Origin of the sequence: Flavobacterium sp. WC2409 (assembly GCF_041200085.1) — a bacterium.
GTDB lineage: Bacteria > Bacteroidota > Bacteroidia > Flavobacteriales > Flavobacteriaceae > Flavobacterium.
Genome location: NZ_CP165625.1, coordinates 570,001 through 627,671, shown reverse-complemented (window position 1 = coordinate 627,671; position 57,671 = coordinate 570,001). Strand labels below are relative to the sequence as shown.

Annotated in this window: 39 protein-coding genes, 4 tRNA genes and 6 rRNA genes (2 of these 49 only partly in view); 28 read left to right on the top strand and 21 right to left on the bottom strand. The window is 35.1% G+C overall.

Annotated features, from left to right (window positions below; translation table 11 throughout):
* The 8 genes from AB3G34_RS02835 to AB3G34_RS02800 all read left to right on the top strand — a co-directional run.
* Nucleotides 1-995 carry the 3' portion of an ABC transporter ATP-binding protein gene (locus AB3G34_RS02835; protein WP_369753384.1) on the top strand. It extends 766 nt beyond the left edge of the window, so the window shows 995 of its 1,761 coding nt (coding positions 767-1,761); its start codon lies off the left edge, out of view; its stop codon occupies nucleotides 993-995.
* Between the two features lie 71 nt (nucleotides 996-1,066).
* Nucleotides 1,067-1,450 (top strand): PUR family DNA/RNA-binding protein, encoded by a 384-nt coding sequence (locus AB3G34_RS02830; protein WP_369753383.1) that lies wholly within the window; start codon nucleotides 1,067-1,069, stop codon nucleotides 1,448-1,450.
* Nucleotides 1,451-1,566: 116 nt separating this feature from the next.
* A complete protein-coding gene (locus AB3G34_RS02825; RefSeq protein WP_367768298.1) occupies nucleotides 1,567-2,481 on the top strand; it encodes a mechanosensitive ion channel family protein in 915 nt (304 codons plus the stop codon).
* 96 nt (nucleotides 2,482-2,577) lie between these two features.
* Nucleotides 2,578-3,747 carry an MFS transporter gene (locus tag AB3G34_RS02820; protein ID WP_367768296.1) on the top strand — a complete coding sequence of 390 codons (1,170 nt, stop codon included), beginning with the start codon at nucleotides 2,578-2,580 and terminating at the stop codon, nucleotides 3,745-3,747.
* 64 nt (nucleotides 3,748-3,811) lie between these two features.
* On the top strand, nucleotides 3,812-6,322 hold the full coding sequence (locus tag AB3G34_RS02815) for a cation-translocating P-type ATPase (protein WP_369753382.1): 2,511 nt from the start codon (nucleotides 3,812-3,814) through the stop codon (nucleotides 6,320-6,322).
* Between the two features lie 56 nt (nucleotides 6,323-6,378).
* Nucleotides 6,379-6,744 carry a DoxX family protein gene (locus tag AB3G34_RS02810; RefSeq protein WP_367768289.1) on the top strand — a complete coding sequence of 122 codons (366 nt, stop codon included), beginning with the start codon at nucleotides 6,379-6,381 and terminating at the stop codon, nucleotides 6,742-6,744.
* Nucleotides 6,745-7,566 carry a sulfurtransferase gene (locus AB3G34_RS02805; protein WP_367768286.1) on the top strand — a complete coding sequence of 274 codons (822 nt, stop codon included), beginning with the start codon at nucleotides 6,745-6,747 and terminating at the stop codon, nucleotides 7,564-7,566.
* Nucleotides 7,567-7,686: 120 nt separating this feature from the next.
* Complete coding sequence (locus tag AB3G34_RS02800; protein ID WP_369753381.1) at nucleotides 7,687-8,364, top strand: GNAT family N-acetyltransferase; 678 nt, start codon at nucleotides 7,687-7,689, stop codon at nucleotides 8,362-8,364.
* Between the two features lie 50 nt (nucleotides 8,365-8,414).
* On the opposite strand, the gene AB3G34_RS02795 is transcribed toward AB3G34_RS02800, so the two are convergent.
* From AB3G34_RS02795 to AB3G34_RS02785, 3 genes are all read right to left on the bottom strand, one after another.
* Entirely contained in the window at nucleotides 8,415-8,882 is a 468-nt protein-coding gene (locus tag AB3G34_RS02795; RefSeq protein WP_369753380.1) for a YbhB/YbcL family Raf kinase inhibitor-like protein, read from the bottom strand.
* Nucleotides 8,883-8,962: 80 nt separating this feature from the next.
* Complete coding sequence (locus AB3G34_RS02790; RefSeq protein WP_367768279.1) at nucleotides 8,963-9,295, bottom strand: four-helix bundle copper-binding protein; 333 nt, start codon at nucleotides 9,293-9,295, stop codon at nucleotides 8,963-8,965.
* Between the two features lie 440 nt (nucleotides 9,296-9,735).
* Nucleotides 9,736-10,077, bottom strand: coding sequence for a tRNA-binding protein (locus AB3G34_RS02785; RefSeq protein WP_369753379.1), 342 nt, complete (start codon nucleotides 10,075-10,077; stop codon nucleotides 9,736-9,738).
* Between the two features lie 111 nt (nucleotides 10,078-10,188).
* Between AB3G34_RS02785 and AB3G34_RS02780 the strand changes: the two genes are divergently transcribed.
* On the top strand, nucleotides 10,189-10,755 hold the full coding sequence (locus AB3G34_RS02780; protein ID WP_367768273.1) for a thioredoxin family protein: 567 nt from the start codon (nucleotides 10,189-10,191) through the stop codon (nucleotides 10,753-10,755).
* Between the two features lie 77 nt (nucleotides 10,756-10,832).
* Here AB3G34_RS02780 and AB3G34_RS02775 read toward each other — a convergent pair whose 3' ends face one another.
* From AB3G34_RS02775 to AB3G34_RS02760, 4 genes are all read right to left on the bottom strand, one after another.
* Nucleotides 10,833-11,765 (bottom strand): peptidylprolyl isomerase, encoded by a 933-nt coding sequence (locus AB3G34_RS02775; protein ID WP_367768270.1) that lies wholly within the window; start codon nucleotides 11,763-11,765, stop codon nucleotides 10,833-10,835.
* Between the two features lie 178 nt (nucleotides 11,766-11,943).
* Nucleotides 11,944-12,273, bottom strand: a complete 330-nt coding sequence (locus tag AB3G34_RS02770; RefSeq protein ID WP_369753378.1) for a hypothetical protein — start codon at nucleotides 12,271-12,273, stop codon at nucleotides 11,944-11,946.
* Between the two features lie 24 nt (nucleotides 12,274-12,297).
* Nucleotides 12,298-13,434: a hypothetical protein gene (locus AB3G34_RS02765; protein ID WP_369753376.1), complete on the bottom strand. Its 1,137-nt coding sequence runs from the start codon at nucleotides 13,432-13,434 to the stop codon at nucleotides 12,298-12,300.
* 17 nt (nucleotides 13,435-13,451) lie between these two features.
* Entirely contained in the window at nucleotides 13,452-13,856 is a 405-nt protein-coding gene (locus AB3G34_RS02760) for a cytochrome c (RefSeq protein WP_367768262.1), read from the bottom strand.
* A gap of 338 nt (nucleotides 13,857-14,194) precedes the next feature.
* Here AB3G34_RS02760 and trmD point away from each other — a divergent pair, with 338 nt between their 5' ends.
* The 11 genes from trmD (at nucleotide 14,195) to uvrB (ending at nucleotide 30,943) form a co-directional block, all read left to right on the top strand.
* Nucleotides 14,195-14,875: a tRNA (guanosine(37)-N1)-methyltransferase TrmD gene (gene trmD / locus AB3G34_RS02755; protein WP_367768259.1), complete on the top strand. Its 681-nt coding sequence runs from the start codon at nucleotides 14,195-14,197 to the stop codon at nucleotides 14,873-14,875.
* Between the two features lie 169 nt (nucleotides 14,876-15,044).
* The gene (rplS, locus tag AB3G34_RS02750) at nucleotides 15,045-15,395 is read left to right on the top strand and encodes a 50S ribosomal protein L19 (protein WP_367751816.1); all 351 of its coding nucleotides are present in this window, start codon (nucleotides 15,045-15,047) and stop codon (nucleotides 15,393-15,395) included.
* A 249-nt stretch (nucleotides 15,396-15,644) separates the two neighbouring features.
* Nucleotides 15,645-17,867 carry an NADP-dependent isocitrate dehydrogenase gene (locus AB3G34_RS02745; RefSeq protein WP_367768256.1) on the top strand — a complete coding sequence of 741 codons (2,223 nt, stop codon included), beginning with the start codon at nucleotides 15,645-15,647 and terminating at the stop codon, nucleotides 17,865-17,867.
* Between the two features lie 134 nt (nucleotides 17,868-18,001).
* Nucleotides 18,002-20,383, top strand: coding sequence for a carboxypeptidase-like regulatory domain-containing protein (locus AB3G34_RS02740; RefSeq protein WP_369753375.1), 2,382 nt, complete (start codon nucleotides 18,002-18,004; stop codon nucleotides 20,381-20,383).
* Nucleotides 20,384-20,387: 4 nt separating this feature from the next.
* Nucleotides 20,388-21,209, top strand: a complete 822-nt coding sequence (locus AB3G34_RS02735) for a DUF4249 domain-containing protein (RefSeq protein ID WP_369753374.1) — start codon at nucleotides 20,388-20,390, stop codon at nucleotides 21,207-21,209.
* Between the two features lie 127 nt (nucleotides 21,210-21,336).
* Nucleotides 21,337-21,999, top strand: coding sequence for a thiamine diphosphokinase (locus tag AB3G34_RS02730; RefSeq protein ID WP_367768247.1), 663 nt, complete (start codon nucleotides 21,337-21,339; stop codon nucleotides 21,997-21,999).
* Nucleotides 22,000-22,114: 115 nt separating this feature from the next.
* Entirely contained in the window at nucleotides 22,115-23,059 is a 945-nt protein-coding gene (gene rlmF, locus AB3G34_RS02725) for a 23S rRNA (adenine(1618)-N(6))-methyltransferase RlmF (RefSeq protein WP_367768244.1), read from the top strand.
* Nucleotides 23,060-23,510: 451 nt separating this feature from the next.
* The gene (locus AB3G34_RS02720; protein ID WP_369753372.1) at nucleotides 23,511-24,122 is read left to right on the top strand and encodes an RNA polymerase sigma factor; all 612 of its coding nucleotides are present in this window, start codon (nucleotides 23,511-23,513) and stop codon (nucleotides 24,120-24,122) included.
* Between the two features lie 84 nt (nucleotides 24,123-24,206).
* Nucleotides 24,207-25,322: a FecR family protein gene (locus AB3G34_RS02715; RefSeq protein ID WP_367768240.1), complete on the top strand. Its 1,116-nt coding sequence runs from the start codon at nucleotides 24,207-24,209 to the stop codon at nucleotides 25,320-25,322.
* A 159-nt stretch (nucleotides 25,323-25,481) separates the two neighbouring features.
* A complete protein-coding gene (locus AB3G34_RS02710) occupies nucleotides 25,482-28,823 on the top strand; it encodes a TonB-dependent receptor domain-containing protein (RefSeq protein WP_367768238.1) in 3,342 nt (1,113 codons plus the stop codon).
* A gap of 128 nt (nucleotides 28,824-28,951) precedes the next feature.
* The gene (gene uvrB, locus AB3G34_RS02705) at nucleotides 28,952-30,943 is read left to right on the top strand and encodes an excinuclease ABC subunit UvrB (RefSeq protein WP_369753370.1); all 1,992 of its coding nucleotides are present in this window, start codon (nucleotides 28,952-28,954) and stop codon (nucleotides 30,941-30,943) included.
* On the opposite strand, the gene AB3G34_RS02700 is transcribed toward uvrB, so the two are convergent.
* A complete protein-coding gene (locus AB3G34_RS02700; RefSeq protein WP_367751796.1) occupies nucleotides 30,937-31,341 on the bottom strand; it encodes an excinuclease ABC subunit B in 405 nt (134 codons plus the stop codon). The genes uvrB and AB3G34_RS02700 overlap by 7 nt on opposite strands.
* Nucleotides 31,342-31,378: 37 nt before the next feature.
* On the opposite strand from AB3G34_RS02700, the gene AB3G34_RS02695 reads away from it, so the two are divergent.
* The 4 genes from AB3G34_RS02695 (at nucleotide 31,379) to AB3G34_RS02680 (ending at nucleotide 34,835) form a co-directional block, all read left to right on the top strand.
* Entirely contained in the window at nucleotides 31,379-32,203 is an 825-nt protein-coding gene (locus tag AB3G34_RS02695; protein WP_369753369.1) for an alpha/beta hydrolase, read from the top strand.
* Between the two features lie 60 nt (nucleotides 32,204-32,263).
* On the top strand, nucleotides 32,264-33,277 hold the full coding sequence (locus tag AB3G34_RS02690; protein ID WP_369753368.1) for a dipeptide epimerase: 1,014 nt from the start codon (nucleotides 32,264-32,266) through the stop codon (nucleotides 33,275-33,277).
* A gap of 3 nt (nucleotides 33,278-33,280) precedes the next feature.
* Nucleotides 33,281-34,306, top strand: coding sequence for an aminotransferase class I/II-fold pyridoxal phosphate-dependent enzyme (locus AB3G34_RS02685; RefSeq protein ID WP_369753367.1), 1,026 nt, complete (start codon nucleotides 33,281-33,283; stop codon nucleotides 34,304-34,306).
* A gap of 64 nt (nucleotides 34,307-34,370) precedes the next feature.
* Nucleotides 34,371-34,835, top strand: coding sequence for a DUF1456 family protein (locus tag AB3G34_RS02680; protein ID WP_369754074.1), 465 nt, complete (start codon nucleotides 34,371-34,373; stop codon nucleotides 34,833-34,835).
* An 85-nt stretch (nucleotides 34,836-34,920) separates the two neighbouring features.
* On the opposite strand, the gene sucC is transcribed toward AB3G34_RS02680, so the two are convergent.
* On the bottom strand, nucleotides 34,921-36,114 hold the full coding sequence (sucC, locus tag AB3G34_RS02675) for an ADP-forming succinate--CoA ligase subunit beta (RefSeq protein WP_367768227.1): 1,194 nt from the start codon (nucleotides 36,112-36,114) through the stop codon (nucleotides 34,921-34,923).
* Between the two features lie 420 nt (nucleotides 36,115-36,534).
* On the opposite strand from sucC, the gene gltB reads away from it, so the two are divergent.
* The 3 genes from gltB to lysA all read left to right on the top strand — a co-directional run bounded on the left by gltB (nucleotide 36,535) and on the right by lysA (nucleotide 44,040).
* Nucleotides 36,535-41,055 carry a glutamate synthase large subunit gene (gene gltB, locus AB3G34_RS02670; protein ID WP_369753366.1) on the top strand — a complete coding sequence of 1,507 codons (4,521 nt, stop codon included), beginning with the start codon at nucleotides 36,535-36,537 and terminating at the stop codon, nucleotides 41,053-41,055.
* 2 nt (nucleotides 41,056-41,057) lie between these two features.
* Nucleotides 41,058-42,512: a glutamate synthase subunit beta gene (locus AB3G34_RS02665; RefSeq protein ID WP_369753365.1), complete on the top strand. Its 1,455-nt coding sequence runs from the start codon at nucleotides 41,058-41,060 to the stop codon at nucleotides 42,510-42,512.
* A 304-nt stretch (nucleotides 42,513-42,816) separates the two neighbouring features.
* Entirely contained in the window at nucleotides 42,817-44,040 is a 1,224-nt protein-coding gene (gene lysA / locus AB3G34_RS02660) for a diaminopimelate decarboxylase (protein WP_369754073.1), read from the top strand.
* A gap of 59 nt (nucleotides 44,041-44,099) precedes the next feature.
* Here the strand turns inward: lysA and pafA are convergent, their stop codons facing one another.
* Nucleotides 44,100-45,713, bottom strand: a complete 1,614-nt coding sequence (gene pafA, locus AB3G34_RS02655) for an alkaline phosphatase PafA (protein ID WP_367768216.1) — start codon at nucleotides 45,711-45,713, stop codon at nucleotides 44,100-44,102.
* Between the two features lie 191 nt (nucleotides 45,714-45,904).
* Between pafA and AB3G34_RS02650 the strand changes: the two genes are divergently transcribed.
* Nucleotides 45,905-46,681 (top strand): methyltransferase domain-containing protein, encoded by a 777-nt coding sequence (locus AB3G34_RS02650; protein WP_369753364.1) that lies wholly within the window; start codon nucleotides 45,905-45,907, stop codon nucleotides 46,679-46,681.
* A gap of 155 nt (nucleotides 46,682-46,836) precedes the next feature.
* Here AB3G34_RS02650 and rrf (AB3G34_RS02645) read toward each other — a convergent pair.
* From rrf (AB3G34_RS02645) to AB3G34_RS02595, 11 genes are all read right to left on the bottom strand, one after another.
* Nucleotides 46,837-46,946 (bottom strand): 5S ribosomal RNA (gene rrf / locus AB3G34_RS02645).
* A gap of 168 nt (nucleotides 46,947-47,114) precedes the next feature.
* Nucleotides 47,115-50,000 (bottom strand): 23S ribosomal RNA (locus tag AB3G34_RS02640).
* A gap of 184 nt (nucleotides 50,001-50,184) precedes the next feature.
* Nucleotides 50,185-50,258, bottom strand: a tRNA-Ala gene (locus tag AB3G34_RS02635).
* 116 nt (nucleotides 50,259-50,374) lie between these two features.
* Nucleotides 50,375-50,448: transfer RNA gene (locus AB3G34_RS02630), tRNA-Ile, on the bottom strand.
* A gap of 127 nt (nucleotides 50,449-50,575) precedes the next feature.
* Nucleotides 50,576-52,089 (bottom strand): 16S ribosomal RNA (locus AB3G34_RS02625).
* A gap of 3 nt (nucleotides 52,090-52,092) precedes the next feature.
* The gene (locus AB3G34_RS02620) at nucleotides 52,093-52,257 is read right to left on the bottom strand and encodes a hypothetical protein (protein WP_367768211.1); all 165 of its coding nucleotides are present in this window, start codon (nucleotides 52,255-52,257) and stop codon (nucleotides 52,093-52,095) included.
* Nucleotides 52,258-53,492: 1,235 nt separating this feature from the next.
* Nucleotides 53,493-53,602 (bottom strand): 5S ribosomal RNA (gene rrf, locus AB3G34_RS02615).
* Nucleotides 53,603-53,769: 167 nt separating this feature from the next.
* A 23S ribosomal RNA gene (locus AB3G34_RS02610) occupies nucleotides 53,770-56,655 on the bottom strand.
* A 184-nt stretch (nucleotides 56,656-56,839) separates the two neighbouring features.
* Nucleotides 56,840-56,913 (bottom strand) — tRNA-Ala (locus AB3G34_RS02605).
* Between the two features lie 115 nt (nucleotides 56,914-57,028).
* Nucleotides 57,029-57,102: transfer RNA gene (locus AB3G34_RS02600), tRNA-Ile, on the bottom strand.
* Between the two features lie 127 nt (nucleotides 57,103-57,229).
* A 16S ribosomal RNA gene (locus tag AB3G34_RS02595) occupies nucleotides 57,230-57,671 on the bottom strand; it runs 1,072 nt beyond the window's last position.
* The 16S, 23S and 5S rRNA genes sit together here with 4 tRNA genes alongside, the layout of an rRNA operon.

Genomic DNA, 57,671 nt, shown 5'->3' with positions numbered 1-57,671 from the left:
TGGCTTTAATAGGAATCAGCAACTTAGTTGTAATCTATTTTGGTGGGATTATGTATATTGATGGAACAATAAAAAGCATTGGTACTATAGCCGAATTCATCTTGTATGTCAACATGCTTACTTGGCCTGTGGCATCACTAGGTTGGGTTTCATCCATGGTTCAAGAAGCCGAAGCCTCTCAAAAACGATTGAATGAATTTCTAAAAACAGAACCTGAAATTCAAAATACAAACACTGAAAAATCAAACGTAGAAGGGGAAATAGTCTTTGATAATGTGAGCTTTACTTACGAAGACACTAAGATCAAAGCCTTAAAAGGAATCTCATTCAAAGTAAATAAAGGAGAAACACTGGCCATACTTGGAAAAACAGGATCTGGTAAATCAACTATTTTATCTTTGATTTCTCGTCTATATGACGCAACAAATGGTGCTATAAAAATAGACGCTAAAGAAATCAGTTCTTTAAATTTATTTGATTTAAGAAACAGTATTGGTATCGTGCCACAAGATGCTTTTTTGTTCTCCGACTCTATTAAAAACAACATTAAATTTGGTAAAGAAGATGCCACTGATAAGGAAGTGGAGTCAGCAGCAAAAAGCGCCGTGGTTCATGACAATATCATTGGATTCAATAAGCAATACGAAACCATTCTGGGAGAAAGAGGAATCACGCTGTCAGGAGGTCAAAAACAACGTGTTTCTATTGCAAGAGCCATCATAAAAAACCCTCCGATTTTATTGTTTGATGATTGTTTATCAGCAGTAGACACTGAAACAGAAGAAACGATTTTAAACAACCTTTTTGAAATATGTAAAGACAAAACAACCATTATAGTTAGCCATCGTGTTTCCTCAGCAAAAAACGCAAGCCGAATTATTATTATTGAAGATGGTCGAATTATTCAACAAGGAACTCATAATCAATTGGTAAATCAAGAAGGCTATTATGCATCTTTGTATTTAAAACAACTTTCAGAAAAAGAATTGCTTTAATTGTTGTGTAATACATAATTTTTTAAGATTTTTGAGTACTAGTTAACAACCATTAATTGATAGAACGGATTATGAGAGAAAATGACATGTTAGAAAAAGAAGAGATCTTTTCTAAAGTTTTACGCGCTGGAAGAAGAACGTACTTCTTTGATGTTAGAGCGACAAAAGCGGATGATTATTATATTACAATTACCGAAAGCAAAAAGTTTACTGAAGAAGATGGATCATTTCACTTCAAAAAACACAAAATATACTTATACAAAGAAGACTTTACCGCTTTCGCTGAAATCCTAAACGATATGACTTCTTATGTTTTGAACCACAAAGGGGAAGAGGTAATCTCAGAAAGACATCAAAAAGATTTCAAAAAAGAATATGCAACCGAAAAAGTAACTAATGAAGAAGCATTACCGAATATTTCTAGTTTCACCGACATTGATTTTGATGATATTTAATTAAAAATTAAATTCTTTTCATACTACCTATTAAAGCTAAAAGTCCGAAAATCATATGATTTTTTGGACTTTTTATTTTAATAAAAATAATATTTTAAACTTAAAATAAACATTAAATGCAAGAAATTTTTCAAAAATACCTAGAAAAATACGCCGAATTAGTTATTCCCTGGCTCCTAACAAGCGGTTTAAAAATCATCTTTATAATTGTTGGTGCTTTTATATTAAATAAAATCATTGTTCGCTTTATAGAAAAAATGGTCCGAATTGCGGTACGACCTGACGGAATTTCATCTAAAGAAGCCGAAGAAAAAAGAGAAAATACACTGATTCAAATATTTACAACTACAGCCAATATTGGATTATTAGTCATTACATCCTTAATGGTTCTTCAAGAATTTGGAGTTGAAATCGCACCAATATTAGCTGCTGCAGGAATTGTAGGCTTGGCTTTTGGTTTTGGTGGACAATACCTGATTAGAGACATTATTTCAGGACTTTTTATTATTCTAGAAAATCAATACCGCATAGGTGATGTAGTGAGTTTTGATAATGCAAGTGGTACCGTTCAAGAAATTAGTTTAAGAAAAACAACTTTAAGAGATTTAGACGGAACCGTACATCATATTCCACATGGAGAAATTAAAAAAGTGTCTAATCTTTCCAAAGATTTCTCTCGTATCAATTTAGACATGGGTGTAGGCTACAACTCTAATTTAGAACATGTAATTAGTGTGATCAACAGAGTAGGAACGGAATTAGCCAATGATCCATTATGGAAAGAAAATATTATACTTGCACCACAATTTTTGAGAGTAAATGATTTTGCCGATTCTTCAATAATGCTCAAGATTTTAGGTGAAACACAGCCAAGTAAACAATGGGAAATTACTGGTGAACTTCGCAAAAGACTAAAAGTAGCCTTTGACAACGAAGGAATTGAAATTCCATTTCCTCAAATGGTTTTACACCATATAAAAGATACAGCAGTAGAAATTGAAGAAGAAAAAGAAGAGCAAAATAATAAGTAAATCTTTCCAAAATATATATTTTTAAAAGTCTGAAAGTCATCTGATTTTCAGGCTTTTTTATTTATATTTATAACGTAAAACTTAATCTAATTCCTCTTGAAAAACATCAGTCGCACGGTCTGGATTCTATCCTTGATTAGTTTATTTACAGATACAGCCAGCGAAATGTTGTATCCCATTATGCCTATTTATTTAAAGTCCATTGGATTTTCAATTGTACTCATAGGTATTCTCGAAGGTGTTGCCGAAGCGACGGCGGGATTTAGCAAAGGGTATTTTGGAAAACGCTCTGATGCTGTAGGTAAAAGAGTGCCATTTGTACAATTAGGCTATGCTTTTAGTGCCCTTTCAAAACCCATGGTGGCTGTTTTTATATATCCTCTTTGGATTTTCTTTGCTCGAACTATCGACCGCATTGGAAAAGGAATTCGAACGGGCGCAAGAGATGCCATTCTTTCTGATGAAGCTACTCCAGAAACCAAAGGAAAGATATTTGGTTTTCATCGTTCCATGGATACATTAGGTGCTGTTTTAGGACCTTCATTAGCATTAATCTATCTCTATTATTACCCACAAGATTACAAAACATTATTCTATATCGCTTTTATTCCAGGTTTATTGGCTGTAAGCGCCTCCTTTTTTCTAAAAGAGAAAACAAAAACGAATGCAGCACAACCCAAACCAACTCCTTTTTTTTCCTTTTTAAATTATTGGAAAACCAGTCCAGTTATGTATCGAAAAGTAGTCATTGGACTTCTTGCTTTTACCTTGTTTAACAGTTCCGATGTTTTTCTTTTGCTTAAAGCAAAACAATCTGGATTAAGTGACACTAAGGTAATTGGTATTTATATTTTTTACAATTTAGTATATGCCCTATGTGCTTTTCCTTTAGGAATTCTAGCTGATAAAATTGGACTAAAAAAAATGTTACTTTTTGGTATAGTCCTTTTTTCTGTTGTTTATTTCGGAATGGGATTTAATCACAGTAGTATTATTTTTATTGGTTTATTTTCCATTTATGGAATATATGCAGCTGCATCTGAAGGCGTTTCAAAGGCATGGATTAGTAACATTACTGACAAGAAAGATACTGCAACAGCAATTGGTACTTATTCTGCCTTTCAAAGTATTTTCACTATGCTAGCCAGCTCCTTGGCAGGATTAATTTGGTATCAATTTGGCCCTGCAACCACATTTATAGTAACTGGAATTTCTAGTATTTTTATTTTATTCTATTTCATTCTGGTGACCAAAGAAAAAGGATAATAACTAGTGGTTTAAGATTAAAGTAAAAAACTTATATTTGAGTTACATCTACTCCTTTTTTACAATGTCAAAAGAAATCAACATTCCTAAAAATATCATTGGTCTGACTGATGCCGAAGTTCTCACTTCAAGAAATCAATTTGGCAACAATGAACAAATTCAAAAACAACAATACAAATGGTGGTTGACTCTTTTTGATATCTTAAAAGAGCCCATGCTTTTACTTTTAATTGCGGTATCGATTATATATTTCATACTAGGTGAAAACAGTGAAGCTTGTTTTATGTTAGCTGCAATAGTGGCTGTTTCTGGAATATCATTCTTTCAAGACAATCGCAGTAGAAAAGCATTGGAAGCTTTAGAAAAATTAAACGAACCATTAAGTACCGTTTTTCGAAATGGTGTTGCAATAAAAATTCCCACCCGAGAAATTGTCATAAATGATTTGGTTATCGCTGAAGAAGGCAATACGATCAATGCCGATGGTGAAATTGTGCACAGCAACGATTTTTCTGTTAATGAATCTACACTTACCGGTGAAGCCTATTCGGTTTTTAAATCGGAGAAAACGGATAAAAAAACTGTTTTTAGTGGCACTTTAGTTGCTTCGGGATTAGCAGTATATAAAACCACTAAAATTGGTCCTGAAACTGAAATTGGAAAACTAGGAAATTCTATTTTAAACATTAAAGAACAACCTACGCCACTACAAGTACAAATAGAAAAATTTGTAAAAGGAATGGCCATTATTGGCATTGTTATTTTCTTATTGGTTTGGGGTGTATACTACTGGAAAACGCATGACATATTGAACAGTCTATTAAAAGGACTAACCTTAGCTATGTCGATTTTACCAGAAGAAATTCCTGTGGCTTTCACGACTTTTATGGCATTGGGCTCCTGGCGATTAATGAAAGAAGGAGTCATTGTTAAAAAAATAAGAACGGTAGAAACCTTAGGAAGTGCTACGGTAATTTGTACGGATAAAACAGGTACTATTACTAAGAATAAAATGAGTTTACAATCGGTTTATGCGTTCCAAACCAATCAATTATTTGAAAAAGAAAATTGGAATAATCCAGAAGCTAAAAAGGTAATCGAAATGGCTATGTGGGCCAGTGAGCCCGTTCCTTTTGACCCAATGGAAAAAACAGTGCATCAAGAATATGAGGCAATCACTGAAAATGATACCCGACGAGAATTCTTGATGGTTCATGAATATCCTCTTGATGGAAAACCACCCATGATGACACACGTTTTTCAAAATCAAGAAGGAAAGCGAATAATTGCCGCAAAAGGTGCTCCCGAAACTATACTAAAAGTATCCAACCTCAATACCGAGGAAAAAAATACAATTTATAAAACGATAGAACTCTTGGCTTCCAAAGGCTATCGTATTCTTGGTGTTGCCTACTCTGATTATACCGAAAAAAGCTTTCCAATAAACCAAGAAGAGCTTCCCTTTCATTTTGTTGGATTGGTCATTTTTTATGATCCTCCTAAAACCAATATTCACCAGGTAATTAAACAATTCTATGAAGCAGGTATTCAAGTAAAAGTAATTACAGGTGACAATAGTGTGACCACTAAAGCCATTGCAGAAATGGCTGGGATAAAAAATCCTGACATTGTAATGGAAGGGGAAGAAATCATGAAGCTGGACGAAGTAAAAAGATTACAAAGTATTCACAACAGTACGCTTATGACTCGTATGTTTCCCGAAGCAAAATTAGCCGTTGTCAATGCACTAAAAAACGACAATCAAGTGGTTGCGATGATTGGCGATGGTGTCAATGATGGACCTGCATTAAAAGCGTCTCACATAGGGATTGCCATGGGAAAAAAAGGAACTGAAATTGCAAAAACTGCCGCCGATTTAATTCTAGTAGATGATGATTTATCCAAAATGATTGTGGCTGTAGCGGCAGGTCGTCGCATTTATACCAATCTCAAAAAAGCAGTACAGTATATTGTTTCCATACATATCCCCATAATCCTAACGGTTTCATTACCCTTATTTTTAGGTTGGATTTACCCCAATATTTTCACCCCAGTTCACGTTATTTTCTTAGAATTAGTAATGGGCCCTATGTGTTCTATTGTGTATGAAAACGAACCTGCTGAAAAAAATAGTATGAAACAAATGCCTCGACAATTGGGAAGCACTTTTTTATCACTAAAAGAAATGGGAATAAGTATTATACAAGGAATAGCAATCACACTTGGGATATTATTTGTATACCAATTAACAGTTCAAAATGGAGGAAACGAAAATTTAACCAGAACGATGGTTTTTACCACCTTAGTTTTCTCCAATATCATTTTATCGCTCGTTAATCGTTCCTTTTATTATTCGGTTTTTTTATCTTTAAAAAACAAAAATAACATGATGGTTTTTGTAAATTCCATCACTCTATTGATGCTTGGAATGATTTTATACATCAGTCCCATTGCCGACTTTTTTGACGTGCTCCCACTTCAACTTCGTCAAATTGGAATTTGCATCACAGTAAGTGGCGTTTCAGTTCTTTGGATTGAAATATGGAAGTGGATTAAACGCATTAAAAAAATATAATTACCTTTACTACATTAATTCAATTTGCTTATTATCAATTATTTAAATGTAATAAAATGAAAAAGAAAGACAAAATTGTGTATTGGGTTGCCACTGGATTATTATCTGTAATGATGCTTATGTCTGCTGGAATGTTTGTTTTCAACCATGCCATGGTTGAGGAATTATTTCAAAGTTTAGGCTATCCTATCTATATTATTTATCCTTTGGCTACAGCCAAGTTTTTAGGAATACTGGTAATCCTAACTAAAAAATCCACTTTCCTAAAAGAATTGGCTTATGCTGGTTTTTTCTATGATTTCCTGCTGGCCTTCAGCGCGCATATTAATGCTGGAGATGGTGGATATGTGCCTTCTATAATTGCCCTAATTTTACTTATTATTTCCTACTTTTACGATAAAAAAGTTTTTAAAACCACATAAATGAAAAACCCAATAGTTTCTGTAAGTTGGCTCAAAGAACATTTTGAAGATGCTGACTTAATTTTACTCGATGCCTCTCAAAAAGTAAATCAAACTAAAGAAGAATTACAATTTGAGGAACTGCAAATCAAAGGAGCTCGCATTTTTGATATTAAAAATGATTTTAGCGACACAACCAATCCATTACCAAATACTCTCCCAGATCCAGCTGCTTTTACTAAAGCAGCTAGAAAACTGGGTATAAACAAAGACAGTAAAATTGTGGTTTATGACAGTATAGGAATTTATACCAGTCCAAGAGCGTGGTGGTTGTTTACGATTATGGGACATGAAGCAGTTTGGGTTTTGGATGGAGGTCTTCCCGCTTACGCAAAAGAAAATCTTCCCGTAGAGAAGTCTGTCAAAAGAGAATATCCTTTGGGTAATTTCGAATCTAATTTCAATCCTGATTTGGTTAAAACCAAAGAACAAATTCTAGAAAACATTGACTCTAAAGAAGCGGTTTTGATTGATGCGCGTTCTAGTGATCGATTCTTGGGTGAAACCAAAGAACCAAGAGCTGGGCTTAGAAGCGGACATATTCCTGGCTCGATTAATATTCCATATACTAATCTTTTACAGGACGGGAAATTTCTTCCCAAAGAAGAATTAGTTAAAATACTTCCAAAACTGGATCGCCCTTTAACCTTTAGTTGTGGTTCTGGCGTTACGGCTTGCATTGATTTAATTGCTTACGAACTCATTGGAAATAAAAACATAAAAGCAGTTTACGATGGTTCTTGGACGGAATGGGGACAGATAGAGAGCTTACCTATTGAGTGATTTTTTAGTTGCATTTATGGCACTAAATTTAATTCAAGTACATTTTAAAATAGTAAAAATCAAAATAAAAAAACATTCAGATCTTAAAATTGCTGATTAGATTAATAATAAATTTCAATCATGAACAAAGAATATAAACTAGACAATCCTGTTTGGTATTCCTTGGCAGAAAGCCATAAAAAACTTGCGCTTACTTACAATAAAACACGCTTCTACAATCCAGATTATTGTTCTTTTGGTGCATTTAATGAAATCCCAAATAATAGCGAAGATTTAGTGGCTTACGCCAAATTAGTTCCTTCCTTTTTCATCTTTGGTGCAAAACCAAACCTTCCTCAATCTTTACAATTAAAAGACGAATTGCTGTGCTTACAAATGATTGTTCGCGAAAAAATCAACTTAACATATACTAATGAAATCGTAAAACTAGACGAAAGTCATAGAGCAGCACTTTTGGCATTAGTAAAAATTGTTTATCCGGAATATTTCAAATCAAAAACAGCTGACTTAGGCAATTATTACGGTATTCTTAAAGACAACCAACTCGTAGCCATAACAGGCGAGCGCATGCAAATGGATGATTTTGTAGAAGTAAGCGCCGTTATTACGCATCCAGAACACACAGGAAAAGGTTATGCAAAACAATTAGTCGCACATACCGCAAATGCTATTTTTGATCAAAACAAAATACCCTTCCTGCATGTAGCAGAGGCTAATGTAGGAGCCATCAAATTATATGAAAAATTGGGATTTATAACCCGAACTAAAATAAGCATCTGGCAAATTGCCAAAAACTAATCCCAATTCAAAATGATTATGATGCATTAGGTATTCAAAACAAAAATAGGTTAATGAGCATCCATTTTTTTATAAAGCCCAATTAATTCGCCCTTGGCAATTATATGGTTCTTCATTGCTACTTTTAGTTCCTTTTCATTACTACTAGGAGGCAAGTAACTTAGTTTTGTATCTAATGCATATACTTGAAAGTGATAATGGTGAATACCCATCGGTGGACAAGGCCCTGCATATTTATTCATTCCCTTACTATTTCTGCCTTCAATTCCAGGTGAGCTATTTTCTTTGATGCTAGTTTTTGGATCAACATCCCAAACAATCCAATGGCAATAATCCCCATTTTTTGCATCAGGATCTTTAACGATAATAGCCAGACTTTTTGCGTTTTCTGGAAGATCGCCAATAGAAAGTTCTGGGTTAATATTTAATCCATCACAACAATATTTTGATGGAATAGCACTGTTGTTTTTAAATGAACTGCTTTTTATTCTCAAGCTTGTGTTTATAGTTGTTGACATAATAAATAGTATTTAAGGTTTCTAATTAATTATTTGATCTCAATAAAATATGCTTCTTCCTATACTTCAACTAAAAAAAATTATACGTGATGCTCCACTTTAAACTCTTGAATTTGATTAGCGCATTTACGGCAAGCTTCCGCACATTTTTTACAGTGTTCCATTTGGGCATGCTTTTCACATTCCGTTGCACATAGATCACACATCTCTTCACTGGCTTTTAAAAATACTGCTGAATTATCCGATTTCCTTTCTAGTATTTGTGCTGTCAACCGACAAATATCGGCACAGTCTAAGTCATTCATCTTACAAATACTCATATCCATTTCTTTTTCTAATTGACAGGCATCATAACAATGGGTACATTGCGCCGCACAGTACTGTAATAATTCAATCATTTTTTGATTTTCCATTTTATTAACTTTTAAATTAATACTTATTTTCATCCAAAACTCACAATAGCGATTCACTAGGAACCACAAATAGTTGAATTCAATTATTCTAATTCAATAGTATTCTAAAATTTGCATAGTTTGCGTAAAACTTCCTGCCTGATTTTAACTATTATATATAGCACTATTTTTATTTGGATATTAAAATTGACTTTGGGGTTTAGCCAATTGCATTTTGCATAATACAATCATGGTATAAAAAACACCTAGAAAGCAAGGGTTTGTATACATTCATTAACAAAAATTATTTGAAGCAATAAAAGTAAGTGCATTAGTGACACTTACTTAAATCGGGAAGTAAATTTAATCTTATTTTTTTAAATAAACAACTAAAAAACAGATAGTTACATTAAAATTAGCTGGTTTATAAGAAAATTATATTATTTTTTAAACTAAGAAAACTACCCAATTCGCAGTCCATTATCAATTTTGAAATCAGGGGCTAACAAAATAACATCCCCTTCGGCTCCAACTGCTCCTAAAACCAAACATTCGCTCATGAATTTTCCAATTTGTTTTTTAGGAAAATTAACTACCGCTACAATTTGACGATGCAATAAATCGTCTTTGGAATACCGTTTAGTAATTTGTGCCGAAGTTTTTCGGATTCCGATAGTTTCCCCAAAATCAATCGTCAATTGGTAGGCTGGTTTTCTGGCTTCGGGAAAATCATTGACGGCTAGAATAGTTCCTACACGCATTTCTGTTTTTTCAAAATCTTGCCAACTTAAATTATTTTCCATTTTAAATTTTGGTTTTGTTCAAATGACTTATAAAATCTAAAAATAATCATTTTAGGCAAAAAGCAATCCTTTTTTCATAACTTTAAACCTGAATATAAAATTAAAAATACAATGTCAAGAACTCCATCAAACATGCTCGCTCTAGGGACAAAAGCTCCCGAATTTTACTTGAAAGACATGAAATCTGGAACAGAATGGTTTTCTTTCGCTGATGTAAAAGGGGAGAAAGGTACTTTGGTCGTATTTATATGCAATCATTGTCCGTTTGTACTTCATGTAATTGAGGAAATTATAATGATTGCAAATGATTATAGGGTACAAGGACTTGGCATTGTAGCTATTTCGAGTAATGATGTTACAAATTACCCGCAGGATGCTCCAAAGTTAATGACCGAATTTGCATTCGAAAATAATTTTGAATTTCCTTATTTATATGACGAAAACCAAGAAGTTGCAAAAGCGTATGATGCAGCGTGTACGCCAGATTTCTTTTTGTTTGACAATCAAGACAAACTCGTTTACCGAGGACAACTAGATGACAGCCGCCCTGGCAACGGGATTCCCCTTAGCGGAAGCGATTTACGTGGTGCAATTGATGGCGTGATTTATAACAGAACCATAAATGCCGAACAAAAACCAAGTATTGGTTGTAATATTAAGTGGAAAAAAGAAGCGTAAGATTTAAACTTCCTAGATAAAAAAACGCCTCAAAAATATATTTTGAGGCGTTTTCTATTTATTTCAATAATCAATTATTATTTAACGTCCATTAATTCTACGTCAAAAATCAAAGTAGCGTTTGGTGGAATTACTCCTCCAGCACCATTTGGTCCGTATCCTAAATCAGAAGGAATCACGAAACGTGCTTTATCTCCTACTTGTAACAAAGCAATACCTTCGTCCCAACCTTCGATAACTTGACCTTGACCTAATCTAAATTCGATTGGTTTTTTTCTTGGATAAGAAGAATCAAAAACTTTTCCGCTTTCTAATGATCCTTCGTAGTGCACAGCAACTGTTTTACCAGCTTCTGCTTTTTTACCAGAACCTCTTTGGATAAATTGGTAACGCAATCCGCTTTCTGTTTTTTCAAAACCTGCGGCTAATTGTTCCATTTTGGCTTCTGATTCTGCTTTCAAAGCAGCTTGTTTTTTCAAACGAGCTCCTTTTAAACCAACAAATGCTTCGATAGCATTCCAGTTTTTAGCCTCATCACCTACTCTTATAATTTCAACTGACTCTAAAGCATCTCCTTGAGCAATAGCATCAACAACATCTTGTCCTTCGACAACATTTCCAAAAACGGTATGTTTATCATCTAACCAAGGTGTTGCAACGTGTGTAATATAAAATTGAGAACCATTAGAACCTGGGCCTGAATTTGCCATTGCTAAAACTCCTGGTGCATTGTGACGCAAATCTTTGTGAAATTCATCGTCAAATTTGTACCCAGGATCTCCAGTTCCTGTTCCTTGAGGACAACCCCCTTGAACCATAAAATCAGGAATAACTCTATGAAAGTTTAAACCATCATAGAATTTTTGTCCTTGAGGTTTTATTTTGTTTTCCATATTTCCTTCAGCAAGAGCTACAAAGTTCCCTACTGTTCCTGGTGTTAAATCGTGTGTTAGTTTTACTAAAATCGCTCCTTTTGCGGTGTTGAATTTAGCGTATATTCCGTTTTCCATTGTATTTGTTTTTTATAGAAGTGCAAATTTACGAATTTAATAGCCAATTTGAAAATTTCAATATTTAGAAAAAGCAAACTGTTCTTTTGAAACTTTAAAGCGCTATACTTGTTATATATTTCTTCTAAAGAATCTAATACTACTTTTATAAAATGTGTTACAACTTTAAACAAGATTTCTAATTAGCCGATTTTATAAAAGCAATTATTGATTCCGTTTTAACTTTAGAAATGTTAACTCGTACTCTCATATGCTGACCAATCACGTCCCATTGTTCATTTGAATAAGCTTGTGGTGGAGGTGCATTATGACATCTAACGCAATTTTCACCCCAAAGCTGTGCCCCACTTTTTTCTACTAACACTTCTGCTCTTTTAGTAGTACTCCTGTTTACTTCTTCGCTTGAAGGCATATTTGTATACAAATTTGATTCTGATGTTTTACAGCCTTCGAAAACTATAAAAGAAAAAAAGAGCAGCATAAAATAGATTATTTTTATATTTTTCATTTTTAACTATTTTTAGATTTAATTTTAAAAGCCATAAACCAATTGAGCAATAAGTGAATTAGGTTGATTGTCCTGAACTTGATAGGATACTTTAAACACTCGATTCCACCCCAACCAATAATTCACAGAAAATGCAGTCTGTTTTTTTAAACCTCCACCCCAAAGTGCTTCTTTAGGTGTATCAAATTCTGAATATCTTCCTGCAAATTCTAAATTGTTGACAAAATCAGAAGTTGCTCCTGAAGGTCTTATTGAAGCTTGCACATAATAAGCTGTACTTTTATTTTTAAATGTATAATTTCCAGTTTCTGATTCAAAATCCTGATAGTAAGCATCACCAGCATTTAAACTTTTCCATTCCCCAAGGATTTTCAAATTAGAACTTATGGCTTCGATACTTTTAAAATAACTAACATCTACTGCATACATATCTACTTTTACATTTTCTAAACTAGTTCCAGAATCACCCGTTTTAGCTGCATGTTGAAATGAAAACCCTAATTCTAAGCTAGAATCATATAACGGAAGAATCCCTACTCTTCCACCGATTGCTTTATCCTTATTATTTTCTTTATAGGCTTCGTATTCAAACTGTCCTGCTTCATCTGGAGCATCTGCATTACCAGGGAGCAATTGAGGTCCATTGGAAATATAAAAATCATAATTTATAGTGGCTTTACCAATTTCGGCACCACCTTGAAGTCCAATCCCTGTTTCAACCATTGGACCTATACCACCATCCCCAAAACCCACTGGATTATTAGGAAACCGATTCAAATAACCTTCCATGTACTTCCCTCTATAACTACCAAATTTCGGTAAAAAACGACCAAAGTGTATTGCTAAATTATTGTTTAAAAAATAAACCATATTTACATATTCTAAAACAACTTCAACTGCACCATCACCAGTAGCAATCTCTATCTCTGATTCAATAAATAACTTATCTGACAGGCTCCACAGAAAAATGGGTTTAAAATCCACATTCCCAAAACCATTCTCTTCCTTATTGTACATATAATCTGCCTGTGCATTTCCTACAATTACGAGTTTAGTCTGGCCAAAAATCGATTTATTTAAAGATTTAGTATCTTGTGCAACACTTTTAAAAAGAAAAACATTCAAGCACAAAAACACAAATAACCATTTTGTCTTATTCATCTTTTTTTAATTTAATATTATTTATTTTTCTCTAAATATCTAATGTAGTTTACCAACTGCCATCGTTGATTTTCACTTAATGCGTCCTTATATGAAGCCATTGGTGATTTCCCTTCAGTTAATTTCCAAAAAATCGCACCATCTGTTTCATTGACAACGTTTATTGTCAAAAAATTTGATGGCTTAGGACTTAGAGCTACACCAGCACTTCCATTTCCTTTGCCTTGTATTCCATGACAAATCACACACATTTGATTGTATAATTTCTTTCCTTCAGCAGTTGCTTTTTCGTTGCCTTTAAAAGGATTTATGAGATCATATGCAGATTTAGGAGCAACCCAAGTTTGACTTTGGGCATTAATTTTATCGAATTGAAATAAAATCAATACCAGTACAATTAAAAACAAATATTTATTTTTCATAATATTGAAGCGTAAGTTACAAGGACCTAATTTACAGATATATACTCCTATTAAACATGATATATATCATACTTTTATTAATCATTTCAAGGATAGTCAGCTTCACTGTTTTCATATCGTTTTTAAAGGAAGTAGTTATTTAAAGTTAATGTTTTATAAGACCCCAAATTCCACTTACTCCTAGCCCAGATGGAAACGGCATCCTATTGTGCCAGGGTTTGGCACAATAGATAAAGTGGACTGCTGGAAATTGCTTCCTAAATAACTTATAGCAGAAGTGAATTTTTGAATCTTAAAAACTTTGTACCTTTGCGGCTTCATAACTTAGATAAGAAATTATGCGCATTGATATTGTTACCGTTTTACCAGAACTATTAAGGAGTCCGTTTGAAGCTTCTATTATGAAACGCGCTATTGACAAAGGATTAGTAGAAGTACATTTTCATAATTTGCGCGACTACACTACCAACAGACAGAAAAGTGTAGATGATTACCCTTATGGTGGTGGTGCTGGTATGGTGATGACCGTACAGCCGATTGATGCCTGCATTACGCATTTAAAAAGTGAAAGAGCCTACGATGAAATCATCTATATGTCACCTGACGGAGAAACATTGAACCAAAAAATGGCCAATACCATGTCGATGTATGAGAATATTATTATTCTATGTGGACATTATAAAGGAGTAGATCAAAGAGTTCGAGATCATTTTATTACCAAAGAAATATCTATTGGCGATTATGTATTGAGTGGTGGAGAATTGGGCGCATTGGTTTTATCGGATGCGTTGATTCGATTGATTCCAGGTGTTTTGAGTGATGAAACCTCAGCGTTGACCGATAGTTTTCAGGATGGTTTATTGTCAGGACCTATATATACAAGACCTGCTGATTACAAAGGCTGGAAAGTTCCTGATGTTTTGACAAGCGGTAATTTTGCCAAAATAGATAAATGGCGAGAAGATAAGGCGTATGAACATACTAAAACAAGACGCCCAGATTTACTTGATGAAGAATAATTTTAAATGTTGCATTTTAAATTATAAATGACTCTAAATAAGTGTTTAAATAATTCAAAATTTATAATTTATAATTCAAAATAATTATTTACTTTTGCACCCACTTTAGATTAACCTCTGGCGAGATCCGTGAATGTTGATTTGATAAAAAACCATAATTAAAATTATCATGGCAGATTTAATGAAATTCGTTCAAGACGAATTAGTTGCAAGAAAAGATTTCCCTGTATTCGGAGCTGGAGACACAATCACAGTTTACTACGAAATTAAAGAGGGTGAAAAAACTAGAACACAGTTTTTTAAAGGAGTTGTTATCCAAAGAAGAGGTTCTGGTAACACAGAAACTTTTACTATTCGTAAAATGTCAGGTGCAGTAGGAGTTGAGCGTATCTTCCCTGTAAACTTGCCAGCTTTACAAAAAGTTGAAATCAACAAAAAAGGTGCAGTTCGTAGAGCTAGAATTTTCTACTTCAGAGAACTTACTGGTAAAAAAGCAAAAATTAAAGACAAAAGAAGATAGTCAACTGTCTCTTTATCATAAAAGCCTCGACATTGTCGGGGCTTTTTTTTGCATTATTCAGAGTATAAACTAAAAATAAAAATCACAATTTGAGGTTAACTCGTTAGTTATACTATAATTCGTATTTTTCTATACAAAATCCTATCCAATTATACTCTGATTTTCATATATTTGCTTCGCTTAATTTTAAGCAAAACATACATTCCACATCCTAGCATATTTAAGGATACGATTATAAAAATAAAAATAATGACTGAAAAATCAAAAATTGTTTACACTTTGACAGATGAGGCGCCTTTATTGGCAACTTATTCTTTTTTACCAATTGTTAAAGCATTTACTGCAACTGCAGGAATTGAAATTGAAACGGAAGACATTTCGTTAGCAGCAAGAATACTAGCAAACTTTCCAGAATTTTTAAATGAAGATCAAAAAGTAAAAGATGCTTTAGCTGAACTTGGAAAACTAGCTAATGATCCAGAAGCAAACATTATCAAATTACCAAATATTTCTGCATCTGTTCCTCAATTAAAAGAAGCAATTGCTGAACTTCAAGCTCATGGGTATAAAATTCCAAATTTTCCTGAAGAACCTCAAAATAAAGAGGAAAATGAAATCAAGAAAAAGTATTCTAAAATATTAGGTTCTGCAGTAAATCCTGTTTTACGTGAAGGAAATTCAGACCGTAGAGCACCAAAAGCAGTTAAGAATTACGCAAAAGTAAACCCACATTCAATGGGAGCATGGTCAGCAGATTCTAAAACAGAAGTAGCCTCAATGGAAACTGGTGATTTTTACGGAAGTGAAAAATCAATTACACTAAAAGAAGCCACGGATGTTAAAATTGAATTTGTTTCCGAAGATGGAAAAACAACTGTTCTTAAAGAAAGTACTCCTCTAAAAGTGGGTGAAATCATAGACAGCTCTGTAATGCATTTAAAAGCTTTAAAAGCATTTGTTACCAAAGCAATTGCCGAAGCTAAGAAAAACAACATATTACTTTCAGTTCACTTGAAAGCAACTATGATGAAAGTTTCTGATCCTATTATTTTTGGTGCAATTGTAGAAGTATACTTCGCAGCTGTTTTCGAAAAATATGCTAAATTATTTGATGAATTAAACGTTGACACTAGAAATGGTTTAGGTGATGTTTATGCAAAAATCGCTGGACGCCCAGAGCAAGCTGAAGTAGAAGCTGCCATAAATAAAGCAATCGAAAACGGTCCTGCATTAGCGATGGTTAATTCGGACAAAGGAATTACAAATCTTCACGTGCCTTCTGACGTTATTGTTGATGCATCTATGCCAGCAATGATTCGTACTTCAGGACAAATGTTCAATAAAGATGGAAAACAACAAGATACTTTAGCTATCATTCCTGATAGATGTTACTCAGGTATCTATACTGCAACAATCGATTTCTGTAAAAAGAATGGTGCTTTTGACCCTACAACAATGGGAAGTGTACCAAACGTAGGTTTGATGGCACAAAAAGCAGAAGAATATGGTTCTCATGACAAAACGTTCCAAATGACTGGAAATGGTGTTGTACGTGTTGTTGACACAAAAGGAACTGTATTAATGGAACAGGCAGTTGAAGCTAAAGACATTTTTAGAATGTGTCAAGCCAAAGATGCTCCAATACAAGACTGGGTAAAACTAGCTGTAAATAGAGCACGTTTATCAAACACTCCTGCTGTTTTCTGGTTAGATGAAAACAGAGCGCATGACAGACAATTAATTGAAAAAGTAAAAACATACTTAAAAGATTACGACACAACTGGACTTGATATTCGTATTTTAAACCCAATTGAAGCAACTAATTTCACATTAGTAAGAATCAAAGACGGATTAGACACAATCTCTGTAACAGGAAATGTATTACGTGATTACTTAACTGACTTATTCCCTATTTTAGAAGTAGGAACCTCAGCAAAAATGTTATCTATCGTTCCATTAATGAATGGTGGTGGATTGTTTGAAACTGGTGCAGGTGGATCAGCTCCAAAACACGTAGAACAATTCACTAAAGAAGGATACTTACGTTGGGACTCATTAGGTGAGTTTTTAGCATTAGGAGCTTCTTTAGAACATTTAGGACAATCCCTAAACAACTCAAAAGCAATTATTTTATCAGAAACTTTAGATGAAGCCAATGATGCTTTCCTGAAAAATGATAAATCTCCTTCAAGAAAAATAGGCCAAATTGATAATCGTGGTTCTCATTTTTATTTAGCAATGTATTGGGCTGAAGCACTTGCTAACCAAGGTAAAGATGCTGAATTGCGTGCTATTTTTGCGCCAATCGCAAAAGAATTTGAAGAAAACGAAGCTAAGATAAATACTGAATTAATTGGAGCACAAGGAAAACCACAAGAAATTGGTGGCTATTACCAACCAAATCCAGAATTAACAAGCAAAGCAATGCGTCCTAGCGCAACATTTAATGCAATATTAGCAAAAATCGCGTAAATCTATTTTACCGTAAATTATACCTAAAAAAGGCAACTGGAAATAGTTGCCTTTTTTTATTAATAAAATTTTAATCTTTGTTTAGCTACAATTTACTTATCTTTTAACCAAATTTGTAATTCAAAAACTAAGAAATGATTTCGAAAAAATACAGCTTCCTTTTTATTTTTCTATTAATTACTATTTCTTCCTTTTCTCAAGATAAATTTACACTTAGTGGAATAATTACAGATATAAAAAACAACGAAACTCTTATTGGTGTTAATGTGTATATTCCCGAAACAAAATCAACAGCCTTTACTAATGAGTACGGTTTCTATTCCATTACGCTTCCAAAAGGCAACTACACCATTTTAATAAGTCATATCGGTTTTAATACATTTTCACAAAACATAACACTTTCTGAAAATAAAAAAATAAACAGTAGCTTGACCGAAAGCGGTGAAGAATTGAAAGAAGTAATTATCACTAATAATAAAGGGGAAATCAATATAAAATCTCCCGAGATGAGTGTAAATAAACTCTCCATTTCCACGATTAAAAAAATGCCTGTTGTGCTGGGTGAAGTTGATGTCCTTAAATCACTATTATTACTTCCTGGAGTTACAAATGCTGGTGAAGGAGCATCTGGCTTCAATGTACGAGGTGGTGGAGCCGACCAAAATTTAATTTTACTAGATGAAGCAACCATCTTTAATTCCTCACATGTCTTTGGCTTCTTTTCTGTATTTAATCCAGATGCCATTAAAGATTTAAAATTATACAAAGGAGGAATTCCAGCCCGTTTTGGAGGAAGAGCCTCATCGGTTTTAGATATTTATCAAAAAGATGGTAGCAGCAAAGGGTTTCATATGAATGGCGGAATAGGATTAATCTCAAGCCGCATTTTGGCCGAAGGACCATTGGTGAAAAACAAAGGTTCATTCCTTATTGGAGGCCGAAGTTCCTATGCCCATCTATTTTTGAAATTATCCGAAAAGCAAAAGAAAAACACCGCCTACTTCTATGACCTGAACACCAAATTAAGTTATAAATTAAACCCTAATAACAATTTATATTTATCTGGATATTTTGGAAGAGACGTATTTTCATTAAGTAAAAGTTTCAGCAATACGTATGGAAACTCTATTTTAAATTTAAGGTGGAATCATTTATTTACAGATAAATTATTTTCGAATTTATCTCTTATATACAGTGATTATTACTATGGGTTAGATCTTGATTTTGTAGGATTCAAATGGGATTCTGGCATTAAGAATTACAATATCAAATATGATTTCAAGAATTACATTTCTGATAATTTCAAATTGAATTACGGGATGAATGCCATCTATTACGAGTTCAATCCAGGTACTATAACTCCATCGGATTCTAATTCAGGAATAAATTTTGATCAACTAGACAAAAAATACGCCTTCGAACCTTCTCTATACATTAGCGCCGACCAGAATATTTCTAAAAAAATATCTTTATCTTATGGTTTACGATACAGTCAGTTTTATAGATTAGGAAAATCAACCGTAAATATTTATGCCAATAATAATCCTGTTGTCTTCAATACAGATTTACAGATCTATGAAAAAGCGACTCCAATAAGCACCCAATTCTACGATAAAAATAAAACAATTAAAAGCTATAATAATTTAGAACCTCGTTTTTCGTTAGCCTATAAAATTAATGACGAACAGTCCATCAAAGCTAGTTATAATAGAATGGTGCAGTATTTACAATTGATTTCTAATACATCCTCACCTACTCCACTGGACGTCTGGACGCCAAGTGACAACTTTATCAAACCACAAATTGCTGATCAAGTTGCTTTAGGATATTTTAAAAATTTCAAGGATGGGCAGTATTCTCTAGAATTGGAAACGTATTATAAGGAAGTACAAAACAGATTAGACTATATTGACGGAGCTGATTTGATTGCAAATAAGTCCATCGAACAAATTATTCTAAATGGACAATTGAGATCCTATGGATTAGAGATAATGATTCGAAAAAACGAAGGCAAATTGAATGGGTGGATTTCCTACACCCTATCCAAATCAGAACAACAAACTCCAGGAAGATCAGAAGGAGAATTAGGAATAAATAATGGCAAATGGTACAATTCCGTTTATGACAAAACACACAATCTTGCTATTACGAGTACCTATACGTTAAATCAAAAATGGTCTTTTGGAGCCAATTTTGCCTTGCAAACTGGTCAACCAGCTAGCTACCCAAAAGGCCAATACCAATACTTAGGAATTACCGTTCCTAGTTATGGATTACGAAATGAAAATCGATTACCTACTTATCATCATTTAGATGTTTCAGCTACATTAACTCCTGTCAAAAACAACAATCGCAACTGGAAAGGAGAATGGGTTTTTAGTATTTACAATATTTATAATCGCAAAAATGCTGCTTCAATCAACTTTCGACAAAACAATGAAACAGGTAACAATGAAGCTGTAAAAACATCTATTTTCGGAATTGTTCCAGCAGTAAGTTATAACTTTAAATTTTAATCTAATGAAACATATAAATTTCTTAATAGCAGTGCTAACTACTCTTTTATTATGCAGTTGCGAGGAAGTGGTTCAAGTTAATTTAAAAACGGATTCACCAAAACTTGTTATAGAAGCATCTATTAATTGGTACAAAAACACCATAGGAAATAGACAAAGCATAAAGTTAACAACAACTACAAATTATTATGACAATTTGATACCTGTAGTTTCTGGAGCCACAGTTTATATAACAAATGCGACAAATGCTACTTTTATTTTTACAGAAGCACAACAAACAGGAGAATATATTTGCACTAATTTTATACCAAAAATAGACGAAACGTACACGCTAACAATCCTAAACGGCGGTCAAACCTACCATGCAACCGAAACCATGAAATCTATTGCACCCATAAGCGAAATTATTCAAAATAATGAAGGCGGCTTTACAGGAAACAATATAGAAATAAAGACATATTATACAGACCCTGCCAATGAGACAAATTATTATTTATACAAATACAGTTATTCCAATCAAGTAACTCAAAATTTTTATACTGATGAAGATACTTTTTTTCAAGGAAATCCTTTTTTTAGTATTTCACAATCTGATAATTTAAAAGTAGGCGATGAAGTCATAGTCACTCATTATGGCATCTCTAAACAATATTACAACTACATGAATGTACTAGTTAGCATCGCAGGAGGCAATGGTGGCGGGCCTTTCCAATCTCCCCCCGCAACTGTAAGAGGAAACATAATCAATACAACAAATAAAGAAGACTACCCTCTTGGTTATTTTTCATTAAGTGAAGTGGATACCAAAACGTATACAATACAATAAAAAAATTATATACTTAAAACCAATATAATTGTCTTAAAAAGGCACATTATAGAATTAAAAACTATTTTCTATCTTTACCCTGTTTTTTAAATTAACAATGACCACTTCCTAATCTTTACTCAAGAAAATGTCCTCACATCATATCGTCCGCGATGACCAAGAACCAGCATTAATAATAGCAAACGGTGCGTCATGCAATCCTGAATTATTAGGTCAATTATTAGAATGGTCTCCATTAGTAATTGTATTAGACTCTGCCATAGAAAGAGTAATGGAATTAGATATAAAAGTGGATGTATTACTCGGTGATTTTGATCGCGATTTTGATGCTAATTACTATAAAGAAAAACAATATCCAATTGAGATAGTACATACTCCTGATCAAAACAAAACCGATTTAGAAAAAGCTTTTGACTACCTCTATGAAAGAAAAATACCCGCTGTAAATGTAGTCTGGGCAACAGGAAGACGCACCGATCATACTATAACCAATTTGACAAACATAGTTCGTTATAGAGAAAAATTAAAAATTGTAATTTTAGACGACCACTCAAAAGTATTTCTTTTACCAAAAAAATTTGAAAAATGGTACACAGCAAATACTGTGATTTCATTAATCCCGATAGGACATGTGACAGGAATTCATTCAGAAAATTTATTTTATCCATTGCAAAATGACAGCTTAACTATTGGCTATAGAACTGGAAGCAGTAATCATGTTACTAAAGATGGAATTGTAATAATTGAGCATGCTGAAGGTGATTTATTGATGATGGAATGTTCCGATTGATTTTTAAATAAAAAACTAATCTGCAATAAAACATTATACCTATTCTTTTTTATATAACTTGCTGTCGACTTTGATGAAAAAATAAATTTTATCTTTGTCCTGAAATAATAAAATCATGTCTAAGACGATTACTGAGAAAACAAATTTACATCCAAGAAATCCACACCGATTCCGATACGATTTTAGCCTTTTAACAGAAAGACTTCCTGAATTACAACAACATGTTTCTATCAATGAACACGGTATTGAAACAATAGATTTTAGCGAACCTGAAGCTGTTAAGACTTTAAACAAAGCCTTATTAATTACATACTACAATATAAAATACTGGGATATTCCGAAAAATTATCTTTGCCCACCCATTCCCGGTAGAGCGGATTACATACACTATATCGCTGATTTATTAGCTTCAAGCAATAACGGTGTTATCCCCCAAGGCAATACAGTTGAAGGTTTAGATGTTGGAATTGGAGCTAATTGTATCTATCCAATAATAGGAAATTCAGTTTACGGTTGGAGTTTTGTAGGTACCGACATTGACGAGAAAGCAATTGAAAATTGTAGGAAAATAATTGAAGGAAACCCAAAGATGATAGATTCTATAAGTCTACAGCAACAGAATGAATCTCGTTTTATATTTAAAAACATCATTACACCCGAAGACAAGTTTGCATTTACTATTTGCAACCCTCCATTTCATTCTTCTCCAGAAGAAGCTTCAAAAAGTGCTTTAAGAAAAGTAAATAATCTAGAAAATACCAGAAAAACCACAAAAGCGGTTTTGAATTTTGGTGGACAAAATGCCGAATTGTGGTGTGAAGGTGGAGAACTTGGTTTTATCACTCAAATGATTTATGAAAGTGCTAAATACCCTATGCAATGCCTTTGGTTTACTACATTAGTATCAAAACAATCTCATCTTACTAGTATTTACAAAACACTGAATAAAGCAAACGTTGTTGAAATAAAGACAATTGACATGGCTCAAGGCCAAAAAATTAGCCGTATTGTTGCTTGGACATTTTTAAGTGAAAAACAGCAAAAAGAATGGAAGTTCTAAAATCATAAGAATGTAAGTTATTACAAACTCACTTTTTGAAGATCAAAAGAACTGAATTATAACTTATAGCATTAATAATACTTCAATAATAAATCTAAAATGAAGTTAAAAAAAGCCTTCATTATTAATTTAATAATGAAAGTGTGAAAAAATTATTTTACCAAAAAAAACACGCAACTAATTATCGATTGTTGTATTTCTCCCTATTTTTTAATAATAAAAACATGTTTTAACTTAATTTTATGTAAGTTTGAAAAAGTAATCAAAAAAAATAATTACCAAAATTACTAATTACGTTCCCTAGAGAGCTGTAATAAAAAAACAAACTAACTATAAATTGAACAATATCCGCCCCATTTATTGTTGCTTTTTTATTTGAATCTATTGGTATCAAACACCAAAATGTTTGTTTTAATTTATTATTTAGAAATGAATTAATCTTGATCAAATTGTGGAAAAGTTAAAACTACATACCGAAACTCTAGATGACTCCAAAATTTGGAAAAGTCTAAAAGAAGGCGACGAAAATGCTTTTTCAATACTCTTTAAAAAGCATTACCCGCATTTAGTACGTTATGGAAATTCGTTTATTCCCTTTCCTGAAAAAGTACAAGACTGTATTCAAGATGTATTTACTGATATTTGGATTTATAGAGAAAAATTATCTGATAATGTTGTCGTAAAAGCGTACTTATTATCTTGCGTTCGCAAGCGAATTAGGAGATTGCATGTTCGAGATCGCATTTTTTCACTTAGTAGCCCTATAGAAACACTTCCGTTTTTATTTGATTTTTCAATAGAACATAATTTAATAGCTGATGAAACTACTACCATAAAAGTTTCACATCTTAATCAATTAATTAACGATTTACCTTCTCGACAAAAAGAGGCTTTATATTTGCGTTACACTCAAGAATTATCTGTAGACCAAATTGCAGATACACTTGACATCAATTATCAGTCAGCCAACAACCTTTTACATCGCGCTTTATTAAGCATTCGAAGAGAATGGAGAACAAACGTTCCCCTAATTACACTTCTATTTTCATTTTTTTTCAAGTAAAAAAATAAAATTAAAAAAAAATCGCTTTTAGTGAGTATCCTTTTAGAAAAGGGTCCTCTATATAATTGTAATACTATTTTTTTAATGCAAGATCGCAACAAATATACAGATATAAAGCACTTTTTAGCTGACAATTCATTCCAATTATGGGTGTGCTCCAATGACGACCAATACTATTGGGAAGAATGGACATTAGAAAACTCAAGTCGGGCTAAACTAGTTGAAGAAGCACGGTTATGGCTTTTAGCTATGAAAGTTCCTAGTTCTAATCTATCTTCAGATCAAATCCAGAATGCATTAGAAGCAACTTGGAATAAAATTGAAATAAAAGAAAAAAATCAAAATAAAATTAACAAGCCTATAATTAAACTTTGGGGGCAAAAATGGTTAAATCGCGTTGCAGCAGTAGTACTAATAAGTTTATTAACTGGTTTTTTATACAACTATACAAATTCAGACAACAACAACTCATTAGTCTACAATAAGCTTATAGATGATAATAATGAAGGTTTAGTGGAGCAAACTAATAACTCAAACAAACCGCAAACCATTACATTATCAGATGGCAGTTCTGTATTATTACAACCTAAAAGTAAACTAAGTTATCCCAAAATATTTGTGGGAAATGAGAGAAAAGTGTATCTTTCTGGTGAAGGTTTTTTTGAAATTAGCAAAAATCCGAAAAAACCTTTTTTTGTATATGCTAATGAAATTGTTACTAAAGTTGTAGGAACTAGTTTTAAAATAAAAGCATACGCAGACCAACCTAATGTTGAAGTTGTTGTTAGAACAGGAAAAGTAAAAGTTTTGTCAAATCAACAAATCACAAATAAAAAAGACAATTTGATTGTTTTATTACCCAATCAAGCCCTACGATTTATTCGAAAAAGCGCCACTTTTAATAAAATAACTGACATTACACAGGATAAAGTATTAATTAATTCAACAAGTAATATTGAGCAATTAGGATTTGAATTCTCAGATATTCCTGTTGCTCAAATTTTAAAAACGATAGAACAAGCTTATTTAGTGAATATTGATTTTCCAAAAGCCAAGTTAAAAGACTGTTATCTTACTACATCATTAAGTGACCAGCCTTTACCTGAAAAACTTAAAATTATTTGCAAAAGTCTTGGAAACAATACTAGCTACGAAATGAATGGAAACCAAATTATTATTATATCAAATGGATGCAACTAACATAATATTGCCTATGAATAAATAGACTAAAAAAAAACGCCGAAAATACTGTAACATTCTCGACGCCTTGAATTAAAACAATTAGCTCTCTGTAAAGACTAATTGTTATGTTCTAAAAATAACCCAACTAACGAGTATTAATAAAAACAGACCAAAACTATGAAAAAAAACGTCCTCAACCAACGACTATTTATTCGAATTATGAAAATAACCTTATTACAATTAGTCTTAGCATTTGTCTTCTCCAGTGTGACATTTGCAAATACAATCAGAGGTCAAAAAAAACTAGATACAAAGATTTCAATCTCTGTAACTGATTTGAACTTAGATGTTGTTTTAACAAAAATTGAAAAATTGTCAAATGTGAAATTTTCGTACAATTCGAGAATGTCACAATTAAACCAAAAAGTAAATGTATATGCTGAAAACGAAGCATTATCAAGTGTACTTAATCGCATTTTAAAACCATTAAAAATTAATTATTCTGAAGTAAGCAACCAAATTGTTTTACAAAAGGAAGGTGCTAAAGTGGGTTTTAATGCAGGGATATTTTCTACATTTGATGCTGTAGCTGAAATCATTAAGGGACATGTAGTAGACGAAAGTGGAGAAGCATTACCTGGTGTTACAGTCCTTGTAAAAGGAACAAAAAAAGGAACTACAACTGATATAGATGGAAATTACAGTATAACAGCTGAAATTGGTGCTGTTTTACAATTCTCTTATGTAGGTTTAAAAACTGTAGAAATTACAGTAACAGGTACAACCGTTAATGTTACATTAGTAGGAAATGGTGAAACATTGCAAGATGTTGTTGTATTAGGTTCTCGTAGCAGTGCAAGAACAGTGACTGAATCTGCTGTTCCAATTGATGTTATTAGTATGAAAGATATATCTTCTCAAGGACCACAAGCCAACTTAAATCAGATTTTAAACATGGTTGCTCCATCGTTTACTTCTAATACTACTACAGTAGCGGATGGAACGGATCACATTGACCCAGCTCAATTAAGAGGTCTAGGACCGGACCAAGTTTTAGTTTTGGTTAATGGAAAAAGAAGACATACTTCATCATTAGTAAACATCAATGGATCTCCAGGTAGAGGATCAGTAGGAACCGATTTAAATGCTATTCCTGCTTTTGCAATTGATCGTATTGAAGTTTTAAGAGATGGTGCATCTGCTCAATATGGTTCTGATGCTATCGCTGGTGTAATTAACATCAATGTTAAGAAAGCTACAAACAAATTAGACATCAATATTTTAGGTGGAAGCAATGTATCTAGAGGTGCTAATGACCATAGAGGTGGTAGTGATGGAAACAATCTACAAATAGATTTGAACTACGGTACTAGTCTTGGTAAAGAAAAAAGTTTCATAAATGCTACAGGAAGTTTTCAATTAAGAGGACAAACGAGTAGAGCTAAAGATGCCACTGGAACTCTATTTAGTGCTTTTAATGCAATTGAACAAAGAGCTGCAGAAGCTGGAACAAATATTAATACTTTATGGGGAAATATTGGAACTCAAGCTGCCCCAACAGCTAATGAAGCTGGAATTGTTTCTGCTATTAAAACATATGCTCCTCAAGTAGGATATTTTACAACAGCTCAACAATCTTCTATTGCTAATGCAACTTCATTATATGGTGCAACAGGATTACAATCGGTATTAAATTTTGATGCAACAGATGGTGAATTGGCTTACAGAAAACTGGAAAGAAAAGATTTCAACATGAAAGTAGGACAATCTTCATTGGAAAGTGCACAGTTTTTCTTGAATGCTGCTTACCCAATCAATGAAAATCTTGAAGTATACGCTTTTGGTGGTACTAGTCATAGAACAGGTCAAGCAGAAGGTTTTTACAGAAGACCAAATCAATCTAGAGCTTATACTGCTTTGTTTCCTAATGGTTTTTTACCTGAAATTCATTCTACAATTAATGATATCTCGGCTGCTGCAGGAATTAGAGGTATGATCTTCAAAACTTGGAATTTTGATTTAAGTAATACTTTTGGTAGAAACTCTTTTGATTATAATATTGAAAACACATTAAATGCAACTTTAAGAGAAAATTCTCCTACTGAATTTGATGCTGGTGGATTGGCTTTTTCTCAAAATACAACTAACTTTGATACGTCTAGAAAATTTGACAAATTAAACGTTGCTTTTGGTGCTGAATACAGACATGAGAATTTTCAAATTAATGCTGGAGTACCAGATTCTTATAATCAATATGACATCAACGGTGGTATTGTAACAGGAACTACAGCTTCTGAATTAAAAGTAACTGACTTTTATGGTTCTGCAAGACCTGGTGGATCACAAGTTTTTCCTGGTTTCAAACCATCAAATACAGTTGATAAAGGTCGTAACAGTGTAGCTTTATATACTGATTTAGAATATGATGTTACAGAAAAATGGTTAGTAAACGGAGCACTTCGTTTCGAAAATTATTCTGATTTTGGTAACACTACAAATTATAAATTAGCGACTCGTTATAAATTAACAGATAACATTAACTTACGTGGTGCTGTTTCTACTGGATTTAGAGCTCCTTCATTACACCAAATTTATTTTAATTCAACAGCTACACAATTCGTAGGTGGTGTACCATTTGAAGTAGGAACATTCAGTAATGATTCGCAAGCTGCTAAATTATTAGGAATTCCACAATTAAAACAAGAAGAATCTCAAAGTGCAAGTGTTGGTTTTACTGCAAAAATACCTGAAGCTAAACTTACTTTGACTGCTGATGCCTATATTGTTAAAATTAATGACAGAGTAGTACTTACAGATCAATTTTCTAGACCTGGAGGAACTCCTGCAGCTGGAACTCCTGCAGCACAATTAAACACTTTGTTTGATAATGCAAATGCTACTGCGGCAACTTTCTTTGCAAATGCAATTGATACTGAGTCAAGAGGAATCGATGTTGTTATAAGCCACAAAGCAAATGTTGGAAATGGTTTAACATTAAAAACTGATTTATCAGGAACATTATCAAGTACAAAAAGAGTTGGTAATATTCACGCTTCACAAATTTTAACAGATAACGGGCAAATTAACCGTTACTATTCTGAATCAAGTAGAGTATATCTTCAAGAAGCTGTGCCAAGAGTTAAAGCTAATTTAACAAACTCATTGTCTGTGAAAAAATTCGATTTCTTCTTGAGAAATGTGTACTTCGGTCAAGTTACAGATCCAAATACTGCTGATGCAAATGGAGATGGAACTATTGACACTGCTGTAGTAAATGGTCAAACTGTTGCTGTTGAACATCCAGTTTGGGGAGCAAGAGTAATAACTGATCTATCTGTAGGATATAAATTTACTGATAATGTTAAAGTTGTAGTAGGTGCAAACAATATTTTTGATGTGTATCCAGACGAAAATTTAGAATCATTAAAAAGTTCTAATCAATTTACTTATTCAAGAAATGTATCTCAATTTGGACAAAACGGAAGATTCGTTTTTGCTAGATTAAGCTTAAGTTTCTAATAAGAATTATTTTATTGATCAAAACCATCATGTTCGCATGATGGTTTTTTTTTTAGAATTAACTTCCGTCCAGAATAGTTATAAACTTCGTAACTTTGTAACTCTAAAAACTTTGCCCCAAAATACCAATGAATTTTCAAGTCGTATCAGATTACCTACCCAAAGGCGACCAGCCACAAGCTATTGAAAAATTAACTCAAGGAATTGTTGATGGTGAAAAATTCCAAACATTATTAGGAGTTACCGGTTCTGGTAAAACTTTTACGGTTGCTAACGTCATTCAGGAAGTACAAAGACCCACATTAGTTTTAGCACACAATAAAACTTTGGCCGCACAATTATATTCAGAGTTCAAGCAGTTTTTCCCAAATAATGCTGTAGAATATTTCGTCTCTTATTATGATTATTACCAACCCGAAGCTTTTATGCCTGTTACTGGAGTCTTTATTGAAAAAGATTTATCAATCAATGAAGAACTAGAGAAAATGCGTTTAAGTACTACCTCTTCCCTGCTTTCTGGAAGAAGAGATATATTAGTTGTCGCATCCGTTTCTTGTTTATATGGTATTGGAAATCCAGTGGAATTTCAAAAAAATGTAATTGAAATTGAAAGAGATCAAACCATTTCACGAACCAAATTATTACACAGCTTAGTGCAGAGTTTATATTCCAGAACTGAAGCTGAATTTACTCCCGGAAATTTTAGGATAAAAGGAGATACTGTAGAAGTATATCCAAGTTATGCAGATGATGCTTTTCGCATACATTTTTTTGGGGATGAAATTGAAGAAATTGAATCTTTTGACATAAAAACAGCTGCTGTAATTGAAAAATTCGAAAAACTAACGATTTACCCAGCAAATATGTTTGTGACTTCACCAGATGTATTACAAGGTGCAATTTGGGAAATACAACAAGACTTAGTCAAACAAGTCGATTATTTTAAAGAAATAGGAAAACACCTTGAAGCAAAACGCTTGGAAGAACGTACCAATTTTGATTTAGAAATGATTAGAGAATTGGGATATTGCTCTGGAATAGAAAATTACTCCCGCTACCTCGATGGTAGACTAGCTGGAACTAGACCATTCTGTTTATTAGATTATTTTCCAAAAGATTTTTTAATGGTTGTAGACGAAAGTCACGTGACCTTATCACAAGTACATGCCATGTATGGAGGTGACCGTTCTCGAAAAGAAAATTTAGTCGAGTATGGATTTAGACTGCCTGCCGCAATGGACAATAGACCTTTAAAATTTGAGGAATTTGAAGCCATGCAAAACCAAGTAATCTATGTTTCAGCAACTCCTGCCGACTATGAATTACAAAAAACGGATGGCGTAGTTGTTGAACAAGTAATTCGACCTACTGGATTATTAGATCCTATTATAGAAATCCGACCTAGTTTAAACCAAATTGACGATTTAATTGAAGAAATTCAAGTGAGATGCGAATTAGACGAACGCGTTCTTGTAACAACATTAACCAAAAGAATGGCAGAAGAATTAGCCAAATACTTAACAAAGGTTAATATTCGTTGTCGCTATATACATTCGGATGTTGATACCTTAGAACGAATTGAAATCATGCAAGATTTGCGAAAAGGTATCTTTGATGTATTAATTGGGGTAAACCTACTACGTGAAGGTTTAGATTTACCCGAAGTATCACTCGTTGCAATTTTAGATGCTGATAAAGAAGGTTTCTTAAGAAGCCATCGATCATTGACTCAAACCATTGGTAGAGCAGCCAGAAATCTAAACGGTAAAGCGATAATGTACGCGGATAAAATTACTGCCAGCATGCAAAAAACGATTGACGAAACAAACTATCGCAGAACGAAACAAATAAACTTTAATACCGAAAACAATCAAATACCTCAAGCATTAAACAAGAAAATCGATAGTGCTTTTACTAAAAATCCCCTGGTAGAATATGAATTAGGACATACATTAAATACCGCAGCAGAAACAGTAACTGAATATTTATCAAAAGATCAAATAGAAAAACGCATTCGAGAAAAACGCAAATCTATGGAGAAAGCAGCTAAAGAACTGGATTTTATGCAAGCAGCAAAATTACGTGATGAAATTAAAATGCTTCAAGAGCAACTTCATTGATCATGAAATTCCTTATAAATTTTCAATAATGCTTCTGGTGAGATAACAGTATTAGGTGATTTTTCCATCTTTTTAAGTACTCGTTTTGTAGCATCCGGATTTATTCCCATGCTAATAGAAATTTGATGAATCGTATTAGACTCATTTGCATTTAAAATACGTCCTTTATGCATTAAAAATGCTAAACGATAAAACTGCTGCATACGTCTAAATCCTGTTTTAGCAGCCATTTTAGGTAATTCTAAAAGGAATAAATTATTAAAATCACCTTTTTCTAAATCTAAAGCATTCGCAATAACAAATAAAAAGTCATAGTCTTTTTTAGGTAAAACACCATTCTCAGTAGAAAAAGTAATCATATCTAAAAGTAAGCTCTTTTTTTCTTCGTAAGTATCCATTAATATAATTTTTTTTAGCTAAAATATCGTTTTTAAAATGAAAAACAAAGACCAAACAGTGATTCAACAATTTAATCTATTATTCCTATTTTTTTTAACATCTATAGGTTTATTTGCACAACAAAGTACAGCGACAAAACAAGTGTCTACTTTTACCATTAATGCACCACAATTAAATACAACAAAAAAAATATGGGTCTATCTTCCAAAGGATTATTACGACACTAATAAAAAATTTTCTGTTTTATATATGCATGATGCTCAAAATCTATTTGACTCCAAAACATCTTATGCAGGAGAATGGAATGTGGACGAAAAATTAGATAGTATTAATGCCCAAATAATTGTTATTGGAATTGAACATGGTAATGAAAAACGAATCGATGAATTGACTCCCTATAAAAATGAAAAATATGGAGGAGGAAATGCGGATGCCTATCTAAAGTTTATTGTTGAAACTTTGAAACCAAAAGTAGACAGCACTTATAGGACCAAAACGAAATTTAGAAATACAATTATTATGGGAAGCTCTTTAGGTGGTCTTACCTCCTATTATGCAGTTTTAAAATACCCAAAAGTATTTGGAAAAGCGGGTGTTTTTTCCCCTTCATTTTGGTTTAGTAAAGACATATATAGTCTTACCGAAAATTCAAAAAAAATAAACTCCAAAATCTACTTTCTTTGTGGTGATAATGAAAGTGAAGAGATGGTTTCTGATCTCAACAGAATGGAATATTTACTAAATACAAATAGATGTTATTGCCTCCATTTAAATGAAAAAAAAATAGTTAAAGGGGGACAACACAATGAAAAATTATGGCGTGATGGTTTTATAAAAGCATTACTATGGCTTGGTTACTAAAGCTTTTGTGTGAAATTTTAATATAATTACATTACTTTTAAAGTATTAAATCCAAAATAAATGAAATTAATAGTAAAAGAATACATCCTAAAACTAAAACATACATTTACAATATCAAGAGAATCCATTGATGTACAACCCTCTTTAATTGTTGAATTAGAAAGCGAAGGATTTTCTGGCTACGGAGAAGCAACGTCAAATCCATATTATAACATTACAGTTCCAATGATGATTGCCGATTTAAATAAAATTCGTCCCATTATCGAAGAATCTGAAAATCAAACACCAGAAGAATTTTGGCAAATGATGCACCCCTATTTAAAAGAAAATATGTTCGCTTTATGCGCTTTAGATATGGCATATACTGATTTATACGCTCGTAAAAAAGGAAAAAAACTATATGAATATTGGAACTACACAATTGAAAACAATCCATTAACCGACTATACAATTGGAATTGCATCAATAGACAAAATGGTCTCAAAAATGAAAGAACTTCCATGGCCTATTTATAAAATAAAATTAGGAACACACGAAGATATTGCCATAGTAAAAGAACTTAGAAAACATACAGATGCCATTTTTAGAATAGATGCAAATTGTGGTTGGGGAATTGAAGAAACCATCAACAACGCAGTTGAATTAAAAAAATTAGGTGTAGAATTTCTAGAACAACCTATGAAAGCAGACAATTGGGACGCACATAAAGAAGTTTTCAAATATTCGGTTTTACCAATAATTGCAGATGAAAGCTGCATTATAGAAGAAGATGTTGCTAAATGTTACAATCATTTTCATGGGGTGAATATTAAACTTGTAAAATGCGGTGGGTTAACTCCTGGAAAAAGGATGATCGAGCAAGCAAAAAAATTAGGGTTAAAAACAATGGTGGGTTGCATGACTGAATCATCAGTAGGAATTTCAGCCATTGCTCATTTATTACCACAATTAGATTATGTAGACATGGATGGTGCCTTACTCCTGGCAGAAGACATTGCAGATGGTGTTACTATAAAAGAGGGTGAAATTAGTTATTCTAAACTTAATGGTACCGGAGTTATTTTAAAACAATAAAAAATGAAAGTTAATTCGTTTCCTAATAGAATCCTTAAAGTTGAAAATGAAAATTATTTATATTTTGGAGGAACTGCCTACTTGGGGTTACCAACAAATAAAAAATTTCAAAAAATACTTATCAGTAATATTTTACAATGGGGAACTGCATATGGCAGCTCAAGAAGTGCAAATGTAAAATTAACTGCATACGAAAAAGGCGAAAAATTTCTAGCTAGATTTATCAAAGCCGAAGCAACAATTACTGTTTCTTCGGGCATGTTAGCAGGTAAAATTACTATTGATGTATTGCAATCTCAAACAGATCAATTTTTTCATTATCCCAACATACATACTGCAATAAAAAGTGCAAACAGTATTCCGTTTTTCGTTCAAAACGAAATGAATCCAAGACTATTAGACAATTTAAAAGAAAGAATTACAATTCTTACTGATGCTGTTCCTTCTTTTAATACAGAACCAATTGATCTTTCATTTCTAAATTTTATACCCGCTAATAAAGAGATTACTTTAGTGCTAGACGAATCCCATTCTCTTGGTATTTTGGGAACTAATGGTTGTGGTATTTTTTCATCTATAGCCTATCCAAATGTTAAGCGAAAAATTATGTTATCCTCTTTAGGAAAAGCCTTTGGATTAACAGGAGGCGTAATTGCTAGTGATGCTGAATTTATTCAACAAATAAGGAAAAACGACAGTTTTGTTTCTAGTGCAGGAATGAATCCAGCATTTGTCCAAACAATAGCTAATGCTGAAAAAATATACATCAAACAACATCAAAAACTAAAAGACAACTTATCGTACCTTAAAAAAAACTTGAATAAAAACGAAGCGTTCAATTTTAACGGTGATTACCCTTTAATTTACCTCGAAAATGATGCAATTAATCCCATTTTAATAGAAAATAAAATAATAATTGCTAATTTCAAATATGCATCGGAAATTAAAGATTTGAATCGAATTGTAATTACTGCAAACCACAAAAAAGAAGATCTAGATAAAATAATTGAAGTTTTAAACCAATTCTAATTCTCAAATTAAAATTGATGCGCAATTCGTTTTAAAACGTACCTTTGTAAAAAAATAGAATATGATGACAAATAACGATATCTTTAAAAAATTACGTGTTGCCTTAATGCTACGTGACGACCAAATAGTTGAAATTTTAGAATTGGTAGATTTTAGAATTACTAAATCAGAATTAGGTGCATTTTTCCGTGACGAAAAACACGAAAACTATATGGAATGTGGCGATCAAGTATTGCGTAATTTTCTAAACGGATTAGTTATACATTTACGCGGAACAAAAGAAAATCCAAAAAATCCAAATGATGTTTTAGCAAAACACAAAGCGCAAATTCCTGTTAAGGACGCAACTAAAGAAAGAAAGGAATTCAAGGCTAAACCAAGAGACGAAGAAAAGTCTAGAGGTGATGAAGCGCCATCAAAAACTAGCGCAGCTAAAAAACCTTCCAAAAAACAATATCCAAAAGGAAATGCAAAAGTACAGGTCGTAGAAAAAGTAAAATACAATTTCGGAAAGAACAAAAAATCATAAATAAAGACAAATCACTCTTTATAATTATAACAAAAAAATCCTAAGCTTTCACTTAGGATTTTTTGATATATACTCTTTTTTCTATTTAAGAAAGTGCTGCTTTAACTTGATCAGCTGCTTCTTGAAATTCAACAGCAGATAAAATTGGCATTCCTGAATTATCAATTAATTCTTTTGCAATAGCTGCATTAGTACCTTGTAAACGAACAATGATTGGTACTTTAATTGCATCACCCATGTTTTTGTAAGCATCAACAACTCCTTGTGCCACACGGTCACAACGAACAATACCTCCAAAAATATTAATCAAAATTGCTTTTACGTTTGGATCTTTTAAGATAATACGGAAAGCAGTTTCAACACGTTTTGCATCAGCAGTTCCACCTACGTCAAGAAAGTTTGCAGGTTCAAAACCAGCATACTTAATTAAATCCATAGTTGCCATTGCTAATCCAGCTCCGTTAACCATACATCCTACTGTACCATCAAGATCAACATAATTTAATCCTACTTCTTTAGCTTCTACTTCGATTGGATTCTCCTCACGGATATCACGCATGTCAGCATATTTCTTTTGTCTGTATAAAGCATTATCATCGATATTTACTTTAGCATCAACAGCCATTATTTTATTATCAGATGTTTTCAAAACTGGATTGATTTCAAACATTGAAGCATCAGAACCAATATATGCATTATATAAAGAGTCAATGAATTTCACCATTTCTTTGAAAGCATTTCCAGAAAGACCTAAATTAAAAGCAATTCTTCTTGCTTGAAAACCTTGTAATCCAACAGAAGGATCAACTTCTTCAGTAAAAATTAAATGTGGAGTATGCTCAGCAACTTCTTCAATATCCATTCCACCTTCAGTAGAATACATAATCATGTTACGACCAGTCGCTCTATTCAACAAAACAGAAACATAAAACTCAGAAGTTTCAGATTCACCAGGATAATAAACATCTTCAGCGATTAAAACTTTATGCACTTTTTTACCTTCAGCAGATGTTTGAGGTGTTACTAATTGCATTCCAATAATTTGTTCTGAAATTTCTTCAACTTGTTGTAAATTTTTAGCAAGCTTAACTCCACCACCTTTTCCACGTCCACCTGCATGAACTTGTGCTTTTACAACATACCAACTCGTTCCCGTTTCAGTAGTTAATTGTTTAGCAGCAGCAACAGCTTCTACTGGACTATTAGCAACGATTCCGCGTTGAATGCGAACTCCGTAGCTAGCTAAAATCTCTTTTCCTTGATATTCGTGTATGTTCATAATATAGAATTTGTCTGGATTCTGAAGTTATTTCAGAATATAAGTGGCACAAAAATAGCAAAATTCATCTAAACAGAGAAATCTTTTTCCTATTTAAAATTTCAAAAATGTTACACAAAAAAATACAACAAGAGAAACAAACATAATTAGCGCATAAATTAAAAATAAAAACAAGCGAAAGGTATTGCTATAACGTTTGAAATATAATTTGTAAATTTGATAAGAACTACAATAATTGCCTATCTAATACAATTCAAAACAAACGCTATTGACGAATTAACAATACACAGGTACTTAAACACCATTATTATTATTAATTAAACGTTTTTCTATTATTACTATAAAAATAAGACGCATTGCTTGTTTTGGATACATTATATTCAATGAAATCTTTATTTTTGTAGAAAAAAATTATAAAGCATGAAAGTTAAAGAACAAGGCCTTTATTTGCCTGAATTTGAACACGACAACTGTGGCGCGGGATTTATTTGTAATTTAAACGGAATAAAATCTAACGATATCATTCATAAGGCACTTGATATTCTAATTAAATTAGAACATCGTGGTGCTGTAAGTGCTGACGGAAGAACTGGAGATGGAGCAGGAATTCTTTTTGATATTCCTCATGATTTTTTTAAAAAAGTATGTGACTTTGAAATCCCAGCAACAAGGGAGTATGCAGTAGGAATGGTTTTTTTACCAAAAAAGAAAAACCAAGCTAAATTTTGCATGGATACTTTTGAAAAAACGGTACAAGATCAAAATTTAAAAATTTTAGGTTGGAGAGATGTTCCTGTTGATGTTACAAATCTAGGACAAATCGCAGCCGAAAAAGAACCTACAGTTAAACAAGTATTTATAGGTAAAAATGGTTTAGAATTGACAGAACAACAATTCAATGCTAAATTATTTGCTGCCAGAAAAATAGGAGAACATTTAATTCTGAAATCAAAAACTTCAGAAAGTCACATGTTTTACTTCTCTAGTTTATCAACGACAACAATAATATATAAAGGATTACTAATGCCCGAAGATATCAGTAGATATTACACGGACTTAACGGATACTGATTTAGTAACACGTTTAGCATTAGTACACCAGCGATTTTCTACCAATACATTCCCTTCTTGGGAATTAGCACAACCGTTTAGATACATGTGTCATAATGGTGAAATCAATACACTTCGTGGAAACGTAAGTAGAATGCGTGCTCGTGAAGAATTGATGAAAAGTGAGGTTTTTGGAGAAGATATTAAAAAAATGTTCCCTATTATATTAGAAGGAAAATCAGATTCAGCTTCTATGGATATGGTTGTAGAATTGTTATTGATGACTGGACGTACACTTCCAGAAGCAATGATGATGGTAGTTCCTGAAGCTTGGGAAAAACACCAAACCATGTCGGATGAAAAGAAAGCATTCTATGAATACAACTCTTGTATCATGGAACCATGGGATGGTCCTGCTTCTATTCCGTTTACCGATGGAAATGTGATTGGTGCATTATTAGATAGAAATGGACTTCGTCCTTCTCGATATACATTAACAAAAACTGGTTTTGTAATTATGGCTTCAGAAATTGGAGTTCTTGATATAAATCCTGAAGATGTTGTTCAACACGGTCGTTTGGAGCCAGGAAAAATGTTCCTTGTGGACATGAATGAAGGTCGTATCATTGAAGATGATGAGATAAAAAATGCAGTTGTTACTAAACGTCCCTATAGACAATGGTTGAATGAAAATCTTCTTCCATTAGCTAAAGTTCCTTATACCAATAATGAAACTCCGACAGAGAATATTGACTTTGAAACGAGATTACGTTTATTTGGATACTCAATAGAAGATGTAAAAACCATTATAACCCCAATGGGTGCTAATGGAGCTGAGGCAATTAGCTCAATGGGTAATGATACTCCATTGGCTGTATTATCAGAACAACCACAACTATTATACAACTATTTTAAACAATTATTTGCTCAAGTTACTAATCCACCTTTGGATGGTATTCGTGAAGAAATAATTACAGATATTAGTTTAGCTATTGGTGGTGATTATAATATTTTTGATATTGAAGCTAAACAATGTAAAAAATTAAAAATCCAAAATCCAGTTATCTCTAAAGAGGATTTAGATAAAATAAAAAATATTGACCATGCCGATTTTAAATCTGCTTCTATTTCTACTCTATACAAAATAGAAAAAGGAGTTAATGGTATAGAGCGTGCATTAGAAAAATGTGTTCAGGCAACTTATAAAGCAGTTAGCGAAGGACATAATATAATCATACTTTCTGATAGAGGTGTTACTGAAAAAATGGCACCAATACCTATGCTATTAGCATGTTCTTATATTCATCATTCATTGAATAAATTACAAGTTCGTTCAAAATTTGGAATTATCATTGAATCTGCCGAACCACGTGAACCACATCATTTCGCCTTATTATTTGGTTATGGAGCAAGCGCTATCAATCCATATTTAGTAAATGAAATTATACGTGACCAAGTTGACAAAGGCTTTATTACTAATGTAAAAGCGGATTACGCAATTTCAAACTACAACAAAGCGATTGCTAAAGGAATTTTGAAAATCATGAATAAAATTGGTATCTCTACTTTACATTCGTATAGAGCTGCCCAAATTTTTGAAATATTAGGTCTTAATAAAACCTTTTCTACAAAATATTTTCCATATACTCCATCACGAATTGAAGGGATTGGGTTAAATGAAATCGAAAAAGAAGTTAAAAAAAGACACCAAAAAGCTTTCCCAAATTCTAAAATTGCAAGTTTATTACCTTTAGAAATTGGTGGAATATATAGATGGAGAAGAACAGGTGAAAAACACATGTTCAATCCAACTACAATTGCTAAATTACAGCAAGCAGTACGTTTAAACAGTCCAGAAAGTTATAAAGAATATTCTACAATGGTCAACGAGCAAAGCTCAAATTTAATGACTATTAGAGGTTTATTCGAATTTAATAATTTAGATCCAATTTCTATTGATGAAGTAGAACCTTGGACTGAAATTGTAAAAAAATTCAAAACTGGAGCGATGTCTTATGGATCTATTAGCCAGGAAGCCCATGAAAACTTGGCAATTGCCATGAATAGAATTGGTGGAAAAAGTAATTCTGGAGAAGGTGGAGAAGATCCAAAACGTTTCCAAAAAGAATTAAATGGAGATTCTAAAAACAGTGCTATTAAGCAAGTTGCTTCAGGCCGTTTTGGAGTATCTATCAATTATTTGACAAGTGCCAAAGAGATTCAAATTAAAATGGCTCAAGGTGCTAAACCTGGAGAGGGTGGTCAATTACCTGGTGAAAAAGTGGTGCCTTGGATTGCTAAAGTTAGAAATTCAACTCCTTATGTTGGATTAATTTCTCCTCCTCCACATCACGATATTTACTCTATTGAAGATTTATCTCAATTAATATTCGATTTAAAAAATGCAAATCGTGATGCACGTGTAAACGTAAAATTAGTATCTGAAGTTGGTGTTGGAACAATCGCAGCCGGAGTTGCTAAAGCAAAAGCTGATGTCATTTTAATTTCTGGATACGATGGAGGAACTGGAGCCGCTCCATTAACTTCATTACAACATACTGGTATTCCTTGGGAACTTGGTTTAGCCGAAGCGCAACAAACTTTAATCTTAAATGACTTAAGAAGTCGTGTCGTATTAGAATGTGATGGACAATTGAAAACAGGACGTGATGTCGCTATTGCAGCATTGCTTGGAGCAGAAGAATTTGGTTTTGCTACAGCACCACTAGTTGCATCAGGTTGTATCATGATGAGAGCTTGTCATTTAAATACCTGCCCAGTAGGTATTGCAACTCAAGATCCTGAATTGAGAAAAAATTTCAAAGGAACACCTGAGCATATCATTAACTTCATGTATTTCATTGCTGAAGAGTTAAGAGAAATCATGGCTCAATTAGGTTTCAGAACCTTGAAAGAAATGGTAGGACAATCACAAAAACTGAATGTTAATAAAGCAATTAAGCATTATAAAGCAAACGGATTAGATCTATCTACTATTTTATACAAACCAGAAAAAGCGAAGACAGTACCTAATCACAATACAACAACTCAAGATCACGGACTTGATAATGTACTTGATTTTGAAATCATAAAAGCGGCTATTCCTTCTATTTATAGAAAAGAAAAAACAAGAGTTACTTTTGATATCAAAAATACGGACCGTTCAGTTGGAGCAATTTTAAGTAATGAAATTTCAAAAATATATGGTGCACAAGGTTTACCTGAAGACACAATATTAGTAGATTTCACGGGTTCTGCAGGTCAAAGTTTTGGTGCATTTGCAACCAATGGATTATCATTTAAAATTCATGGAAACTGTAATGATTACTTAGGAAAAGGACTTTCGGGAGGTAAATTAATTATCAAAGTACCACCTACAGCTACATTTAAACCGGAGGAAAACATCATCATCGGTAACGTGGCCCTTTATGGAGCTATAACTGGTGAAGCATACATTAATGGTATGGCTGGAGAACGTTTCTGCGTTAGAAATTCTGGAGCAACAGCAGTTGTTGAAGGAATTGGAGATCATGGTTGTGAATACATGACTGGAGGTACAGTTGCTGTGCTAGGAAGAACAGGAAGAAATTTCGCTGCGGGAATGAGTGGTGGTGTTGCCTATGTTTTTGACGAACAAAAACAATTTGAAAATGGATTATGCAATATGGAAATGGTTGCCTTAGAAACTTTGGAAGAAGAAGATTTAACTAAACTGAAACGTTTAATTAAAAACCATTCCATGTATACCAATAGTCCATTAGCAAAAAGACTTTTAGAAGACTGGGAAAACCAACAAAAACATTTTATCAAAGTAATGCCAAAAGATTATAAAATAGCATTACAAAGATTAGCAGAAGAAAAGAAAATTGAAGAACTAATAGCAACAGCATAGTTATGGGAAAGATAGGCGGATTTAAAGAATACGATAGAACAGACGAAAGTAATATAGCAGTACAAGAAAGAGTAGTAAATTACAATGAATTTACTATTCCGTTATCAAAAGAAAAGATAAAAGAGCAAGGTTCAAGATGTATGGATTGCGGAATCCCATTTTGCCATAGTTCATGTCCATTAGGAAATTTAATTCCAGATTTTAACGACATGGTACATCAAGAAGAATGGCAAAGTGCCTTGGAGATTTTACAATCTACCAATAACTTTCCAGAATTCACAGGTCGCTTATGCCCTGCTCCATGTGAAAAATCATGTGTATTAGGAATTATTGAAGAGCCAGTTGCTATTGAAAATATTGAGAAAAACATTATCGAAAGAGGTTTCGCTGAAGGATGGATAAAACCACAAACTCCTGCAACAAGAACTGGAAAAACAGTAGCCGTAATTGGGTCTGGGCCAGCCGGATTAGCAGCAGCACAACAATTAAATCGTGCTGGACACACAGTAACTGTTTTCGAAAGAGACAATGCAATAGGTGGTTTACTACGTTATGGAATTCCAAATTTTAAATTAGAAAAAGGAATTATCGACAGACGTGTGAAAATTCTAGAACTTGAAGGAATCACTTTTAAAACTAACGTAAATGTTGGCGTAAATTATAGCGTTGATCAATTAAATGAATTTGATTCAATTGTTTTATGTGGTGGTGCTACTGAAAGAAGAAGCTTGCCTACAAAAGGAATTGAAACAAAAGGAGTCGTTCAAGCAATGGACTTTTTAACGCAACAAACTAAAGTACTTTACGGTGAGGATATTCCTAACCAAATCAAAGCTACTGGTAAAGATGTTATCGTGATTGGTGGTGGAGATACTGGTTCTGACTGTGTTGGAACTTCAAACAGACACGGTGCAAAATCGGTTACTAATTTTGAAATCATGCCAAAACCTCCAGTAGGAAGAAGCGAGACTACACCTTGGCCATTTTGGCCTTTGCAACTTAAAACTTCATCTTCACATGAAGAAGGATGTGATAGAAACTGGTTAATAAACACTAAAGAATTTATCGCAAATGATAAAGGTGAATTAGTTGGATTAAAAACTGTTGAAGTGGCTTGGAAAATAACTCCAGGACAAAGACCAGAATTAATTGAAAAAGAAGGATCCGAAAAAACTTGGCCTTGTGATTTAGCATTACTTGCTTTAGGATTTACTGGTCCTGAAAAAACTTTAAGCGAGCAATTAGGGCTAGAAACAGATATGAGAAGTAATTACAAAGCAACTAACTATCAAACTAATGTACCTAATATTTTCACTGCTGGAGATATGCGTCGCGGACAATCGTTAATTGTTTGGGCAATATCAGAAGGTCGCGAAGCGGCACGTGAAGTGGACTTCTACTTGATGGGGTCTACCAACTTACCTACTAAAGGTACTGGAGATTTACCAAGTTTGTAATTTCAAATAAACAATATAAAATGACTGCCAAATCTATTTTTGGGCAGTCATTTTTTAGTTTTAGGAGGTGTCCATACATCCACTATCGTTACTGTATGGTCGGGCTGTACGCTTCAAGTCCTCGTCGCTTTCGTAAAAACTACAGCGACTGTGGGCTATACGCTACCATCCCTCACCCGAAAAATTAAAATAACACAAATAAATAGCAATATTGTTTATTTTGTAACTTTTTGTTACAATTTGTTAGAATTTGTAAAATCGCTTGTGAGAACAAATAAAGAATAATAAATTTGCTAAAAATAATATAACAATGCAATCAAAAGACTTACTTCAGCTAGCAGAACAATTTGGCAGTCCATTATACGTTTATGATGCCGATAAAATAAAATCACAATACAACAGATTAACAAAAGCATTTTCTAAAGTTGAGAAGTTACGCATCAATTATGCAATGAAAGCATTATCTAATGTTGCTATTTTACAACTATTAAAAGAAATGGGATCGGGACTTGATACCGTATCAATTCAAGAAGTACAATTAGGACTTCATGCAGGATATGATCCAGAAAAAATATTTTATACTCCAAACGGTGTATCTCTTGAGGAAATTGAAGAAGTACATGCTTTAGGAGTTCAAATCAATATTGATAACTTATCTATATTGGAGCAATTCGGTGCTAAACACCCAAATGTTCCTGTTTGTATCCGAATCAATCCTCACGTAATGGCAGGTGGAAATGCTAATATTTCAGTAGGTCATATTGATAGCAAATTCGGAATATCTGTTCATCAATTACCTCACTTAGTTCGTATTGTTGAAAATACTAAAATGAACATTGTTGGTATTCACATGCATACTGGTTCAGATATTTTAGATATTGAAGTATTCTTATACGCTGCCGAAATTTTATTTGATGCAGCAAAAAACTTCAAAAACTTAGAGTTCTTAGATTTTGGAAGCGGATTCAAAGTGCCTTACAAAAAAGACGATATCGAAACAGATATTGAAGAATTAGGAAAGAAATTAACTAAAAGATTCAATGCTTTCTGTACAGAGTATGGAAAAGAATTGACATTAATATTCGAACCAGGTAAATTTCTAGTGAGTGAAGCTGGGTCTTTTTTAGTAAAAGTAAATGTAATCAAACAAACAACATCAACCGTATTTGCTGGAGTTGATAGTGGATTCAACCATTTAATACGTCCAATGTTATACGGATCTCAACATCATATTGACAATATATCAAATCCAAAAGGAAAAGAACGTTTCTATTCCGTTGTAGGATATATTTGCGAAACAGATACTTTTGCAAGCAATAGAAGAATCCCTGAAATAAAAGAAGGTGACATATTAAGTTTTAGAAATGCAGGTGCTTATTGTTATTCAATGGCATCCAATTATAATTCACGATACAAACCAGCTGAAGTATTATGGATGAATGGCCAAGGTCACTTAATACGTGCTCATGAAACATTTGAAGACTTATTAAAAAATCAAATTCCATTACCAGTAGAAGCTACTGTTTAAAAATAAAATCAAAAAAAAGGTGTATTTTCAAATACACCTTTTTTCGTTTCTATCATAACCTAGTCCTTTAAAACTTCCTCAAGAACATTTGCTTCAGTTCCATTCGGAAAAGAAACCTTAATCTTCTGCGCGATTGTGGGCGCAATTTGAGTAATGACTTTTTTATCAAATGATTCTCCCTTTTTAATATGCCAACCGTAAAAAATAGCGGGAACGTGAGTATCATAAGTATAAGTAGTTCCATGAGAAGTTCCTGTTCCAAGGTACTCGATATAACCAGGTTTATCTAAAATAACTAAATCGCCATTTTGAGTTACATCATATCCCTTAGCGATAAAGTTCAAGAAATAATCATTACCTGTTGAATTTAAAATTTCATCTTCAGTATACACTCTTTTGACATAATCCTGAGTCATTAAAAATTCTTTAAAAGCCTCTTTTACTACACTTAAATCAAGGTTTTTAGTTTTAATAATTTCTTCATTAAAAAATAAATTGAAATTTGAATAATTTAAAACTAAGTCCGTTCCAAAAGTTTTCACAGAAAAATCCTTTAAATTATTTCTAATATCTTTAGGACTTATACTGCTTACATTGTATTTATGATCTTTAAGATAGTTTACATTTTCAGCACCTGCATGATCAGCAGTCAAAAACAATAAGTAATTATCTTTTCCAACTGTTTTATCTAAATAATTCAAAAACTCAGCAATTGTTTGATCTAATCGCAAATAAGTATCTTGTAGTTCCATTGATCTTGGCCCTAATAAATGACCTACATAATCTGTTGAAGAAAAACTAACTGTAAGGAAATCAGTAATATTATCTTTACCTAATTCCTCTTTTTCAATAGCTTTCATTGCAAATTCTGCCAATAAATTATTTCCAAAAGGAGTAGATCGCAATACACCAGCATCATTTTTAGCATACATATCCTTTAAATTATAAGGAAAAACGGGAGCCACACTATTATATAACTTCCCTTCATAAGGATTATTATCCTCTAAACTTTCATCATAAGTAGCTTTTGGTTTCAATAAATCCCATCCTTTATTGATATATGACATATAATGCTTTTCATCATTGAATTTTTGAACCCAATCAGGTAATTTTTCACCATAAAAAGAACTAGAAATAAAAGAACCTGTTTTACTGTACCAAAAAGCCCAATTTGCAAAATGACCAGCAGGTAATATAGCACCACGATCTTTAAGACTCAAACCGATTACCTTACCTTTAAAATTAGTACCCATTCTCAACTCATCAGTAATTGTAGTCGTTAAAAGATTTTTAGGAGACATCTCACCTTCTTCTTTAGTTCCATCCCCTACAGTGTTCACACTTGCATCATCTGTGCAATACATCTCTTTACCCAATTTTCTACTAAACCACTCATTACTTACAATACCATGAATTGCCGGAGTTGTACCTGTATAAATTGAGGCATGCCCAGGAGCAGTATAAGTGGGCATATAATTATAATGCATATTTTGAAAAGTATATCCATTTCCCATTAATCTTTTGAAACCATCATTTGAAAAATCATTCGAAAAACGATATAAATATTCCATTTTCATTTGATCAACAACAATACCTACTACCAATTTAGGTCTCTCCTGTGCTTGTAAATTTGACATGATAATAACAGCCAAAAACAAAAATATTTTCTTCATAATAAAATTTTATAACAACAAAAATACATTATAGATTTCAGAAACCGAAAATATGAAACAAATAAGAGAAAGAATTAATATAATAATAACTTTTATGATTATATTTAATTATAAAACAATCCAATTATTTCTACACACTATCCAAAATGGTTTAAATTTAAATTGTGAATTATCTTCTAAAAACACAAATAATGGAAATGTATGATAACAAAGAAATTTTTCAGAAATCTTGGGATAAAAATTACTTGTCAGAAGAATTAATTCAAGCACAATGGGCAGAATTTGTAGAACTTAAAAAGGTCATTACAGAATTGTATCAAAGAAAGAAAACACCTTTGTCTATTCTTGATATCGGAATTGGAAATGGCAGAATAGCAAAGCATCTTAGTGGAATTCCTGAAATGTGGAAAATGGTGGGTTCATATGACGGCACAGATAATGCCGAAGCCTGTGTAATACTGTCAAGACAGACAGCAAAAGAATTAAAAATTGATGATAAAGTAGCGATCTATCTTGAAGACGCCATCAACTTAGATAAATGGAAGAAAAAATATGATTTAATTATTATCACATGGTTCACAGCTGGCAATATTTACCCTAGCAATTTTTCTTTTGAAAGGTATAACCCCTTAGAGAGGCGGCTGGATCTAACAAAAAATGAAAAATTCGAAATTATATTTTCAAATTTATACAAGTTGTTGCGCTCTGGAGGGGAAATAGTAATAGGTGCATGCTACATTGACAATGATAAAACTAGACTTAAACAAGAACATTCCTATAAAAAAATGGGAATGACAATAATCACAGATGCTAAAGATAGTTTTACCGCTACAAAAGAAGGTTTCTGGTCTCAGCGTTTTACGGAAGAAAAAATACGGAACTATTTATCTTTTGTTGAAACCGAAAAAATATCATTCAATTCCCTTGATACTTATGATTATGCGATGCAAGTAAGAATTAAAAAATAAATAAAATATGCAGTTACTTTAAAAACGGAATAAAAACCCCTTCGATTAAATCATTAGGATTGCCATTTCTTCTCTAATACCCATTCCTTGAAGAAAAATCGATTTTTTTGCGCACAAAAAAACCCTATCCAAATAAATGAATAGGGTTCTCAAAAGAAAGGCGACGACATACTCTCCCACATAACTGCAGTACCATCTGCGCAGGCGGGCTTAACTACTCTGTTCGGGATGGGAAGAGGTGAGCCCCGCCGCAATAACCACCTTAAGAAGTTATAATTGCTTTGGGCAATTTTTCAATGATTGTTTATCTTACGATAAAAATCTATTGAACAATATCTTAACATACTGAGATAAAGAAAAAAAATATTGTAGTTCCTGAAATAAATTCAGGATAAAAGAAAGTTTCCCCAGCCTCTTGCGAGGCTGGAAAGGTGTACATAAGCTTACGGATTATTAGTACTACTCGACTATGACATTACTGCCTTTACATCTATAGCCTATCAACGTGGTCATCTCCCACGATCCTTAAAAGAAATCTCATCTTGTGGTGGGTTTCGCGCTTATATGCTTTCAGCGCTTATCCCTTCCAAACGTAGCTACTCTGCCATGCCACTGGCGTGACAACAGATACACTAGAGGTTTGTCCAATTCGGTCCTCTCGTACTAGAATCAGATCCACTCAAATTTCTTGCGCCCACAGTAGATAGAGACCGAACTGTCTCACGACGTTCTGAACCCAGCTCGCGTGCCACTTTAATGGGCGAACAGCCCAACCCTTGGGACCTTCTCCAGCCCCAGGATGTGACGAGCCGACATCGAGGTGCCAAACCCCCCCGTCGATATGAGCTCTTGGGGGAGATCAGCCTGTTATCCCCGGCGTACCTTTTATCCTTTGAGCGATGGCCCTTCCATGCGGAACCACCGGATCACTATGCTCTACTTTCGTACCTGATCGACCTGTATGTCTCTCAGTCAAGCTCCCTTATGCCATTGCACTCTACGCACGGTTACCAAGCGTACTGAGGGAACCTTTAGAAGCCTCCGTTACTCTTTTGGAGGCGACCACCCCAGTCAAACTACCCACCAAGCAATGTCCCCCGCAAAACGGGGTTAGGCCTCAGATAAACAAAGGGTTGTATTTCAACAATGACTCCACAACGCCTAGCGACGCCACTTCACAGTCTCCAACCTATCCTACACATCATTTATCCAAGGTCAATACTAAGCTATAGTAAAGGTGCACAGGGTCTTTTCGTCCCACTGCGGGTAAACGGCATCTTCACCGTTACTACAATTTCACCGAGCTCATGGCTGAGACAGTGTCCAGATCGTTACACCATTCGTGCAGGTCGGAACTTACCCGACAAGGAATTTCGCTACCTTAGGACCGTTATAGTTACGGCCGCCGTTTACTGGGGCTTCATTTCAATGCTTCTGGTTACCCATAACATCTCCACTTAACCTTCCAGCACCGGGCAGGTGTCAGGCCCTATACTTCATCTTACGATTTTGCAGAGCCCTGTGTTTTTGATAAACAGTCGCCTGGACCTCTTCACTGCGGCCAGCATTGCTGCTGGCGACCCTTCTCCCGAAGTTACGGGTCTATTTTGCCTAATTCCTTAGCCATGAATCTCTCGAGCACCTTAGAATTCTCATCTCGACTACCTGTGTCGGTTTGCGGTACGGGTACTATTAACCTGAAGTTTAGAGGTTTTTCTTGGAAGCCCTTAGGTGCACTATCTCTTTGTCCGAAGACGCCGAGTACTATCGTATTTCCCCAAAACCCGTGGATTTGCCTGCGGGTCTTATAGGTAGGTACTTCAACGAACTATTCCGTCAGTTCGCGGCACTTTCATCACTCCGTCACCCCATCACAGTTAACAGTAGTACGGGAATATTAACCCGTTGTCCATCGACTGTCCCTTTCGGGTTCGCCTTAGGTCCCGACTAACCCACAGCTGATTAGCATAGCTGTGGAAACCTTAGTCTTTCGGTGTGCGGGTTTCTCGCCCGCATTATCGTTACTTATGCCTACATTTTCTTTTCTCACCGGTCCAGCATACCTTACGATACACCTTCTACCCTGTGAGAATGCTCCCCTACCACTTACAATAAATTGTAAATCCATAGCTTCGGTAATATACTTATGCCCGATTATTATCCATGCTCGTCCGCTCGACTAGTGAGCTGTTACGCACTCTTTAAATGAATGGCTGCTTCCAAGCCAACATCCTAGCTGTCTATGCAGACAAACCTCGTTCTTTCAACTTAGTATATATTTGGGGACCTTAGCTGATGGTCTGGGTTCTTTCCCTCTCGGACTTGGACCTTAGCACCCAAGCCCTCACTGTTAGTGAACATTATATAGCATTCGGAGTTTGTCAGGAATTGGTAGGCGGTGAAGCCCCCGCATCCAATCAGTAGCTCTACCTCTATATAACTTTATAACTAACGCTGCACCTAAATGCATTTCGGGGAGTACGAGCTATTTCCGAGTTTGATTGGCCTTTCACCCCTACCCACAGATCATCCCAAGACTTTTCAACGTCAACGGGTTCGGTCCTCCACTATGTGTTACCACAGCTTCAACCTGTCCATGGGTAGATCACACGGTTTCGCGTCTAACACTACTGACTAAAGCGCCCTATTCAGACTCGCTTTCGCTACGGATCCGTGGCTTAACCACTTATCCTTGCCAGCAACGTTAACTCGTAGGCTCATTATGCAAAAGGCACGCCGTCACCCCACGAAGGGGCTCCGACCGCTTGTAAGCGTATGGTTTCAGGATCTATTTCACTCCGTTATTCACGGTTCTTTTCACCTTTCCCTCACGGTACTGGTTCACTATCGGTCTCTCAGGAGTATTTAGCCTTAGCGGATGGTCCCGCCAAATTCAGACAGGATTTCTCGTGTCCCGCCCTACTCAGGATACCACTATCAATTATATCACTTACCTATACAGGACTATCACCCTCTTTGGTTCTACTTTCCAGTAGATTCTAGTTCGTTTTACATTGAATATCGTGGTCCTACAACCCCAACATTGCCGTAACAACATTGGTTTGGGCTAATCCGCGTTCGCTCGCCACTACTTACGGAATCACTTTTGTTTTCTTCTCCTCCGCCTACTTAGATGTTTCAGTTCAGCGGGTTTGCCCACCTATCGGTGTACTAGATCTTCAATCTAGTGGGTTGCCCCATTCAGGTATCTACGGATCAATCGGTGTGTGCCCGTCCCCGTAGCTTTTCGCAGCTTATCACGCCTTTCATCGCCTCTGAGAGCCAAGGCATCCCCCATACGCCCTTATTTTGCTTATTGTACCAATCCTAAAATTAATTAAGACCGTTTTTGTTTGTTTTCTACTATAAATAGTAAAAAACGCTTTCTACTTTTTATATTTTTCTTATCTCAATATGTCAATGAACTTTTATCGCTAGTTTAATCGTTTTTTCGTTTAATCGTTTAACCGATTTAACAAATCAACGTATCAACTTTTGATTTGTGGAGAATAACGGAGTCGAACCGTTGACCTCCTGCGTGCAAGGCAGGCGCTCTAGCCAGCTGAGCTAATCCCCCGTTTCAAATTTTAAATTATGAATGGTGAATTTTGAATTAATGTATAATTCATACTCATACTTCTAAAATTTCCTTTTATTCTGAATTTATTTCAGAATCTATTTAAGTATAAATAGTTGTCTCGGACAGACTCGAACTGTCGACCCCTACATTATCAGTGTAGTACTCTAACCAGCTGAGCTACGAGACACTCTTATTCTTAAATGGTATTATTTGAACTAACAGCAAGAGTAATAAATTCTTAATCTTTGTTTCCACTTTCTCTTTTCGTCTCTTTCCCTACCGTGCTTATAAATAAGCTAACACTAAGGCTCTAGAAAGGAGGTGTTCCAGCCGCACCTTCCGGTACGGCTACCTTGTTACGACTTAGCCCTAGTTACCAGTTTTACCCTAGGCAGCTCCTTGCGGTCACCGACTTCAGGCACCCCCAGCTTCCATGGCTTGACGGGCGGTGTGTACAAGGCCCGGGAACGTATTCACCGGATCATGGCTGATATCCGATTACTAGCGATTCCAGCTTCACGGAGTCGAGTTGCAGACTCCGATCCGAACTGTGACCGGTTTTGTAGATTCGCTCCTGGTCGCCCAGTGGCTGCTCTCTGTACCGGCCATTGTAGCACGTGTGTAGCCCAAGGCGTAAGGGCCGTGATGATTTGACGTCATCCCCACCTTCCTCACAGTTTGCACTGGCAGTCTCGTTAGAGTTCCCGACATGACTCGCTGGCAACTAACAACAGGGGTTGCGCTCGTTATAGGACTTAACCTGACACCTCACGGCACGAGCTGACGACAACCATGCAGCACCTTGTAAATTGTCTTGCGAAAAGTCTGTTTCCAAACCGGTCAATCTACATTTAAGCCTTGGTAAGGTTCCTCGCGTATCATCGAATTAAACCACATGCTCCACCGCTTGTGCGGGCCCCCGTCAATTCCTTTGAGTTTCAAACTTGCGTTCGTACTCCCCAGGTGGGATACTTATCACTTTCGCTTAGCCACTGAGATTGCTCCCAACAGCTAGTATCCATCGTTTACGGCGTGGACTACCAGGGTATCTAATCCTGTTCGCTACCCACGCTTTCGTCCATCAGCGTCAATATATTAGTAGTAACCTGCCTTCGCAATTGGTATTCCATGTAATCTCTAAGCATTTCACCGCTACACTACATATTCTAGTTACTTCCTAATAATTCAAGTCTAGCAGTATCAATGGCCGTTCCACCGTTGAGCGATGGGCTTTCACCACTGACTTACTAAACCGCCTACGGACCCTTTAAACCCAATGATTCCGGATAACGCTTGGATCCTCCGTATTACCGCGGCTGCTGGCACGGAGTTAGCCGATCCTTATTCTTACGATACCGTCAAGCTCCTTCACGAAGGAGTGTTTCTTCTCGTATAAAAGCAGTTTACAATCCATAGGACCGTCATCCTGCACGCGGCATGGCTGGATCAGGCTTGCGCCCATTGTCCAATATTCCTCACTGCTGCCTCCCGTAGGAGTCTGGTCCGTGTCTCAGTACCAGTGTGGGGGATCTCCCTCTCAGGACCCCTACCCATCGTAGCCTTGGTATGCCGTTACCATACCAACTAGCTAATGGGACGCATGCTCATCTTTCACCGATAAATCTTTAATAATTAAATGATGCCACTCAATTATACTATGAGGTATTAATCCAAATTTCTCTGGGCTATCCCTCTGTGAAAGGTAGATTGCATACGCGTTACGCACCCGTGCGCCGGTCTCTAATTCCGAAGAACTATACCCCTCGACTTGCATGTGTTAAGCCTGCCGCTAGCGTTCATCCTGAGCCAGGATCAAACTCTTCATCGTATATTATGCAAGAACCATAAATGATTCTCTATTTATTTTTGACTGAAGGTCTAGTGGTTTTTTCAAATCTCTCGATTCTATTACTCTTATTCTTTTGTCTTTGAAATCTCTCTCAAAAACGGCTGTCAATTCAATATGTCTAGGAACGTGTCTTATCTTGTTTTCCACTCGTAGCAACACTTAACGTGTTTCTCGAAGCGGGTGCAAAAGTACAACTTCTCTTTTTATCTGGCAAGAAAAATTTGAAGTTTTTTTAGAAAATAAATTTCCTAATTAATTCCGTTTGCTTGCCAGTATTTTAAAGAACGTCTGCGTTGTTGCGGGTGCAAAAATAACACCTTTATACCGTTATTCAATACTTTTAATGCCTTTTTTTTAACCTTTTCGCAACTTTGTTTTTAAGTTGTTGAAAACCCGTATTTTAAATAAAGTTTTTTTTATCCATCCAATACTCCCTACAGAGAAGCTTTAATAAAGCAGTTTGAACTACCTCCGCAAAATATAGCCTTTCCCAATAGCACTTCTATCGTCCTAACAAGACAGACTAACTACGCTCTTTCAATCGTATTTTATCCCATAAAAGCTTCTCTAAAAAAAAGAATGACCATATGAGATACGCCCAAGCCCCTTTTAAAGTCTGATCAACCCTAAATCAAAAACCAAAAACAGACAGTAGCAACTCCCTAAAGCAAAGCAAGTCCTTAAAATTGTCAGCAATCAGTTCCAATCTTTACCCAAACCGCGCTTCATTGACATAACAAAGCAATACTCTCGTAGCTCTTATCCAAAAATATTCTTTTAAAAGAATGCAAAATGAAATTAAGAAATCCACTTTAGACAACTCCTGTTCCATTTAAATTTCAATAACAATTGGATGAACCCTTCAGAGGTCTGATTTTTTTAGTCTGACCACGAAAATCGGATACTGTCATCGAATCATTCAAAAATACCCGTAAATTGTTTGCAGTAAAAATATACTCCAAACCTTTAGTGTTATAATTGAGTGAGAATTTCGTTTATGTTCCTATTGACTTATTTACTAGAGAATAAATTAAACTAAAGTCAATTGTCAGACTAAAATATATTAAGTTGATATTCCCTTATTTAATCTCAATCAAAAACCACTTCATTACATAACAAATGCTTTCGTCACTATAAATAATAAAACTATTACCCATACCAAAATCTAATAATTACTGCTTTGGTACATTTTTATATTCAGAAAAAAAGGTGATTTACATAGCAAAATCTGCCGAACTACGGTTGGATTAGATATATTGTTCTGAAAACACATAAATCATTAGGATTACTATTTCTTCTCTAATACCCATTCCTTGAAGAAAAATCGATTTTTTTTGCGCACAAAAAAACCCTATCCAAATAAATGAATAGGGTTCTCAAAAGAAAGGCGACGACATACTCTCCCACATAACTGCAGTACCATCTGCGCAGGCGGGCTTAACTACTCTGTTCGGGATGGGAAGAGGTGAGCCCCGCCGCAATAACCACCTTAAGAAGTTATAATTGCTTTGGGCAATTTTTCAATGATTGTTTATCTTACGATAAAAATCTATTGAACAATATCTTAACATACTGAGATAAAGAAAAAAATATTGTAGTTCCTGAAATAAATTCAGGATAAAAGAAAGTTTCCCCAGCCTCTTGCGAGGCTGGAAAGGTGTACATAAGCTTACGGATTATTAGTACTACTCGACTATGACATTACTGCCTTTACATCTATAGCCTATCAACGTGGTCATCTCCCACGATCCTTAAAAGAAATCTCATCTTGTGGTGGGTTTCGCGCTTATATGCTTTCAGCGCTTATCCCTTCCAAACGTAGCTACTCTGCCATGCCACTGGCGTGACAACAGATACACTAGAGGTTTGTCCAATTCGGTCCTCTCGTACTAGAATCAGATCCACTCAAATTTCTTGCGCCCACAGTAGATAGAGACCGAACTGTCTCACGACGTTCTGAACCCAGCTCGCGTGCCACTTTAATGGGCGAACAGCCCAACCCTTGGGACCTTCTCCAGCCCCAGGATGTGACGAGCCGACATCGAGGTGCCAAACCCCCCCGTCGATATGAGCTCTTGGGGGAGATCAGCCTGTTATCCCCGGCGTACCTTTTATCCTTTGAGCGATGGCCCTTCCATGCGGAACCACCGGATCACTATGCTCTACTTTCGTACCTGATCGACCTGTATGTCTCTCAGTCAAGCTCCCTTATGCCATTGCACTCTACGCACGGTTACCAAGCGTACTGAGGGAACCTTTAGAAGCCTCCGTTACTCTTTTGGAGGCGACCACCCCAGTCAAACTACCCACCAAGCAATGTCCCCCGCAAAACGGGGTTAGGCCTCAGATAAACAAAGGGTTGTATTTCAACAATGACTCCACAACGCCTAGCGACGCCACTTCACAGTCTCCAACCTATCCTACACATCATTTATCCAAGGTCAATACTAAGCTATAGTAAAGGTGCACAGGGTCTTTTCGTCCCACTGCGGGTAAACGGCATCTTCACCGTTACTACAATTTCACCGAGCTCATGGCTGAGACAGTGTCCAGATCGTTACACCATTCGTGCAGGTCGGAACTTACCCGACAAGGAATTTCGCTACCTTAGGACCGTTATAGTTACGGCCGCCGTTTACTGGGGCTTCATTTCAATGCTTCTGGTTACCCATAACATCTCCACTTAACCTTCCAGCACCGGGCAGGTGTCAGGCCCTATACTTCATCTTACGATTTTGCAGAGCCCTGTGTTTTTGATAAACAGTCGCCTGGACCTCTTCACTGCGGCCAGCATTGCTGCTGGCGACCCTTCTCCCGAAGTTACGGGTCTATTTTGCCTAATTCCTTAGCCATGAATCTCTCGAGCACCTTAGAATTCTCATCTCGACTACCTGTGTCGGTTTGCGGTACGGGTACTATTAACCTGAAGTTTAGAGGTTTTTCTTGGAAGCCCTTAGGTGCACTATCTCTTTGTCCGAAGACGCCGAGTACTATCGTATTTCCCCAAAACCCGTGGATTTGCCTGCGGGTCTTATAGGTAGGTACTTCAACGAACTATTCCGTCAGTTCGCGGCACTTTCATCACTCCGTCACCCCATCACAGTTAACAGTAGTACGGGAATATTAACCCGTTGTCCATCGACTGTCCCTTTCGGGTTCGCCTTAGGTCCCGACTAACCCACAGCTGATTAGCATAGCTGTGGAAACCTTAGTCTTTCGGTGTGCGGGTTTCTCGCCCGCATTATCGTTACTTATGCCTACATTTTCTTTTCTCACCGGTCCAGCATACCTTACGATACACCTTCTACCCTGTGAGAATGCTCCCCTACCACTTACAATAAATTGTAAATCCATAGCTTCGGTAATATACTTATGCCCGATTATTATCCATGCTCGTCCGCTCGACTAGTGAGCTGTTACGCACTCTTTAAATGAATGGCTGCTTCCAAGCCAACATCCTAGCTGTCTATGCAGACAAACCTCGTTCTTTCAACTTAGTATATATTTGGGGACCTTAGCTGATGGTCTGGGTTCTTTCCCTCTCGGACTTGGACCTTAGCACCCAAGCCCTCACTGTTAGTGAACATTATATAGCATTCGGAGTTTGTCAGGAATTGGTAGGCGGTGAAGCCCCCGCATCCAATCAGTAGCTCTACCTCTATATAACTTTATAACTAACGCTGCACCTAAATGCATTTCGGGGAGTACGAGCTATTTCCGAGTTTGATTGGCCTTTCACCCCTACCCACAGATCATCCCAAGACTTTTCAACGTCAACGGGTTCGGTCCTCCACTATGTGTTACCACAGCTTCAACCTGTCCATGGGTAGATCACACGGTTTCGCGTCTAACACTACTGACTAAAGCGCCCTATTCAGACTCGCTTTCGCTACGGATCCGTGGCTTAACCACTTATCCTTGCCAGCAACGTTAACTCGTAGGCTCATTATGCAAAAGGCACGCCGTCACCCCACGAAGGGGCTCCGACCGCTTGTAAGCGTATGGTTTCAGGATCTATTTCACTCCGTTATTCACGGTTCTTTTCACCTTTCCCTCACGGTACTGGTTCACTATCGGTCTCTCAGGAGTATTTAGCCTTAGCGGATGGTCCCGCCAAATTCAGACAGGATTTCTCGTGTCCCGCCCTACTCAGGATACCACTATCAATTATATCACTTACCTATACAGGACTATCACCCTCTTTGGTTCTACTTTCCAGTAGATTCTAGTTCGTTTTACATTGAATATCGTGGTCCTACAACCCCAACATTGCCGTAACAACATTGGTTTGGGCTAATCCGCGTTCGCTCGCCACTACTTACGGAATCACTTTTGTTTTCTTCTCCTCCGCCTACTTAGATGTTTCAGTTCAGCGGGTTTGCCCACCTATCGGTGTACTAGATCTTCAATCTAGTGGGTTGCCCCATTCAGGTATCTACGGATCAATCGGTGTGTGCCCGTCCCCGTAGCTTTTCGCAGCTTATCACGCCTTTCATCGCCTCTGAGAGCCAAGGCATCCCCCATACGCCCTTATTTTGCTTATTGTACCAATCCTAAAATTAATTAGGACCGTTTTTGTTTGTTTTCTACTATAAATAGTAAAAAACGCTTTCTACTTTTTATATTTTTCTTATCTCAATATGTCAATGAACTTGTATCGCTAGTTTAATCGTTTTTTCGTTTAATCGTTTAACCGATTTAACAAATCAACGTATCAACTTTTGATTTGTGGAGAATAACGGAGTCGAACCGTTGACCTCCTGCGTGCAAGGCAGGCGCTCTAGCCAGCTGAGCTAATCCCCCGTTTCAAATTTTAAATTATGAATGGTGAATTTTGAATTAATGTATAATTCATACTCATACTTCTAAAATTTCCTTTTATTCTGAATTTATTTCAGAATCTATTTAAGTTTAATAGTTGTCTCGGACAGACTCGAACTGTCGACCCCTACATTATCAGTGTAGTACTCTAACCAGCTGAGCTACGAGACACTCTTATTCTTAAATGGTATTATTTGAACTAACAGCAAGAGTAATAAATTCTTAATCTTTGTTTCCACTTTCTCTTTTCGTCTCTTTCCCTAACGTGCTTATAAATAAGCTAACAATAAGGCTCTAGAAAGGAGGTGTTCCAGCCGCACCTTCCGGTACGGCTACCTTGTTACGACTTAGCCCTAGTTACCAGTTTTACCCTAGGCAGCTCCTTGCGGTCACCGACTTCAGGCACCCCCAGCTTCCATGGCTTGACGGGCGGTGTGTACAAGGCCCGGGAACGTATTCACCGGATCATGGCTGATATCCGATTACTAGCGATTCCAGCTTCACGGAGTCGAGTTGCAGACTCCGATCCGAACTGTGACCGGTTTTGTAGATTCGCTCCTGGTCGCCCAGTGGCTGCTCTCTGTACCGGCCATTGTAGCACGTGTGTAGCCCAAGGCGTAAGGGCCGTGATGATTTGACGTCATCCCCACCTTCCTCACAGTTTGCACTGGCAGTCTCGTTAGAGTTCCCGACATGACTCGCTGGCAACTAACAACAGGGGTTGCGCTCGTTATAGGACT

Bases quoted from the DNA above. Each gene is read 5' to 3' on its own strand.
- AB3G34_RS02745 (WP_367768256.1), top strand. From the start codon at position 15,645: ATGACTGAAAAATCAAAAATTGTTTACACTTTGACAGATGAGGCGCCT.
- AB3G34_RS02795 (WP_369753380.1), bottom strand. From the start codon at position 8,882: ATGTCAACAACTATAAACACAAGCTTGAGAATAAAAAGCAGTTCATTT.
- gltB (WP_369753366.1), top strand. From the start codon at position 36,535: ATGAAAGTTAAAGAACAAGGCCTTTATTTGCCTGAATTTGAACACGAC.
- AB3G34_RS02830 (WP_369753383.1), top strand. From the start codon at position 1,067: ATGAGAGAAAATGACATGTTAGAAAAAGAAGAGATCTTTTCTAAAGTT.
- AB3G34_RS02650 (WP_369753364.1), top strand. From the start codon at position 45,905: ATGGAAATGTATGATAACAAAGAAATTTTTCAGAAATCTTGGGATAAA.
- AB3G34_RS02695 (WP_369753369.1), top strand. From the start codon at position 31,379: ATGAAAAACAAAGACCAAACAGTGATTCAACAATTTAATCTATTATTC.
- rplS (WP_367751816.1), top strand. From the start codon at position 15,045: ATGGCAGATTTAATGAAATTCGTTCAAGACGAATTAGTTGCAAGAAAA.
- AB3G34_RS02770 (WP_369753378.1), bottom strand. From the start codon at position 12,273: ATGAAAAATATAAAAATAATCTATTTTATGCTGCTCTTTTTTTCTTTT.
- AB3G34_RS02800 (WP_369753381.1), top strand. From the start codon at position 7,687: ATGAACAAAGAATATAAACTAGACAATCCTGTTTGGTATTCCTTGGCA.
- AB3G34_RS02775 (WP_367768270.1), bottom strand. From the start codon at position 11,765: ATGGAAAACGGAATATACGCTAAATTCAACACCGCAAAAGGAGCGATT.
- AB3G34_RS02710 (WP_367768238.1), top strand. From the start codon at position 25,482: ATGAAAAAAAACGTCCTCAACCAACGACTATTTATTCGAATTATGAAA.
- AB3G34_RS02700 (WP_367751796.1), bottom strand. From the start codon at position 31,341: ATGGATACTTACGAAGAAAAAAAGAGCTTACTTTTAGATATGATTACT.
- trmD (WP_367768259.1), top strand. From the start codon at position 14,195: ATGCGCATTGATATTGTTACCGTTTTACCAGAACTATTAAGGAGTCCG.
- AB3G34_RS02685 (WP_369753367.1), top strand. From the start codon at position 33,281: ATGAAAGTTAATTCGTTTCCTAATAGAATCCTTAAAGTTGAAAATGAA.
- AB3G34_RS02765 (WP_369753376.1), bottom strand. From the start codon at position 13,434: ATGAATAAGACAAAATGGTTATTTGTGTTTTTGTGCTTGAATGTTTTT.
- uvrB (WP_369753370.1), top strand. From the start codon at position 28,952: ATGAATTTTCAAGTCGTATCAGATTACCTACCCAAAGGCGACCAGCCA.
- AB3G34_RS02780 (WP_367768273.1), top strand. From the start codon at position 10,189: ATGTCAAGAACTCCATCAAACATGCTCGCTCTAGGGACAAAAGCTCCC.
- AB3G34_RS02665 (WP_369753365.1), top strand. From the start codon at position 41,058: ATGGGAAAGATAGGCGGATTTAAAGAATACGATAGAACAGACGAAAGT.
- AB3G34_RS02790 (WP_367768279.1), bottom strand. From the start codon at position 9,295: ATGGAAAATCAAAAAATGATTGAATTATTACAGTACTGTGCGGCGCAA.
- AB3G34_RS02810 (WP_367768289.1), top strand. From the start codon at position 6,379: ATGAAAAAGAAAGACAAAATTGTGTATTGGGTTGCCACTGGATTATTA.
- AB3G34_RS02805 (WP_367768286.1), top strand. From the start codon at position 6,745: ATGAAAAACCCAATAGTTTCTGTAAGTTGGCTCAAAGAACATTTTGAA.
- AB3G34_RS02815 (WP_369753382.1), top strand. From the start codon at position 3,812: ATGTCAAAAGAAATCAACATTCCTAAAAATATCATTGGTCTGACTGAT.
- AB3G34_RS02730 (WP_367768247.1), top strand. From the start codon at position 21,337: ATGTCCTCACATCATATCGTCCGCGATGACCAAGAACCAGCATTAATA.
- AB3G34_RS02785 (WP_369753379.1), bottom strand. From the start codon at position 10,077: ATGGAAAATAATTTAAGTTGGCAAGATTTTGAAAAAACAGAAATGCGT.
- AB3G34_RS02735 (WP_369753374.1), top strand. From the start codon at position 20,388: ATGAAACATATAAATTTCTTAATAGCAGTGCTAACTACTCTTTTATTA.
- AB3G34_RS02690 (WP_369753368.1), top strand. From the start codon at position 32,264: ATGAAATTAATAGTAAAAGAATACATCCTAAAACTAAAACATACATTT.
- AB3G34_RS02760 (WP_367768262.1), bottom strand. From the start codon at position 13,856: ATGAAAAATAAATATTTGTTTTTAATTGTACTGGTATTGATTTTATTT.
- AB3G34_RS02680 (WP_369754074.1), top strand. From the start codon at position 34,371: ATGACAAATAACGATATCTTTAAAAAATTACGTGTTGCCTTAATGCTA.
- AB3G34_RS02825 (WP_367768298.1), top strand. From the start codon at position 1,567: ATGCAAGAAATTTTTCAAAAATACCTAGAAAAATACGCCGAATTAGTT.
- AB3G34_RS02715 (WP_367768240.1), top strand. From the start codon at position 24,207: ATGCAAGATCGCAACAAATATACAGATATAAAGCACTTTTTAGCTGAC.
- sucC (WP_367768227.1), bottom strand. From the start codon at position 36,114: ATGAACATACACGAATATCAAGGAAAAGAGATTTTAGCTAGCTACGGA.
- rlmF (WP_367768244.1), top strand. From the start codon at position 22,115: ATGTCTAAGACGATTACTGAGAAAACAAATTTACATCCAAGAAATCCA.
- pafA (WP_367768216.1), bottom strand. From the start codon at position 45,713: ATGAAGAAAATATTTTTGTTTTTGGCTGTTATTATCATGTCAAATTTA.
- AB3G34_RS02740 (WP_369753375.1), top strand. From the start codon at position 18,002: ATGATTTCGAAAAAATACAGCTTCCTTTTTATTTTTCTATTAATTACT.